The 52,659-nt window shown below is 58.4% G+C and carries 69 protein-coding genes, 1 tRNA gene, 17 pseudogenes and 1 riboswitch (2 of these 88 running past the window's edge); of the genes and pseudogenes, 41 read left to right on the top strand and 46 right to left on the bottom strand.

Annotated elements, in window-relative coordinates:
- A pseudogene (locus JCM13583_RS04840) lies at positions 1-725 on the top strand (phosphoribosylaminoimidazolesuccinocarboxamide synthase); it begins 177 nt to the left of the window's first position.
- Between the two features lies 1 nt (position 726).
- Here JCM13583_RS04840 and JCM13583_RS04835 read toward each other — a convergent pair.
- Positions 727-1,041: a hypothetical protein gene (locus JCM13583_RS04835; protein WP_162509414.1), complete on the bottom strand. Its 315-nt coding sequence runs from the start codon at positions 1,039-1,041 to the stop codon at positions 727-729.
- A gap of 178 nt (positions 1,042-1,219) precedes the next feature.
- Between JCM13583_RS04835 and JCM13583_RS13845 the strand changes: the two genes are divergently transcribed.
- The 3 genes from JCM13583_RS13845 to JCM13583_RS04825 are packed head-to-tail and all read left to right on the top strand — an operon-like array spanning position 1,220 to position 2,377.
- Positions 1,220-1,360: a hypothetical protein gene (locus JCM13583_RS13845; RefSeq protein ID WP_171823442.1), complete on the top strand. Its 141-nt coding sequence runs from the start codon at positions 1,220-1,222 to the stop codon at positions 1,358-1,360.
- Positions 1,361-1,392: 32 nt separating this feature from the next.
- A complete protein-coding gene (locus JCM13583_RS04830; RefSeq protein ID WP_075056899.1) occupies positions 1,393-1,692 on the top strand; it encodes a hypothetical protein in 300 nt (99 codons plus the stop codon).
- 28 nt (positions 1,693-1,720) lie between these two features.
- Complete coding sequence (locus tag JCM13583_RS04825) at positions 1,721-2,377, top strand: hypothetical protein (protein WP_075056898.1); 657 nt, start codon at positions 1,721-1,723, stop codon at positions 2,375-2,377.
- Here JCM13583_RS04825 and JCM13583_RS04820 read toward each other — a convergent pair.
- The 5 genes and pseudogenes from JCM13583_RS04820 to JCM13583_RS12200 all read right to left on the bottom strand — a co-directional run bounded on the left by JCM13583_RS04820 (position 2,366) and on the right by JCM13583_RS12200 (position 5,559).
- Complete coding sequence (locus tag JCM13583_RS04820) at positions 2,366-2,875, bottom strand: hypothetical protein (protein ID WP_075056897.1); 510 nt, start codon at positions 2,873-2,875, stop codon at positions 2,366-2,368. The two genes, JCM13583_RS04825 and JCM13583_RS04820, sit on opposite strands and share 12 nt — an antisense overlap.
- Before the next feature lie 26 nt (positions 2,876-2,901).
- The gene (locus JCM13583_RS04815; RefSeq protein ID WP_075056896.1) at positions 2,902-3,384 is read right to left on the bottom strand and encodes an MFS transporter; all 483 of its coding nucleotides are present in this window, start codon (positions 3,382-3,384) and stop codon (positions 2,902-2,904) included.
- A complete protein-coding gene (locus JCM13583_RS04810; RefSeq protein WP_075056895.1) occupies positions 3,375-3,728 on the bottom strand; it encodes an MFS transporter in 354 nt (117 codons plus the stop codon). The genes JCM13583_RS04815 and JCM13583_RS04810 overlap by 10 nt, the downstream gene beginning before the upstream one ends.
- 58 nt (positions 3,729-3,786) lie before the next feature.
- On the bottom strand, positions 3,787-4,215 hold the full coding sequence (locus JCM13583_RS04805; RefSeq protein WP_075056894.1) for a CBS domain-containing protein: 429 nt from the start codon (positions 4,213-4,215) through the stop codon (positions 3,787-3,789).
- A 37-nt stretch (positions 4,216-4,252) separates the two neighbouring features.
- Positions 4,253-5,559 (bottom strand): annotated as a pseudogene (locus JCM13583_RS12200) (MFS transporter).
- Positions 5,556-5,668: riboswitch (TPP riboswitch) on the bottom strand. Its footprint overlaps the pseudogene before it by 4 nt.
- Positions 5,669-5,796: 128 nt before the next feature.
- On the opposite strand from JCM13583_RS12200, the pseudogene psmB reads away from it, so the two are divergent.
- Both psmB and JCM13583_RS04780 read left to right on the top strand, forming a co-directional pair.
- Positions 5,797-6,437, top strand: a pseudogene (psmB, locus tag JCM13583_RS04785) (archaeal proteasome endopeptidase complex subunit beta).
- A 51-nt stretch (positions 6,438-6,488) separates the two neighbouring features.
- Positions 6,489-8,431: pseudogene (locus tag JCM13583_RS04780) on the top strand (beta-CASP ribonuclease aCPSF1).
- Here the strand turns inward: JCM13583_RS04780 and fsa are convergent.
- The 11 genes and pseudogenes from fsa to hppD all read right to left on the bottom strand — a co-directional run bounded on the left by fsa (position 8,428) and on the right by hppD (position 17,862).
- Positions 8,428-9,098 (bottom strand): annotated as a pseudogene (fsa, locus tag JCM13583_RS04775) (fructose-6-phosphate aldolase). The pseudogenes JCM13583_RS04780 and fsa overlap by 4 nt on opposite strands.
- Positions 9,082-9,994 (bottom strand): annotated as a pseudogene (locus JCM13583_RS04770) (transketolase family protein). The pseudogenes fsa and JCM13583_RS04770 overlap by 17 nt, the downstream one beginning before the upstream one ends.
- Positions 9,995-10,043: 49 nt before the next feature.
- The gene (locus JCM13583_RS04765) at positions 10,044-10,913 is read right to left on the bottom strand and encodes a transketolase (protein ID WP_075056890.1); all 870 of its coding nucleotides are present in this window, start codon (positions 10,911-10,913) and stop codon (positions 10,044-10,046) included.
- Positions 10,914-11,007: 94 nt separating this feature from the next.
- A pseudogene (ftsZ, locus tag JCM13583_RS04760) lies at positions 11,008-12,104 on the bottom strand (cell division protein FtsZ).
- A 67-nt stretch (positions 12,105-12,171) separates the two neighbouring features.
- Positions 12,172-13,005 carry a hypothetical protein gene (locus JCM13583_RS04755; RefSeq protein ID WP_162509412.1) on the bottom strand — a complete coding sequence of 278 codons (834 nt, stop codon included), beginning with the start codon at positions 13,003-13,005 and terminating at the stop codon, positions 12,172-12,174.
- Between the two features lie 2 nt (positions 13,006-13,007).
- Positions 13,008-13,421, bottom strand: a complete 414-nt coding sequence (locus JCM13583_RS04750; protein WP_075056888.1) for a glycosyltransferase — start codon at positions 13,419-13,421, stop codon at positions 13,008-13,010.
- A gap of 202 nt (positions 13,422-13,623) precedes the next feature.
- Entirely contained in the window at positions 13,624-14,682 is a 1,059-nt protein-coding gene (locus JCM13583_RS04745) for an iron-containing alcohol dehydrogenase (protein ID WP_075056887.1), read from the bottom strand.
- Positions 14,683-14,758: 76 nt separating this feature from the next.
- Entirely contained in the window at positions 14,759-15,073 is a 315-nt protein-coding gene (locus tag JCM13583_RS12195) for a hypothetical protein (protein WP_162509410.1), read from the bottom strand.
- Between the two features lie 211 nt (positions 15,074-15,284).
- Positions 15,285-15,554: a cupin domain-containing protein gene (locus tag JCM13583_RS12190; RefSeq protein ID WP_162509409.1), complete on the bottom strand. Its 270-nt coding sequence runs from the start codon at positions 15,552-15,554 to the stop codon at positions 15,285-15,287.
- Positions 15,555-15,826: 272 nt separating this feature from the next.
- Positions 15,827-16,544, bottom strand: a pseudogene (locus JCM13583_RS04735) (fumarylacetoacetate hydrolase family protein).
- 200 nt (positions 16,545-16,744) lie between these two features.
- Positions 16,745-17,862: pseudogene (gene hppD, locus JCM13583_RS04730) on the bottom strand (4-hydroxyphenylpyruvate dioxygenase).
- Positions 17,863-18,012: 150 nt separating this feature from the next.
- On the opposite strand from hppD, the gene JCM13583_RS12185 reads away from it, so the two are divergent.
- The gene (locus tag JCM13583_RS12185; protein WP_162509408.1) at positions 18,013-18,405 is read left to right on the top strand and encodes a chlorite dismutase family protein; all 393 of its coding nucleotides are present in this window, start codon (positions 18,013-18,015) and stop codon (positions 18,403-18,405) included.
- Positions 18,389-18,664 carry a chlorite dismutase family protein gene (locus JCM13583_RS12180; RefSeq protein ID WP_162509407.1) on the top strand — a complete coding sequence of 92 codons (276 nt, stop codon included), beginning with the start codon at positions 18,389-18,391 and terminating at the stop codon, positions 18,662-18,664. The genes JCM13583_RS12185 and JCM13583_RS12180 overlap by 17 nt, the downstream gene beginning before the upstream one ends.
- Here JCM13583_RS12180 and JCM13583_RS04720 read toward each other — a convergent pair.
- Positions 18,654-19,013, bottom strand: a complete 360-nt coding sequence (locus JCM13583_RS04720) for a hypothetical protein (protein WP_075056885.1) — start codon at positions 19,011-19,013, stop codon at positions 18,654-18,656. The two genes, JCM13583_RS12180 and JCM13583_RS04720, sit on opposite strands and share 11 nt — an antisense overlap.
- Before the next feature lie 89 nt (positions 19,014-19,102).
- On the opposite strand from JCM13583_RS04720, the gene JCM13583_RS13840 reads away from it, so the two are divergent.
- Genes JCM13583_RS13840 through JCM13583_RS04710 form a run of 4 tightly spaced genes read left to right on the top strand, consistent with a single transcriptional unit; the run spans position 19,103 to position 20,865 of the window.
- Positions 19,103-19,294, top strand: coding sequence for a hypothetical protein (locus JCM13583_RS13840; protein ID WP_171823441.1), 192 nt, complete (start codon positions 19,103-19,105; stop codon positions 19,292-19,294).
- A complete protein-coding gene (locus tag JCM13583_RS12175) occupies positions 19,291-19,836 on the top strand; it encodes a hypothetical protein (RefSeq protein WP_162509406.1) in 546 nt (181 codons plus the stop codon). Before JCM13583_RS13840 ends, JCM13583_RS12175 begins: the two co-directional genes overlap by 4 nt.
- The gene (locus tag JCM13583_RS12170) at positions 19,782-20,651 is read left to right on the top strand and encodes a hypothetical protein (protein WP_162509405.1); all 870 of its coding nucleotides are present in this window, start codon (positions 19,782-19,784) and stop codon (positions 20,649-20,651) included. Before JCM13583_RS12175 ends, JCM13583_RS12170 begins: the two co-directional genes overlap by 55 nt.
- On the top strand, positions 20,641-20,865 hold the full coding sequence (locus tag JCM13583_RS04710) for a hypothetical protein (RefSeq protein ID WP_075056884.1): 225 nt from the start codon (positions 20,641-20,643) through the stop codon (positions 20,863-20,865). The genes JCM13583_RS12170 and JCM13583_RS04710 overlap by 11 nt, the downstream gene beginning before the upstream one ends.
- Before the next feature lie 90 nt (positions 20,866-20,955).
- On the opposite strand, the gene JCM13583_RS04705 is transcribed toward JCM13583_RS04710, so the two are convergent.
- Genes JCM13583_RS04705 through JCM13583_RS04695 form a run of 3 tightly spaced genes read right to left on the bottom strand, consistent with a single transcriptional unit; the run spans position 20,956 to position 22,127 of the window.
- Positions 20,956-21,435 carry a TIGR00725 family protein gene (locus JCM13583_RS04705; protein ID WP_075056883.1) on the bottom strand — a complete coding sequence of 160 codons (480 nt, stop codon included), beginning with the start codon at positions 21,433-21,435 and terminating at the stop codon, positions 20,956-20,958.
- 54 nt (positions 21,436-21,489) lie between these two features.
- The gene (locus JCM13583_RS04700; RefSeq protein WP_075056882.1) at positions 21,490-21,873 is read right to left on the bottom strand and encodes a DUF1028 domain-containing protein; all 384 of its coding nucleotides are present in this window, start codon (positions 21,871-21,873) and stop codon (positions 21,490-21,492) included.
- A complete protein-coding gene (locus JCM13583_RS04695) occupies positions 21,807-22,127 on the bottom strand; it encodes a DUF1028 domain-containing protein (protein WP_075056881.1) in 321 nt (106 codons plus the stop codon). The genes JCM13583_RS04700 and JCM13583_RS04695 overlap by 67 nt, the downstream gene beginning before the upstream one ends.
- 299 nt (positions 22,128-22,426) lie before the next feature.
- On the opposite strand from JCM13583_RS04695, the gene JCM13583_RS04690 reads away from it, so the two are divergent.
- Genes JCM13583_RS04690 through JCM13583_RS04680 form a run of 3 tightly spaced genes read left to right on the top strand, consistent with a single transcriptional unit; the run spans position 22,427 to position 24,250 of the window.
- On the top strand, positions 22,427-22,714 hold the full coding sequence (locus tag JCM13583_RS04690) for a DUF4147 domain-containing protein (RefSeq protein ID WP_171823440.1): 288 nt from the start codon (positions 22,427-22,429) through the stop codon (positions 22,712-22,714).
- A complete protein-coding gene (locus JCM13583_RS04685) occupies positions 22,714-23,832 on the top strand; it encodes a DUF4147 domain-containing protein (RefSeq protein ID WP_075056879.1) in 1,119 nt (372 codons plus the stop codon). The genes JCM13583_RS04690 and JCM13583_RS04685 overlap by 1 nt, the downstream gene beginning before the upstream one ends.
- Positions 23,732-24,250 carry a methyltransferase domain-containing protein gene (locus JCM13583_RS04680; RefSeq protein ID WP_075056878.1) on the top strand — a complete coding sequence of 173 codons (519 nt, stop codon included), beginning with the start codon at positions 23,732-23,734 and terminating at the stop codon, positions 24,248-24,250. Before JCM13583_RS04685 ends, JCM13583_RS04680 begins: the two co-directional genes overlap by 101 nt.
- A gap of 304 nt (positions 24,251-24,554) precedes the next feature.
- Here the strand turns inward: JCM13583_RS04680 and JCM13583_RS04675 are convergent.
- The 13 genes and pseudogenes from JCM13583_RS04675 to JCM13583_RS04605 form a co-directional block, all read right to left on the bottom strand.
- Positions 24,555-24,656 (bottom strand) — tRNA-Tyr (locus JCM13583_RS04675).
- Positions 24,657-24,676: 20 nt separating this feature from the next.
- Positions 24,677-24,904 (bottom strand): hypothetical protein, encoded by a 228-nt coding sequence (locus tag JCM13583_RS04670; RefSeq protein ID WP_162509402.1) that lies wholly within the window; start codon positions 24,902-24,904, stop codon positions 24,677-24,679.
- Positions 24,905-24,961: 57 nt separating this feature from the next.
- Positions 24,962-26,371, bottom strand: coding sequence for a cobalamin biosynthesis protein (locus tag JCM13583_RS04665; protein WP_075056876.1), 1,410 nt, complete (start codon positions 26,369-26,371; stop codon positions 24,962-24,964).
- Positions 26,372-26,743: 372 nt separating this feature from the next.
- On the bottom strand, positions 26,744-27,217 hold the full coding sequence (locus tag JCM13583_RS13835) for a cobalt-precorrin-4/precorrin-4 C(11)-methyltransferase (protein ID WP_075056874.1): 474 nt from the start codon (positions 27,215-27,217) through the stop codon (positions 26,744-26,746).
- Positions 27,214-27,849, bottom strand: a complete 636-nt coding sequence (locus tag JCM13583_RS04650; protein ID WP_075056873.1) for a precorrin-2 C(20)-methyltransferase — start codon at positions 27,847-27,849, stop codon at positions 27,214-27,216. The genes JCM13583_RS13835 and JCM13583_RS04650 overlap by 4 nt, the downstream gene beginning before the upstream one ends.
- 88 nt (positions 27,850-27,937) lie before the next feature.
- Positions 27,938-28,542, bottom strand: a pseudogene (gene cbiT, locus JCM13583_RS04645) (precorrin-6Y C5,15-methyltransferase (decarboxylating) subunit CbiT).
- An 8-nt stretch (positions 28,543-28,550) separates the two neighbouring features.
- On the bottom strand, positions 28,551-29,348 hold the full coding sequence (locus JCM13583_RS12160) for a cobalt-precorrin-5B (C(1))-methyltransferase (protein ID WP_171823439.1): 798 nt from the start codon (positions 29,346-29,348) through the stop codon (positions 28,551-28,553).
- On the bottom strand, positions 29,305-29,649 hold the full coding sequence (locus JCM13583_RS04630; protein ID WP_075056871.1) for a cobalt-precorrin-5B (C(1))-methyltransferase: 345 nt from the start codon (positions 29,647-29,649) through the stop codon (positions 29,305-29,307). The genes JCM13583_RS12160 and JCM13583_RS04630 overlap by 44 nt, the downstream gene beginning before the upstream one ends.
- Complete coding sequence (cobJ, locus tag JCM13583_RS04625; protein WP_075056870.1) at positions 29,650-30,348, bottom strand: precorrin-3B C(17)-methyltransferase; 699 nt, start codon at positions 30,346-30,348, stop codon at positions 29,650-29,652.
- A 48-nt stretch (positions 30,349-30,396) separates the two neighbouring features.
- Complete coding sequence (locus JCM13583_RS04620) at positions 30,397-30,732, bottom strand: precorrin-8X methylmutase (protein ID WP_162509399.1); 336 nt, start codon at positions 30,730-30,732, stop codon at positions 30,397-30,399.
- Positions 30,713-31,186, bottom strand: a complete 474-nt coding sequence (locus JCM13583_RS04615) for a precorrin-8X methylmutase (protein WP_075056868.1) — start codon at positions 31,184-31,186, stop codon at positions 30,713-30,715. Before JCM13583_RS04615 ends, JCM13583_RS04620 begins: the two co-directional genes overlap by 20 nt.
- Positions 31,170-31,938: pseudogene (gene cobA, locus JCM13583_RS04610) on the bottom strand (uroporphyrinogen-III C-methyltransferase). The gene JCM13583_RS04615 and the pseudogene cobA overlap by 17 nt, the downstream one beginning before the upstream one ends.
- Positions 31,935-32,516 (bottom strand): hypothetical protein, encoded by a 582-nt coding sequence (locus JCM13583_RS04605; protein ID WP_075056867.1) that lies wholly within the window; start codon positions 32,514-32,516, stop codon positions 31,935-31,937. The pseudogene cobA and the gene JCM13583_RS04605 overlap by 4 nt, the downstream one beginning before the upstream one ends.
- A gap of 266 nt (positions 32,517-32,782) precedes the next feature.
- Between JCM13583_RS04605 and JCM13583_RS04600 the strand changes: the two genes are divergently transcribed.
- The 3 genes from JCM13583_RS04600 to JCM13583_RS04590 all read left to right on the top strand — a co-directional run bounded on the left by JCM13583_RS04600 (position 32,783) and on the right by JCM13583_RS04590 (position 33,804).
- Entirely contained in the window at positions 32,783-33,097 is a 315-nt protein-coding gene (locus JCM13583_RS04600) for an Lrp/AsnC ligand binding domain-containing protein (protein ID WP_162509398.1), read from the top strand.
- Positions 33,098-33,101: 4 nt separating this feature from the next.
- On the top strand, positions 33,102-33,359 hold the full coding sequence (locus JCM13583_RS04595) for a UPF0147 family protein (RefSeq protein WP_075056866.1): 258 nt from the start codon (positions 33,102-33,104) through the stop codon (positions 33,357-33,359).
- 82 nt (positions 33,360-33,441) lie between these two features.
- Positions 33,442-33,804 (top strand): ArsR family transcriptional regulator, encoded by a 363-nt coding sequence (locus JCM13583_RS04590; protein ID WP_075056865.1) that lies wholly within the window; start codon positions 33,442-33,444, stop codon positions 33,802-33,804.
- Here the strand turns inward: JCM13583_RS04590 and rpiA are convergent.
- Positions 33,710-34,493: pseudogene (gene rpiA / locus JCM13583_RS12155) on the bottom strand (ribose-5-phosphate isomerase RpiA). The gene JCM13583_RS04590 and the pseudogene rpiA sit on opposite strands and share 95 nt — an antisense overlap.
- An 80-nt stretch (positions 34,494-34,573) precedes the next feature.
- Between rpiA and JCM13583_RS04575 the strand changes: the two are divergent.
- Positions 34,574-35,035 carry a GtrA family protein gene (locus tag JCM13583_RS04575; protein ID WP_075056862.1) on the top strand — a complete coding sequence of 154 codons (462 nt, stop codon included), beginning with the start codon at positions 34,574-34,576 and terminating at the stop codon, positions 35,033-35,035.
- Here the strand turns inward: JCM13583_RS04575 and JCM13583_RS04570 are convergent.
- Positions 35,036-35,534: pseudogene (locus JCM13583_RS04570) on the bottom strand (acyl-CoA thioesterase). It abuts the gene before it with no gap.
- Positions 35,535-35,740: 206 nt separating this feature from the next.
- Here JCM13583_RS04570 and JCM13583_RS04565 point away from each other — a divergent pair.
- The 6 genes from JCM13583_RS04565 (at position 35,741) to JCM13583_RS04545 (ending at position 38,533) form a co-directional block, all read left to right on the top strand.
- Positions 35,741-36,019: a hypothetical protein gene (locus JCM13583_RS04565; protein WP_171823438.1), complete on the top strand. Its 279-nt coding sequence runs from the start codon at positions 35,741-35,743 to the stop codon at positions 36,017-36,019.
- Positions 36,016-36,198 (top strand): hypothetical protein, encoded by a 183-nt coding sequence (locus JCM13583_RS04560; RefSeq protein ID WP_075056861.1) that lies wholly within the window; start codon positions 36,016-36,018, stop codon positions 36,196-36,198. The genes JCM13583_RS04565 and JCM13583_RS04560 overlap by 4 nt, the downstream gene beginning before the upstream one ends.
- A 43-nt stretch (positions 36,199-36,241) precedes the next feature.
- A complete protein-coding gene (locus JCM13583_RS13830; protein ID WP_171823437.1) occupies positions 36,242-36,466 on the top strand; it encodes a hypothetical protein in 225 nt (74 codons plus the stop codon).
- Positions 36,412-36,894, top strand: coding sequence for a hypothetical protein (locus JCM13583_RS04555; protein WP_075056860.1), 483 nt, complete (start codon positions 36,412-36,414; stop codon positions 36,892-36,894). Before JCM13583_RS13830 ends, JCM13583_RS04555 begins: the two co-directional genes overlap by 55 nt.
- Positions 36,895-36,956: 62 nt before the next feature.
- Positions 36,957-37,778, top strand: coding sequence for a hypothetical protein (locus JCM13583_RS04550; protein WP_075056859.1), 822 nt, complete (start codon positions 36,957-36,959; stop codon positions 37,776-37,778).
- A complete protein-coding gene (locus tag JCM13583_RS04545; RefSeq protein WP_162509396.1) occupies positions 37,679-38,533 on the top strand; it encodes a DUF87 domain-containing protein in 855 nt (284 codons plus the stop codon). Before JCM13583_RS04550 ends, JCM13583_RS04545 begins: the two co-directional genes overlap by 100 nt.
- An 86-nt stretch (positions 38,534-38,619) precedes the next feature.
- Here the strand turns inward: JCM13583_RS04545 and JCM13583_RS04540 are convergent, their stop codons facing one another.
- Positions 38,620-38,835 carry a hypothetical protein gene (locus JCM13583_RS04540; protein WP_075056857.1) on the bottom strand — a complete coding sequence of 72 codons (216 nt, stop codon included), beginning with the start codon at positions 38,833-38,835 and terminating at the stop codon, positions 38,620-38,622.
- Between the two features lie 321 nt (positions 38,836-39,156).
- Here JCM13583_RS04540 and JCM13583_RS04535 point away from each other — a divergent pair, with 321 nt between their 5' ends.
- From JCM13583_RS04535 to JCM13583_RS04480, 12 genes and pseudogenes are all read left to right on the top strand, one after another.
- Positions 39,157-39,531, top strand: coding sequence for a dihydroneopterin aldolase family protein (locus JCM13583_RS04535; protein ID WP_075056941.1), 375 nt, complete (start codon positions 39,157-39,159; stop codon positions 39,529-39,531).
- Between the two features lies 1 nt (position 39,532).
- A pseudogene (locus tag JCM13583_RS04530) lies at positions 39,533-40,080 on the top strand (NTPase).
- The gene (locus JCM13583_RS04525) at positions 40,077-40,472 is read left to right on the top strand and encodes a hypothetical protein (protein ID WP_075056856.1); all 396 of its coding nucleotides are present in this window, start codon (positions 40,077-40,079) and stop codon (positions 40,470-40,472) included. Before JCM13583_RS04530 ends, JCM13583_RS04525 begins: the two are co-directional and overlap by 4 nt.
- Positions 40,459-41,151, top strand: coding sequence for a hypothetical protein (locus JCM13583_RS04520; RefSeq protein ID WP_075056855.1), 693 nt, complete (start codon positions 40,459-40,461; stop codon positions 41,149-41,151). Before JCM13583_RS04525 ends, JCM13583_RS04520 begins: the two co-directional genes overlap by 14 nt.
- Before the next feature lie 139 nt (positions 41,152-41,290).
- Positions 41,291-42,083 (top strand): annotated as a pseudogene (locus JCM13583_RS04515) (UbiA family prenyltransferase).
- The gene (locus JCM13583_RS04510) at positions 42,080-42,841 is read left to right on the top strand and encodes a geranylgeranylglyceryl/heptaprenylglyceryl phosphate synthase (protein WP_075056940.1); all 762 of its coding nucleotides are present in this window, start codon (positions 42,080-42,082) and stop codon (positions 42,839-42,841) included. Before JCM13583_RS04515 ends, JCM13583_RS04510 begins: the two are co-directional and overlap by 4 nt.
- A 63-nt stretch (positions 42,842-42,904) precedes the next feature.
- Positions 42,905-43,567 carry an ABC transporter substrate-binding protein gene (locus JCM13583_RS04505; RefSeq protein ID WP_162509393.1) on the top strand — a complete coding sequence of 221 codons (663 nt, stop codon included), beginning with the start codon at positions 42,905-42,907 and terminating at the stop codon, positions 43,565-43,567.
- A gap of 106 nt (positions 43,568-43,673) precedes the next feature.
- Positions 43,674-43,901, top strand: a complete 228-nt coding sequence (locus tag JCM13583_RS04500) for a hypothetical protein (protein WP_075056853.1) — start codon at positions 43,674-43,676, stop codon at positions 43,899-43,901.
- A complete protein-coding gene (locus JCM13583_RS04495; protein WP_075056852.1) occupies positions 43,898-44,332 on the top strand; it encodes an iron chelate uptake ABC transporter family permease subunit in 435 nt (144 codons plus the stop codon). The genes JCM13583_RS04500 and JCM13583_RS04495 overlap by 4 nt, the downstream gene beginning before the upstream one ends.
- The gene (locus tag JCM13583_RS04490) at positions 44,233-44,550 is read left to right on the top strand and encodes an iron chelate uptake ABC transporter family permease subunit (RefSeq protein WP_162509392.1); all 318 of its coding nucleotides are present in this window, start codon (positions 44,233-44,235) and stop codon (positions 44,548-44,550) included. The genes JCM13583_RS04495 and JCM13583_RS04490 overlap by 100 nt, the downstream gene beginning before the upstream one ends.
- A complete protein-coding gene (locus JCM13583_RS04485) occupies positions 44,547-44,969 on the top strand; it encodes an iron ABC transporter permease (protein WP_075056850.1) in 423 nt (140 codons plus the stop codon). Before JCM13583_RS04490 ends, JCM13583_RS04485 begins: the two co-directional genes overlap by 4 nt.
- An 18-nt stretch (positions 44,970-44,987) precedes the next feature.
- Positions 44,988-45,812, top strand: coding sequence for an ABC transporter ATP-binding protein (locus tag JCM13583_RS04480; RefSeq protein ID WP_162509391.1), 825 nt, complete (start codon positions 44,988-44,990; stop codon positions 45,810-45,812).
- Between the two features lie 79 nt (positions 45,813-45,891).
- Here the strand turns inward: JCM13583_RS04480 and JCM13583_RS12150 are convergent, their stop codons facing one another.
- From JCM13583_RS12150 to JCM13583_RS04450, 7 genes are all read right to left on the bottom strand, one after another.
- On the bottom strand, positions 45,892-46,083 hold the full coding sequence (locus JCM13583_RS12150) for a hypothetical protein (protein WP_162509390.1): 192 nt from the start codon (positions 46,081-46,083) through the stop codon (positions 45,892-45,894).
- Entirely contained in the window at positions 46,070-46,453 is a 384-nt protein-coding gene (locus tag JCM13583_RS12145; protein WP_162509389.1) for a hypothetical protein, read from the bottom strand. Before JCM13583_RS12145 ends, JCM13583_RS12150 begins: the two co-directional genes overlap by 14 nt.
- 19 nt (positions 46,454-46,472) lie before the next feature.
- Complete coding sequence (locus tag JCM13583_RS04470) at positions 46,473-46,826, bottom strand: hypothetical protein (RefSeq protein WP_075056847.1); 354 nt, start codon at positions 46,824-46,826, stop codon at positions 46,473-46,475.
- 140 nt (positions 46,827-46,966) lie between these two features.
- Positions 46,967-47,383: a cobalamin biosynthesis protein gene (locus JCM13583_RS04465; RefSeq protein ID WP_075056846.1), complete on the bottom strand. Its 417-nt coding sequence runs from the start codon at positions 47,381-47,383 to the stop codon at positions 46,967-46,969.
- On the bottom strand, positions 47,380-47,697 hold the full coding sequence (locus JCM13583_RS04460; protein WP_075056845.1) for a cobalamin biosynthesis protein: 318 nt from the start codon (positions 47,695-47,697) through the stop codon (positions 47,380-47,382). The genes JCM13583_RS04465 and JCM13583_RS04460 overlap by 4 nt, the downstream gene beginning before the upstream one ends.
- Positions 47,698-47,829: 132 nt before the next feature.
- Positions 47,830-48,261, bottom strand: coding sequence for an aminotransferase class I/II-fold pyridoxal phosphate-dependent enzyme (locus JCM13583_RS04455; RefSeq protein WP_075056844.1), 432 nt, complete (start codon positions 48,259-48,261; stop codon positions 47,830-47,832).
- Positions 48,262-48,370: 109 nt separating this feature from the next.
- Positions 48,371-48,880 (bottom strand): hypothetical protein, encoded by a 510-nt coding sequence (locus JCM13583_RS04450; RefSeq protein WP_162509386.1) that lies wholly within the window; start codon positions 48,878-48,880, stop codon positions 48,371-48,373.
- An 86-nt stretch (positions 48,881-48,966) separates the two neighbouring features.
- On the opposite strand from JCM13583_RS04450, the gene JCM13583_RS04445 reads away from it, so the two are divergent.
- A complete protein-coding gene (locus JCM13583_RS04445) occupies positions 48,967-49,293 on the top strand; it encodes an adenosylcobinamide-GDP ribazoletransferase (RefSeq protein ID WP_075056842.1) in 327 nt (108 codons plus the stop codon).
- Positions 49,290-49,751 (top strand): adenosylcobinamide-GDP ribazoletransferase, encoded by a 462-nt coding sequence (locus JCM13583_RS04440; protein WP_075056841.1) that lies wholly within the window; start codon positions 49,290-49,292, stop codon positions 49,749-49,751. The genes JCM13583_RS04445 and JCM13583_RS04440 overlap by 4 nt, the downstream gene beginning before the upstream one ends.
- 134 nt (positions 49,752-49,885) lie before the next feature.
- Here JCM13583_RS04440 and JCM13583_RS04435 read toward each other — a convergent pair whose 3' ends face one another.
- Both JCM13583_RS04435 and JCM13583_RS12140 read right to left on the bottom strand, forming a co-directional pair.
- A complete protein-coding gene (locus JCM13583_RS04435; protein ID WP_075056840.1) occupies positions 49,886-50,110 on the bottom strand; it encodes a hypothetical protein in 225 nt (74 codons plus the stop codon).
- 479 nt (positions 50,111-50,589) lie between these two features.
- Positions 50,590-51,459: pseudogene (locus JCM13583_RS12140) on the bottom strand (transposase).
- 207 nt (positions 51,460-51,666) lie between these two features.
- Here JCM13583_RS12140 and JCM13583_RS04420 point away from each other — a divergent pair.
- Positions 51,667-52,388 (top strand): annotated as a pseudogene (locus tag JCM13583_RS04420) (flagellin).
- Between the two features lie 100 nt (positions 52,389-52,488).
- On the top strand, positions 52,489-52,659 hold the 5' end (the start) of the coding sequence (locus JCM13583_RS04415; RefSeq protein WP_075056837.1) for a DUF6114 domain-containing protein. 186 nt of this gene lie beyond the right edge of the window; the window shows 171 of its 357 coding nt (coding positions 1-171); it begins with the start codon at positions 52,489-52,491; its stop codon lies beyond the right edge, outside the window.

Genomic DNA, 52,659 nt, shown 5'->3' with positions numbered 1-52,659 from the left:
GCCAGGGTTGAGACCCACTTCATCGAAATGGTCTCGCCCAACGAAATGAGGGTGAAGAAGTTCTACATACCAGAGAGCGGTAAGGGCGACCCGCACGAGATCGAGTACGTCATCCCACTGGAGTTCATCACAAGGTACTACGTTGCTGGTAGCCTCTACGACAGGGTCAAGGAGGGCAAGGTCAGGTACGAGGACCTCGGCCTAAACCATGCACCGAAGTACGGTGAGGAGCTGGATGACCCTTTCTTTGAGGTCACAACCAAGTTCGAGAAGTACGACAGGCCCCCTGAAACACGGCGAGATCATAGAGATCGGCGGCATGACTAACTCCGAACTCAACGAGATAAAGGAGGCCATACTCAGGGTCGACAGGCGCATCAACAAGTCCGTGTCGCAGAGGGGCCTCATACATGTTGATGGAAAGAAGGAATTTGCCTTCGGCATAGGCAGGGAACCCGTGCTCATCGATACCTTCGGGACCCTTGACGAGGACAGGTGGTGGGACAGGAAGGAGTACGATGAGGGGGGGAAGATAGTGGAGCTGAGCAAGGAGTTCGTCAGGCAGTACTACAGGTCAACCGGCTACCACAGCGAACTTTACTCCGCAAGGGAAAAGGGCCTGCCAGAGCCAGAGATACCTCCGCTCCCCCCCAGAAATGGTGAAGAAGACAAGCGACCTTTACGTGACCATGTACGAGAGGATAACCGGGGGGGAAAAATGGTGATTCACTGCGTCCCGAGCTCCACCTGCGTCTCTATGAAGTGCCACAGGTGGTGCTCGAGCTCGTAGGGCCACAGGGATTCTGGTATCTCCAGGAAGTATGAGAGCGGGCTCTGAAATATCTTCTGGGCATCCTGCTGCTGTATCTCCACCTGCCACCTGGAGACGCCTATCTTTATCTTCGTATCTGACGGGTTCCCGTCTATGAGTATCAGGAATGCCCTGTCGGTCCTCAGGAGTGCCCTGTAGATTCCCCCCCTTCCTTGCCATGAAGACCACACCCTGTGGGCACGTGCAGGACACTGTCCTGAAGCCCTCATCCTTGAAGAACTCAGATATGAGTGTGACCAGCTTCTCGCTGTTCACGTTTTTCCCGACGTACTGCCTCATTGCGTACAACATACCGGTGTGATGCGGAGTCCTCTAATAAAGTGTGCCACTTGGGGGGGGTAATCCGGATTACCGGTAATCTTATTAGCAAGGTAGGTATGGACGTTCATGCCTGAAGAAGAGAAAAAACAGGACGAACAGGGGGGGGAAGGCAAGACAGTGATATCCATAAAGGGCGTCAGGAAGGACATATACCAGAGGATGATGAGGCTCGCCAGGGATACGGGCAAGACCGTGGGGGGGAAATAACGAACGAGGCCTACAAGAACTTCCTGGGCACAGTGGACACTGCGAAGAAGGTATCAAGGGAGTTCATCGATTCTGCAAGGGCCCAGCAGGTCAGGTACATCGAGAACCTGGGCAGCCTTGAGATAACGGGGGGGCAGGAGCTCAGGGAGTTCGGCAGGAAGGTGGTCTTCAGGAACATCAAGGAACTCAGGATTACGGATGTGGACGAGGACACCTTCACGTCTGTGGTGGACGGCATAATAAACGTGAACAGCCTGACGGTAACCGGCAACGTGAGGAAGATGACTGTCATCTCCAGGTGCAGCTTCGTGGAAAAGGTGAACAAGGAGTAAGGCCTTCCACTCATCGGTAGGTGGTTCTTTGGAGAGCTGGAACGCAGACCTCTACAGGGCCCTCATGGCCAGGGTCAGGGAGATGGACTGGAAGGGCCGCATCGTTTCCCTGGACCTCGAGACCCTTGTCAGGGGTAAGGGCCAGTTCCTGACCGGTGAGAGGATCATCGCTTACTCCATGAGCATTGCTGGTGACAGGACGGAGGACAGGGTCTACGTGGCCGACAGCGATGATGACGCATCCGAGATGGCACTCCTCAGGGAACTGGACAGGGACTTCGGGAAGTACAGGCCAATGGTGCTGACGGGCTACAACATCTCCGGGTACGACATACCGCTCCTGAACCTCAAGATGAGGAACCTCTCGTTCGAGAACCAGCTGTGGAACGTGAAGTACACCATTTCCACAGCATTCTGTCTGGATGCCATGTACGTCATAGCGGACGACCTCTACAGGTTCGACGGTGACTGGCACATAAGGAAGCTCAGGGACGTCATATCCCACGAGGCCTACGCAGGCCTGAACCTCATGAGGAAGAAGCAGAACGTCATGATGGAGGGCCTTGATGTCAGCGCTGCCATAGAGAGGCTTTGGAGGGAGGACAGGGAAAGGTTCAGGGAGTACTGTGCGGGCGATTCCCATGACGTCATGGAGATAGTAAAGGAGATATTCTCACTTCGATGACCTCCTGAGCATCACTGCGAAGACAGGCACTGCCACCAGGCATATCAGGCCCGCGGCCAGGAACGAAACGTCTATGCCGGTGACGAACGCAGCCTTCTGTGTCTCCGTCAGTGAGACCGATAGGCCCAGGAATGCAGAGCCCAGGATGCTCTCCGGCACGTAGGTGGCCACGATGGTGAAGACTATGGCCATGCCGACAACGGAACCCATGTTGACTATCAGCGACCTGAAGCCGGCCACGATGCCCCTCTGGCCGGGCTCCACCGACAGCATGATTGTGGAGTTGTTGGGCGTGTAGTACAGGCCTATGCCAACACCCATGAGGAGCATAAGGATAGCCAGGATGTAGTATGGTGTGCCTGTGCTGGAGATGAATAGCGCAGCCACCGAGGCACCTGTGAAGGCCAGGCCCAGGGTCTGCACTGTTATGTCGTTCACCCTCTTCACCACGTGCGGCGACATGTAACTGACAAAGCCAAGGCCTGCTGCATAAGGCATGAGGAGTATTCCGGCCAGCAGCGGGTTTATCCCCCCCAGAGGCCCTGGAAGTAGATGGTGAGGAGGAATATGGCCGAGAACCTGGTTATGGAGTTGAGAAGGACGGATATTATAGAGCCCGTGAACCTGCGGTTCCTGAAGAGGGAGAAGTTGATCAGCGGGTACCTTACTCTCCTCTCCATGATAAGGAAGAGCACCAGGAAGACCAGTGAAACCAGGAGGAAGAGGACCGTTGTGAAGTGTGCCCAGCCCTCGAGCGGTCCCACCGTCAGAAAGAGGACAATGAGCGTCATGAACGCTGAGAGCGTCACCGAACCCACGTAGTCAGGCCTCACGCCGGTCTCCACTGGCTTGACCTCCTTCAGCAGCCTTGATGATAGTACGAAGCCTGCAAGTGCTATCGGCGCGTTGAATACGAACACGTACCTCCAGTTTATGAAGGAGAGGAAGCCGCCCACCAGCGGCCCAACAGCTATTCCCACCCCCATGACACTGGAGTTTATTGCCATGGCCCTCCCAGCTGGGGGGGGCCAGAAAAACTGTCCGTGATTATCGCAAGGCTGTTGGAGAAGAGGCAGGCTGCGCCGGAACCCTGCACAACCCTGCCGAGGATCAGCACCTGCGGGTCAGGGGGGGACACTGCGGCGATCGTGGAGCCTGCGAAGAACAGTATGTAGCCCGTGGAGTAGATCCTCTTCCTGCCCACCAGGTCCGCTTCCCTGCCGAGAAAAGGCGAGAGCACCGTGAGCACAAGGGAATATATGAGGAGTATCCAGACCGCAACGAAGAAGGTGGTGTGGAGGCTGATCATCACCGTCGGCAGGGCAACCAGCAGGGAGGTGGAGTTGACCACAGCAAGGAAAGTACCATGCTGGTTATCGCCAGTACCCAGCCTCTGTATTCCATACCGGTCAGAAGGTGCCGAACCTGCTGATTATCTCTGACAGGTTATCCATGTAGTCCCTGAATATCCTCAGGATGTCGCGGGAAGTTATGACCCCGACAAGCTTCCCGTTCTCAACGATGGGGGGGAGCCTCCTTATGTTGTTGGCGCTCATTATCTGCGTTATCTTATCCGTTGGCGTGTCAGGGGGGGTGGCAGATATGACACCCTGTGTCATGATCTCGCTGAGCTTGACCTTTGATGGGTCGAGCTCCTTCGCGACCACCTTGCTGACATAATCCCACTCGGTGACTATGCCTTTCAGCTCACCGTTCTGGTGGACGATAGCGAAACCGACGTGATCGTTCGCCATAATCTTTGCAGCCTCGAGCGCGGTTATATCTCCCGGCAGCATGGTCGTGTACTTCTTCATGATGTCTCTGGCATAGAGAACCATAGAAAATGTATCATTATAAAAATAATAAGGATATTGCTTACTGTGCCTGTCCTGCACCGTAGTCTATGTCTATGCCTCTCGTTTCGTATCCGAAGAAGTACCAGATCGCTGCACCGGCCAGGCCTATGGCCCAGAGGATGAGGTTAACGAGTATGAACTGCCCAAGGTTGAGGATGATGTAGCGTAGGTGAATATGGCATAAGCGATCATGGGGGCTAGCCTCACCATCCCTATCGACCTTGCCCTCACCCTGGTCGGGAAGAGTTCCGGCTCAAGCGTAGTCCTCGAGGCCCAGCCGAACTCGCTGGTGGCCATGTTAACGAAGAGCAGCGGAAGGAACAGGTCCATGTCATGGAGGTAGGGGGGGACTGTTAGGAATATGGCCACCATCGATACAACCCCCGCCAGGTAAGAGTAGAGTGTATATGACTTCCTCTCCCTGTTAATGAGGGGGGGTGCCGCGGCAAAGCCTGCAACCGATGCTCCCAGGAGTGCCACGAATATTATCTCGTTGTCAACTGCCGTGGACGGGAACTCGTACGGGCCTATGACGTATGCCATGAGGCCGAAAGTAAGGTACTGGGATATGCCTATGAGAACAAGTGTGGCGTATATGAACGGAACACCCATCCTCTGTGCCTTCGTCCCTTCTTCGTCTATCGAAAGGTGTGCCTTCTCCTCACTCGCGTCCCTCTCCCTGCCCACGGACGATAGCCACCTGTATGACTCCGGTATGCTGAGCCTCGAGTAGACCATGACACCGACCATAGCGAGCGAGGACCCCCCAGGAGCATGAGGCGGTCGAAGAGTGAGGACGAGGTTATGAGGAACAGTCCCGATATAAGGCGCTGCCTATGTTGCTGAAGTTGGCCACCAGTGTGAGGTACTTGGCCCTCTTTGAGACAGGCGAGTCCTCAGCTATCAGTGACAGGGACGGGCTCTCCTCTCCGCCCACTCCGAACTGCGCAAGCATGAGGCCAGGCACCAGGCTCCAGACCGTTGAGCTCGCAGCCACTATGATTATCCCGATTGTGTAGGAGAGCATTGTGACCACGAAGACCCTCTTCCTGCCGAACATATCTGCAAGGAAGCCCATCGTGAAGTTCCCTATGGCGCGAAGATCGGGCCGATTAGGAGGAGGAAGACCTTGAGCGCTCCCGTGACATGCCCGACTATTGAGCCAGATGCTGCCAGCGGGCCAATGGTTGCCACGATGCCCCAGAACGTGTAGCTCGCTGAAGACGACACGAGAAGAGCCTTCTGCCTGCTGCTCAGCTGCACAAAAACACCCCCCCTCTCGGGGGGGGCAGCTCTCCAAATACCATTTCCGTAACCCTTTTCCATCAATACGATCACTCTCCCTACGCCGGCATTACCCGGATCAGGTTCAAAGGGTCGACCCCCCCAATGGGTCCTCTCAGCCCCCCCCTACGGAGCTCCCCCCCCGAACGGGTTATATGGATATGAACGGTATAACCTTTGCCATCGCCGCAAGCCCTTCAGCGGCATGAATGGAGCACAAAAAGGGTTTAATAGGATGTAAAAATCTATGTGTGGGGGGTTTTACAGAGCGTGGTTATTATGGAGCAGACTCTACAGACAGGAACAACTACAGTAGGTGTAGTTGTCAAGGACGCCGTTGTGATGGCAACGGAGAGAAGGGTGACGATGGATCACTTCATAGTGCACAAGGACGGTAAAAAGCTTCACCAGATAGACACCCATGCCGCCATGACAATAGCGGGCCTGGTGGGTGATGCCCAGGTCCTGGTCAGGTACATGAAAGCAGAGCTGGAACTATATAGGTTACAGAGGCGGGTGAGCATGCCAATAGAGCTGCCGCCACGCTGCTATCAAACATACTGAACCAGTCCAAGTTCTACCCTTACATGGTGCAGCTCCTTGTCGGTGGGTATGACAAGGCACCCCACCTCTTCTCCGTGGACGCTGCCGGGGGGGTGCAGTGGAGGACGTTTACGTGAGCACAGGCTCCGGCTCACCTTTCGTCTACGGTGTCCTCGAGAGGGACTTCAGGAAGGACATGCCCGTGGACGATGCCATCGAGATGGTGGTACGGGGGGGCATCACTGCTGCAAAGCAGAGGGACTCGGCCTCGGGGGGGCATGATAGACGTGGCCGTCATAGACAAGAAGAACGGCTTCAGGGCAGTGCCCGAGGACGAGGTAATGGAGATCATAAGGAAGCTAAAGCTTCCTCTCTGATTTTAATCAACGTAACATCATATCCATTTCATTTCCGCGGGTGTGTATGCGATGGCTTTTAGGGATTACGTTTCAGAGGCAAAGGCGTTGTTTGACAAGCTGCTCCCAGACAACCAGATAACGGAAATCGATTACGAGGGCCCAACCATTGTAGTCTACACGAAGAACATAGACCTCTTCTCCAGGAGGGATGACATAGCAAGGCAGATAGCCCAGGAGCTCAGGAGGCGCGTGATGATACGGCCCGACCCGTCGATCATGGAGCCGGAGAAGGAGGCTGAGGAGACAATAAGGAACATAGTACCCGCCGAGGCCGGGATACAGGACATCTACTTCGAGCCTGACACGGGAGAGGTGATAATAGAAGCAGACGAACCTTCCATAATAACGTCCAGGAGCTCGGACGTGATCAGCAGGATAAAGGAGAAGACCAAGTGGTCCCCCCAGGGTTGTCAGGGCCCCCCCACCAATGTATTCCAGAACTGTGAAGGAGGTCAGGGAGTTCCTGCGTGAGGTGAAGGCGGAGAGGAAGAAATTCCTCCATGACCTTGGCCTAAAACTGAACCAGCCCACCATGCCCGGTGAGACATGGGTCAGGATAACCGCCCTCGGTGGCCACAGGGAGGTGGGAAGGAGCGCCACCTTGGTCTCGACCAACAACTCAAAGATCCTGGTGGACTGCGGCATGCTCAACACCAACGAAATAGACGAGCAGCCGTGGGCCGGCGCCCCCCCGTACCTGTACGTGCCGGAGGTGCAGCCGTTCAGCTCCCTGGATGCCGTGGTCCTCACACACGCACACCTTGACCACTCCGGCCTGCTCCCCCCCATCCTGTTCAAGTACGGCTACGACGGCCCTGTGTACATGACCGCACCGACCAGGGACCTTGCCGCTCTCCTGCAGCAGGACTACATAAAGGTGGCACACGCGGAAGGCCACAAGGCACCCTACGAGTCGAAGCACATAAGGGAGATGCTGAAGCACACCATAGTACTGAAGTACAACGAGACCACCGACATAACAAGGGACGTGAGGCTCACATTCTACAACGCGGGCCACATACTCGGTTCCGCCTCCGTGCACCTGCACATCGGCGAGGGGGCTCTACAACGTTGTCCTTAGCGGAGATGTGAAGTTCGAGCGGACCTGGCTCTTCAACCCGGCAAACAACAGGTTCCCCCCCAGGGTGGAGACGTTCATGACGGAGAGCACATACGCTGGCAGGGACGATTACCAGCACTCCAGGCAGGAGGCATCCAACACACTCATCGACATAATAAACAGGACATTCGACCGGGGAGGTTCCGTGCTCATCCCTGTCTTCGCAGTGGGGAGGAGCCAGGAGGTCATGCTTGTGCTCGAGGACGCCATGAGGAACGGGAAGATCAAGAACGCGCCTGTTTACCTGGACGGCATGATAATGGAGGCAACCGCGATCCATGCGGCATATCCGGAGTACCTGAACAAGACGCTCAGGGAGAGCATCATGGTGAAGAAGGAGAACCCGTTCCTCTCGCCCATATTCAAGAGGGTGGAGACCAAGGAGCAGAGAGAGGATATATGTGACAGCGACGAGAACCAGATAGTCCTCGCCACGTCAGGCATGATGAACGGCGGGCCAGTGATGGAGTACTTCAAGGCATGGGTGGACGACAGCAGGCACACCCTTGTCTTCGTGGGCTACCAGGCAGAGGGCACGCTGGGCAGGAAGATACAGAGGGGGGGTGCAACAGAGGTGACACTGACAGAGGGAGGAAAGCAGATAAAGCTCCCCGTGAGGATGGCCGTGGAGACTGCGGACGGCTTCTCCGGGCACTCAGACAAGAGGCAGCTCCTGGCCTACATAGCCACGATGCAGCCAAAGCCCCCCCACAGGATACTGGTAAACCACGGTGATGGTGAGAAGACCGTGGAGTTCGCCAAGCTGATAAAATCAAGGTTCGGCATAGAGGCAGTGGCCCTGAGGAACCTGGAGACCATCAGGCTCTACTAGAGCGGGAGGTCTCCAGACGGGCTCACCTTTTTCCAGTCCTCCAGGAACCTGGCAAGCCCCTCGTCCGTCTTCGGGTGCACTGGCAGCTTCTTCAGCACCTCGAACGGCATCGTCACAACGTCTGCACCTATGATGGCTGCCCTCAGGACATGGACAGGGTGCCTCACAGATGCCACGAGGATCTTGGTCTTTATGTCGTAGTTGACGAATATGGTCTTCAGCTGGTCTATGATCTCCATCCCGTCCTGGCCTATGTCATCGAGCCTGCCCACGAACGGTGACACGTACTCTGCACCTGCCTTCGCGGCCAGCAGTGCCTGCACAGGGTTGAATATGAGGGTGCAGTTCACAGGTATCCTGGACTGCGACAACGTTCTTATGGCCCTGAGGCCGTCAGTTGTCATGGGTATCTTCACAACCGCGTTGTCCCCCCCGAGCTGCCTTATCTTCTGGGCCTGCCTGACCATATCCTCGTACTTCGTCCCCCACGACCTCTATGCTCACGGGGGCCAGGCGTTATCCTAAGTATCTCCTTAACGACCTCCGAGAAGCTCTTGCCTTTCTCCTTGGATATGAGCGTAGGGTTCGTGGTGACGCCGTCGACAATGCCCCACTCCACTCCCTGCCTTATCTCGTCAACGCTCGCTGTGTCAAGGAATATTTTCATACCTCTTTTCCTCCCTGAAGCAGCTCTCTGCGATCCTCACTATATCCTCCACGCCAATATGAAAGTAATCGAAGAGCTCCCAGGCCTTTCCCGACTTCCCGAAGGTATCCCTCATGCCTATCCTCCACACCGGCACGGGATACTCCCCCCCACCACCTCGGCAACCCTGCTGCCGAGGCCATTGTATATGGAGTGCTCCTCCGCAGTCACGATCCTTCCGGTCTCCCTGGCTGCCTTGATTATTGCGTACCTGTCTATGGGCTTTATTGAGGACATGTTGATGACCCTTGCATCTATCCCCCCCTGCTCTTGAGGGTCTCAGCAGCCTTCAGTGCCATGGAGACCATCACGCCCATGGCCACTATGGTTATGTCTGAGCCGTCCTTGAAGGTCACGGACCTTCCGGGCCTGTATTCGTAAGATTCGTCGTTCAGGATGGGGGGGAACTTCTCCCTGCTCAGCCTCACATAATAGGGGGTCTTTGTCTCCTCCACAAGGTACTCGATAACGCTGGTAGTCTCCACGGAGTCCACTGGGACTATGACCCTCATGTTCGGGAGGCCGGACATTATGCCCACGTCCTCTATTATCTGGTGAGTTGCGCCGTCCTCACCCACAGTAATGCCCGCATGCGTTACGACGAACTTCACGTTCAGGTTGTTGTAGCACACGGACTGCCTGATCTGCTCGTAGGTCCTCATCAGGAACACTGCGAATGTGGACGCGAACACAATCTTTCCCGACAGCGCCAGGCCCGCCGCAGTGGTGACCATGGACTGCTCCGCTATCCCCATGTTGAAGAACCTGTCCGGGTACTTCTTCCCGAAGAGTGCGGTCTTTGTTGATGTGGACAGGTCTGCGTCCAGAACCACCAGGTCCCTGTACCTCCCGCCCAGCTCAACAAGCTTCTCCCCCCGTAGGCGTCCCTCAGGCTCTCCGTCACCATCATGCTCCCTCCAGGGTCAGTTCAGAGAGGGCCTTCCTGTACTCCTCCTCGTTGGCGGGCGGGCTACCGTGATACTTGGGGTTGTTCTCCATGTAGCTCACGCCCTTGCCCTTCACAGTGTTGGCGATGATGAATGTCGGCCCGTCCCTGTATGACTTGCAGAACTCTATTGCCGAGATTATCTGGTCGTAGTTATGGCCGTCTATCTCCAGAACCTTCCACCCGAAGCCCTCCACCATGGCCTTTATGTCGTTCACCGGCATGACATCCTTCGTGAAGCCGTCCAGCTGGACCCCGTTCCTGTCCAGTATTGCAGTGACGTTGGATACCCTGTACTTGAACCCTGCCATGAGGGACTCCCATACGTTCCCCCCCTCCTGGATCTCGCCGTCTCCCAGGATCACGTAAACGTGGTAATCGAGGTTGTTCAGCCTTGCTGCCAGGCCCATGCCTATGCCTATGCCAAGGCCCTGCCCCCCCAGGGAGCCCGTGGACGCCTCCACGCCCGGTACGCCCCCCCTGTGCACATGCCCCTCCAGCTTGGAGTTGAGCTTCCTGAAGCCTGTCAGCAGTTCCTCGGGGGGGAAGAAGCCCCTGACAGCCAGGGTGGCATAAAGGGCAGGTGACGCGTGGCCCTTGCTCATGATGAGCCTGTCCCTCCTTGGGTCATCCGGGTTCTGCGGGTCTATGCGCATCTCCCTGAAGTAGAGGACTGTGAGCACGTCGGTTATGCTTAGGGAACCGCCGGGATGGCCGCTCTTTGCGGAATAGACCATCTCGATTATGTGCCTCCTTATCCTGGTGGCCACCCTCTTCAGATCCTCAACGCTGTATTCATAAACCTGAGAATTGTCTGCCAATTTTACCATCCACCCGGCCTCTGGCCAGACTCATAACCTCTGCCTAATCCTAGACTGCTTTAAAAACATTTTTTGACCTTTGCTGCCACAATAATGCAACGGGTCAGTTTATGAAATCCAGGCCTGGCCCCCCCTTGCTGTTGGGTGTTATGTTCATCTCCGCAAGCAGTGGCGATGTGACCCCCCCTGTGGCGACTATGAGCACCTGGATCTTTCCGTTCATCTCCTTGTCAAGGGTGGCCCCCCCCAGGATTATCCTTGTTCCCTTGCCGACCTTCTTCCTGACCTCCTCTGCCGTCGCGTTGACCTCCTCTAGTATCATGTCGAGCCCACCGGTGACATTTATTATGACGCCGGTTGCGGTCTTCATGTCCACCTTGAGGTATGGGAAGTTGAACGCGGCCTCTATGGCCTGCCTGATCCTGTCACCCGGCTCTCCGGTTGCCTGGCCGATGCCCACCATTGCCAGGCCGCTGTCCCTGACAACAGTTTTGAGGTCGTTGAAGTCCAGGTTTATGACCCCCCCCGGCTTGGTCACGAGCTCCGATATGCCCTTTATCGTCCTCTCTATCACCTCATCCACGAACCTGAAGGCCTTGTCAAGTTCAGTGTCGGGGGGATACGCTGGCCAGGCTGTCGTTAGGGATCACGAGGACGCAGTCTGAGGCGGAGAGCAGCTTTGTGAGGCCCCCCCACTTGGCATTGTTCATCCTCACAGCGCCCTCAGAGGAGAACGGCAGTGTGACCACAGATATGGCGAGCGCCCCCCCGGCCTCCCTTGCCCTCGAAGCTATGTATGGGGGGGCACTCCCGGTGCCCGTGCCGCCCCCGAGGCCAGCAGCTACGAAGACTATGTCTGCGCCCGATATGTATTTCATTATCTCCGCATCCGCTTCCCTTGCCGCCTGCTCGCCGATCTGCGGGTTGGCACCGGAGCCAAGGCCCCCTAGTGAGGTTCTTTCCCAGTATGATCTTGTGGTGCGCCTTCTTCCTCAGAAGGTGCCTGGCGTCTGTGTTGGCAGCTATGAGCTCGACCCCAGTCAGGTTGTCGTTGAAGAGCCTGTCAACCGTGTTGGAGCCTGCACCCCCGGCCCCCCCGAAGACCTTGATCTTGACCCTCAGCTTCTCTATTATCTGCCTGAGCTCCTCATCCGTCACAAGCACCGATCTGTCGTCGTCATCAAAAAACTCGACGGACATGTATGTTCAACATATATGATTGGCAAGGTTAGATAATAACATTTTGACTCAACAGGCGATTGGGCGCTCACCTTGTCAGCCAGCGTCCCTGCTTCCAGAAGGTGAACAGCCCGTACACCGTGGTTATGAACATCAGCAGCAGGGCGATTGCACCGTATCCCCCCCACACCCTGAGCCTCTCCTTGCCCATCTTGGCGTTGAGCGATATTGCGAATATGGACAGGCCGAAGAAGTCCAGGATGCTGGTCATGGCCCTCGTGATGAAAACGTCCTTGAACCTGGTGTTGAAGGCGATCATTGCTGTTAACAGGTGCTCTGGATGGAAGTGGTGGTAGAACTCGAAGTGGTGGACTGCAAGGTGCCAGTAAATGACATCGTAGAAGCGCATGAGGCCCAGCACGATCAGGAGGATAGGGAGAGTGTAGGCATAAGTCTGCTCGAAGGTGTAGAGCGCGCCTGCTTTCCTCGCGGTGCCGTTTAACAGTTCCTTGAAGTAGTAGTACCAGCCTACCCTGGCCCACCTCACCTGCTGCCTGAAGAACTTCCTGAAACTCTCCTGGGACTTCGTGAGGACCTTCACATCAAAGTCCTTGATGGCCCTGTAGCCCTTCGAGATGATGTAACTGGTCATCTGCCTGTCGTCACCCATGACGCTCCTCTTCCCAAGGACCCTTGGATCGGTGAACTTCTCTGAAAGTATGAGCTCTGAAATCAGGCCAGTCCTGTACAGGCAGCAGCGGCCGTCCAGGACCATGGTGCTGCCGTTCTTTGACAGCGCCCTGAATATGATCTCCCTCATCCTCTCAACAAATTCCGAACTGTATGAGACCTTCCTCCCGTCATTGATTATGCCTATGTTCGCTCCAACACCACCTATGTTCGGCCCTACCTTGGAGGCCATGCTCATAATGGCCCCCCCATCGGGGGACAATGGTGTCGCTGTCCACAAACATGACAAGGGGGTGTCTTCACCATCCTCATCGCGTATGCCAGGGCCTTCCTCTTTCCCTGCCTGGGGATGTTCAGGTAGAACTCGGCACCTGCAGATGTTGCTATCGTCCTGTACGGCTCATCACTGGAGTCGCCAACCACTATGAACCTGGCCGGTTTCTGCCTGGCGATGGAGTTGACAGCCATCCTGAAGGTCTGGACGTCCTCGTTGTACACAGGCATGACGACCGTGACATCGCCGGGCCCGTAAATGCTGTACTCCCTGTTCTTTGAGTAGAAGACGGAGGCGAAGCCGTTTATCATGTAGTATATGAATGAAACGACCGATGATGCGATGATGATGTAGATCTCAACTGGTATATGCACGCTCTCAACAATAAGGTGCATGTATTAAAGTGTATCGCCCGTTGGGTTCCCTACAGCACTCACAGATATTAACAACGTCGCTTGCCGAAACCAGGCAAAGAGGGAGTGACTGCCCATGGTGCAGGCCCTGCAACCTGCAGCATGCATGTCAGAGGCGTCCACTGCCCATCACGCAGTGTGCGCCGGGGACTTCTGTGGGCATTCACAGCATCTCCTCCAGGAGCTTCAGTGTGTCGCTCCCTCCGACCTTGCCGGCAATCTCGCCGAGGTCGTCGTGTGATATGCCGAAGTCAGAGAGCCTGTGCCTCAGGCCGAACTTCTCGATCAGTATGGATATGGCCTCCGCTGCCTTGGAGGCCAGCATCTCCTCATCGGATCCCCCCCTGAACCCTATTGCCCTGGCCACCTTGGCCATCTGGGCGGTGTGCCTGAGCGAGTAGTACCTTGCCATCACAGGCAGGGTTATGCAGCTTGTCATGCCGTGCGGTATATCCCACTTCGCCCCCCCAATGGCACGCCCTATCCTGTGGCCAGTGCCAAGGGAAATGTCGGAGGCCTGGAAGTATGAGTACCATGAGGCTATCTGGCACTGCAACCTCGCCCTGGTGTCCCTGGAGCCCAGGTTTGTGAAGAGCTTCTCTATAGCCATGAGTGCGAACGTCTCTGATATCTCCGTGTTGCCGCTGTCCACAAGTGTCTCCACTGCATGGTCGAGGGCCCTTATCCCCCCCGTGGACAACCAGAGCCAGTCAGGCGTCTCAAGGGTGGCCCTGGGGGGGTCCAGGATGACGTAGCCCGGAACCATCTCAGGGTCCCTCATGCCCATCTTTTCTCCACCCAGTGAATAGCCGGCGGAGGGTGAGAACTCTGCTGCTGAGAGTGTTGTGGGCACTGCAACATGCTTTATCCCGGTTTCGTAGAACTTCCTCATGAGCTTCGATGAATCCTGGACGCTTCCCCCCCCTCCTATGGAGAGGATGCAGTCGCAGTTCCTGTTCCTTAGCATCTCCACCCCCCCGTGCTCTATCTCCTCCACAGGTGAGTGCTGCGTCACCTCATGGAACTCCTCTATGCTGATGTCCAGGCTGTCAAGCAGCTCTGAATAGAAGTGGCTCCTCCACACGGAGTTCGAGGAAACAACGAGCAGTCTCCTGCACCCCCCCTCTTCCTTCAGTATCTGCGGGATTTTCCCGAGGCTGCCCTCTCCGCTCAAGACCTTCTTTATGAGGGGGTACGAGAACTCCGTTATCTCCTGTGCCATGACCCCCCCATGTAATCCTTATCCTCTATTTGTGCGGATTGCTCCGTGAATCTGAGAGGCCTGTACGCTTCAACCATCACTGCAACCTCGTCTGTGCCTCCTTGCCTATGGCTGCCTCAACTGCACCGGGCTGCGGTCCGTGTATGAGGCCCCTGACGTGCACGGTGATCGATTCTGCCTCTATGCCACGCCTGCTCATGAAGTTGCCCGATGAATAGAAGAGCACCTCGTCGGTATCGATGTTGCTGTGGTAGTAGGATATGGGTATGGCCCTGGGGGGGGTGGAAGTCGAACTTCCTGGGCAGGAATGTGCCGACCATGAAGCCCTTCCCGCTGAATGTCTCGTGCACAGGAGGGGGGGCTGGTGCAGCTTGCCGACTATGGGCGCCATCCTGTCCACATTTATGGCGAAGGGGGGTAGAGGTGGCCGTCCCAGCCAACCACATCGAACGGGTGCCTGTCCCTGGTTTCTATCACGTAGCCGTCAGAGTATTCGACCATGACCTTGAACTGGCCCCTCTCCTTGCTGGCCTCCCTGAGCTCCGGTACCCTGATGTCCCTCTCGTAGTAGGGCGTCCCTTCCTTCAGCTGCCCGTAAGCGTTCAGGTACCGGGGGGGTGGGACGCTATCCTCGATGCGGCCCTGACGTAGAAGAACCTGTTCTCACCCTGTGGCTGGAACCTGTAAGTGGTGCCCTTCGGGACGTAGAGGTAATCGCCTGCAGAGTACCTGAGGTCGCCGAATACAGATTGGAGGGTGCCAGTGCCGGAGTGCACGAAGAAGAGCTCGTCCATCAGTGCGCTCCTCCTGAACACCTCCGTGGAGCCGCTGAAGTGCGCCACCCCCCCTATCTCTATGTCCTCGTTCAGCATGAGGGGGTGTCATCGAGCTCTGGAAGTCCTGCTTTACCGGTATGCCTGATGCCCTGAGGTGCCTGTGCCTGAAGCCATCTTCTAGCACATTCACGCTCCTCCTCTCGTAACTGACAGACACTATGTCCGTGGGCTCGTTCAGATGGTAGAGCAGCGAGTACGGGCCATCGAAGCTCTCCTCGCCGAACAGCTCCTCCCTGAGCAGGTTGTTCCTGTCGGTGTATGTGTGCCTGCTCTCTGGCATTATTCCCTCCTTCACGTAGAACATGAGATCACCTCACCACATTCTCCAGGGTGCCGAGTAGGTCGCTCTCTATCCTCACGTGGTCGCCCCCCCTCCTTATCCATCCGTACTTCTCCGGGCCGAGCTCGAGAATGCACCCCCCCGGTGGCCACGGTGCCGCTCATGAGGATGTCCCCCCCGGGCCTGAGTGTTGTGTCCCTCGAGGCCCATGCGATCATGTCCGCAAAGCTCCAGTACATGTCCTTCAGGTTCCCCTCCGAATACTTGGTGGAGTTCACGTACGCCTTGACGGTGATGTCGAACTTGGCGCTCTCCGCCTGCCTGGGCACGATCTCGTCCATTGTGACTATGTATGGCCCTATTGAAGTGGCGAAGTCCTTGGACTTGGCCGGGCCCAGGCCTATGGCCATCTCCTTCCTCTGCACGTCCCGGGCGCTCCAGTCGTTCATCAGGACCATGCCGAGCACGTAGTCCATGGCCTCTCCCTTCTGTATGTCCCTGCCCTCCCTCCCTATGACTATGCCGACCTCCATCTCGTAGTCCAGTTCCTGGCTGTAGCTCGGGTACTTCACAGCGGAACCACTCGGGTATATGTTGGAGGTGCCGGAGTAGTAGAAGGCAGGTATCTCGTACCACTCCGGTGCCATGTCCAGGCCCCCCCTTCTGGCACGCCCCCCCTTCCTGACGTGCTCCTCGAACGTGTAGAAGTCCCTTATGGACGGTATCCTGGGAATCGGGCTCAGTATGCTCTGGTAGTCTATGCCCTGCCCCCCCTCTTCCTGAACTGCCTTCTCTATCCTCTCCCTGTTCCTCATCACGAACTGCACAAGGTAACCCTGGAGCTCTCCCTCCTCCACGTCCATCACTGAAGATATCGGCACAGCAGAGTTTTCCCGGAAGACGACGGCGTGGACACCGTCGTCTGACCTGACCCTTCCGACCCTCATCAGAGGTTTCCCCCCCTCTTCCTCTGCTCCTCCTCGATGGACTTGAACAGGGCCTTGAAGTTTCCTGCCCCCCCGAAGGACTGTGCACCCTTCCTCTGTATTATCTCATAGAAGAAGGTGGGCCTGTCACCTATGGGCTTGGTGAATATCTGGAGCAGGTACCCGTGCTCGTCCCTGTCCACCAGGATCCTGAGTTCCCTGAGCTTCTCTATGTCCTCACCTATGTGGCCCACGCGCTCCTCCAGGTCATCGTAGTAGCTGTCGGGTGTATAGAGGAACTCCACGCCCCCCCTCCTCTTCAGCTCGCTCACAGTCTTCACTATGTTGTCCGTGAGGAGTGCTATGTGCTGCACACCGGGCGAATTGTAATAGTCCAGGTACTCCTGGATCTGCGACTTCTTCAGGCCCAGGGCAGGCTCGTTTATCGGGAAAATGATCCTCCTGCCACCGTATTCAACCACCTTTGACCTGAGCGCGGAGTACTCGGTGCTTATCTGCTTGTCATCGAAGCTTATCAACTGGTTGAAGCCCATTCCCTTTATGTAGTAGTTCACCCAGGGGGGGTCCATCTTTCCCTCCTCAACGTTTCCCACTATGTGGTCGAACTTCAGGAGGCCGGTTGGCTCAGCACTGGCGTCCAGCTCCTGATAGCCAGGGGGCAGGTTGTGGTCATAATCTGAGAGGTCGAGGAGTGTGTGCACCGTCTCACCGTAGGTTGGCACCTCCCCCCCGGTCCTGAGCTTCCCCCCCCAGTCGGTCCTGAGTGTGCTGAGGTTCCTGACCTTCACAACTCCCCCCCTCCTGTTGAGGCCATTTATGGTCTCATCGAGGTCAGGAACGTCCATGGTTATGTCCTTTATCCCATCCCCGTGGAGCCTCACGTGCTCCCCCCCTATGGGCGACCTGGGATCGAGGAAGCTCGTGAATATGAGCCTTATGCCGTTCTGCTCGAGGATGTATGAGACCCTGTCCCTGACCCCCCCTGTCTCGGGGGGGCCGGCGTAGCCACAGGGCGGAACCCCCCCATGGCCATCTGGTGAAAGTAGGCCCAGTGCTTTGCGGAGCCAACATAGAATTCAACGGACTTCACGGTGTTGAAAAGGTTCTCCTCTTCCATATTTTAATATTGCTTACTGGGTATATAATTTTTCTATTCAGAAAATATCTGCGTCTGTATGCGATTGTTTATCACGCTCATGCATGTCACTCAGCACACTGCAGGGCTGGAAACTGATTTGTAAGAGGATGCGATCTAGGGACGATAGGCTTGGGCGGTGAGATCTACATATCAGTCCTGTGCCTCTCCTGGACAGATGAGGCCTGGTCAAGGCCGGCAGATATGGAAGGGGCCAGGGCCAGGATACTTGAGAGGGAGGGGGGGTATCCTGAAGACCTGATAAACCTGCACTTCTACTCGTCCCTAAGGTGGGATGCGGACATCATCCTGTGGTTCTCCTCCAGGAGGCCCGAATCTTTTGCCGAGGTCAAGGCAGCTGCACTGGGCAGGGGGGGCGCTGGCCTGATCAGGGCCTCGTACAGCATGATGTCCATATACGAAGGCTCCCCGTACCTCAGGGACGGGGGGGCGAAGCCAGAGGACACCCTGACAAGGGAGCCCAAGAAGTACTTCATCGCATACCCCCATGAGCAAGACACCTGACTGGTATCTCATAGGCTTCGAGGAGAGGAAGGAGATACTCCAGGAGCATATACGCATGGCCGTGCAGCACCCGGAGAACAAGGACATAAGGTCCTACACCACATACTCCTTCGGCATAGGGGACCAGGAATTCGTGGTGATGTACGAGACGGATTCCTTGCTCAACTGGTCCCATGTTACGGAAAAGCTTCGCGAGGCAAGGGCCAGGAAATGGATCGTGAAGGAGACGCCAATATTCCTAGGCTCACTCATCTCCTGACCGCACCCTCTGTGGCCCTCTCCCTGAAGATCAGGAGGAAGATGTAGGCGAAGAATACCAGGATCATGGAGAGGTGGCCAACCAGGAGCACTATGACGGTTATTATTGTGCCCGGGTGGTAGGTGAAGTAATAGTAGAGGAATATCACGTAGTAAATGACAAACGCAACGACCAGTGCGAACAGTGCGTGGTAGAACCTCTTCGATCTCAGGATGGAGGCCCTCCTGCCCTCCTCGTCCGTGTCCTCCACAGACCCTATTCCCAAGCATACGGGGGGGCAGATTTCCTTTCTCCCGTCATCTTCCACGTAGCCGGTGCCCTCGCATCTGTTGCACCGGATCCTGTACATATGGATACATGCGTTAAACGGATAAAGGTATTGCTGATACCTCAGGCACAGATGGATCGTGCTGTGAACACCGGAGATACGTTTACACCATGGGACGCATCTTCTCTGGGGGGGGTGCGGGTCTGACTCCCACGGGTCACGGCAGGCTTGAGCCGGTGGTGATAGTCAGGTACTCCGAGATAGGTCTGAAGGGAACCAGGGCCAGGAACAGCATGGAGAAGAAACTGATGGAAAACATAACCTATTCCCTGCTGAAGGAGGGGGGGAACCTGCAACGGTGAGGAGGGGGGGCTACGGAAGGGTCTACGTCGAGGGCTACGTGGATGCCAGGGCCGTGGCGAAGGCTCTCCGCAGGGTGTTCGGCGTGAAGTCCTTCTCCTTCGCACTGAGGATGAGGTTCCAGTCCCTGGACGAGATAGTCTCTGCAGCCACACTTGTTTTCTCAGAAGCAGTGAAGGACAAGTACTTCGCAGTGCGCTCAAGGCGCATGGGAAACCACCCCCCCTTCACCTCCATGGACGTGTCGGTGCAGGTGGGGGGGGCGGCCCTGCTGCCGTTCGCCAGGGGGGGTGTGGACCTGGAGAGGCCACAGGTGGAGGTGAAGGTGGAGGTGAGGGACAACTTGGCCTTCTTCTACGGGCAGGAGATAGAGGGGGGGCCAGGTGGCCTGCCGCTGGGTTCACAGGGGGGGAGGCTTGTTGCACTTGTCTCAGGGGGGGGCATAGACTCTCCCGTGGCTGCCTGGATGATGATGAAGCGCGGGAGCCAGTGGACATTCTATTCTGCTCGCTGGCGCACCCTGTGGACACAACAGCATTCCTGAACGTGGTGTCAAGGCTCGTTGACAACTGGTCCTTCGGGTACGATGGCACCATATTCATCGTGGACGGCTCGAAGCTGGTGGAGGCACTCACTGACCACACCAGGTTCAGGAACTCACATGTCACGTTCAAGAGGTTACTCTACAGAATGGCAGAGCGCCTCTCTCCTGAGAACGGCTATGCGGGCATAGTGACGGGCGAATCGCTTGGGCAGGTCTCATCGCAGACAGCAGAGAACCTGCTGGCAGCAGAGCACGGCATAGGCCTTCCAGTGTTCAGGCCACTGATAGGGATGGACAAGGAACAGATAGTGGCCCTGGCCAGGTATATAGGCACGTTCCCCGACTACAACCCGGGCGAGTTCTGCAGCATATTCTCTGACAGGCCCAGCACTGCGGTGGACGCCGAGGCAGTGGATAGGGAGGAAGCCACGTTCGGGGGGGACGTATCCCACCTGCTTGAGGGTGCCACCAGGATCAGGTTCTCCCAGGTGCACGAGTTCACGGAGAGGAACTCGGTGGAGAGCGTGAGGAGGAAGGAGAGCATGGTGGGCTCGGTGATCATTGACCTCAGGAGGAAGGAGGAATACGAGAGGTGGCATGTCCCGGGGGCCCTGAACGTGGATGTGCGCGACGTTGAGGACTTCGTGAGGAAGAACGGAACAAACAAGACTTACGTGGTATACTGCAGCACTGGCCTCCAGAGCGCCTATGCGGCGCTGAAGATCAAGAACATGGGTGCAAGGGCGCTCTACTCCGACCAGAGGTCCATAAGGAAGCTGGTGGAGGAGGAGAGGGTTGAAAGTAATGTACGATGACACATGCCGCCTGTGCAGCGTCTCTGCAGGCGCCCTTGACCCCCCCTCGGAGCTGGTGAGGGCATCCGAGGTGGGTGATCCCTCGGGGCTGGAGGGCGTCATTCTGATCACTGAGAGCGGGAAATACGTTGGGTTCGACGCGGTGCTGGAGATAGCGAAGCGTAAGGAGAACCTGTTCCCCCCCTCCTGCCTGCGCTCCTGTTCCTGCAGGTGACAGGCCTCGGAAACCTGCTCTACAGGGCAGTTGCTGAGAGGCGCCACTCAAGGGCTGCGGACTTCCTGGCGTCCTTAATCGGGGGGGTTTTCACCAGAACGTCCCGCTCCAGAACTGGTCTTTCTTGAGGTCCCTCTCCCTCTGCTTGCTCGCCTCACTGATGGCCAGGTCAACGGCCTCCTCTGGCGTCCTGGCCTCAAGGACCTCTCCCTCATTCTCCTTTGACTTCCTTACTGGTATGGGACCTATGTGCACCAGGGACTTCCCCCCCTCGCTCACAGTGAAGGCCGCCTCAGAGAGCGTTCCCGTGGATCCGTCTATCGCTATTACAGCCTCAGAAGCCCTGACGATTAGGAAGTTCCTCAGGTAGCCCATGCCCGTGGGCACAGGTACAGTGAGGTAGTGGTTCCCGTTGACCGCACTCATGCCTGGCAGGAAGCCAACGACTATGCCACCCTCCTCGCTCACGCCCTTGGCCACGTACTCCATCACTCCTGTGAGGCCGCCGCAGAAGACCCTGCAGCCCCCCCTCCTTGCCAGCAGCCTCCCGATCTCCTCGGCGATCTCCAGGTACCTCTTCTCCGGCCTGCTCCCCCCCCTATCACTCCTATGTTGTACAAGAGATCACTCCCTGAAGAAGGTATCGAGCCAGAGGTCCCTGAGCCTGGCAAGCTCCTTGACCGGTTCCATGGAATCCTCCACCCTTATGTCCATGAACTTGGAGGAGCCCGGTTCGAACTCCCTTGTGAGCGAGACGATCAGCAGGGCAGCGCTCTGCCTACCCCCCCTCCTATCCCCCCCTCCGCTGGCCTCTGCTGCCTCCAGGGCACTGACCAGCCTCTCCTCCAGCGGCCCCCCCTGCCTCTCCATGGCCTCCATCATTGCCTTCAGGACGCTCTCGCCTGCCAGTATGTTGCCCTGGACTGAGAAGTTCCTTCCCGTCATGTGGCCGGCGTACTCCATGCACTGGCTCCCGGTGTGCACTGCCACGTCTCCCTTCCAGTCCACCAGGCAACCTGCCTCCTCTCCCTGTCAGGGTCGGATGAGAGGAGCAGCCTCAGCGTCTCCGCTGCACCCATGGTGCCCAGCAACTTCAGTGCCCTCGGGCCGTAGGTGTAGTTGGCGAACGCCTGCGTTGCCACCGCACCCCCCCTCCCTGCCCTGGCCCACGGCACAACGGAGCCCACGGACAGGAACCTCGATGCCACGGCCACTCCCCACTCCTTCCTCTCCGGATCGTACGAAACAACAGAGTATGTCATTTGCCCATGGTGAATGGATAACTACTTTTAACGCATGCTGCTCATGTGAGCATGCGTCCACCCGTGGTGAAGAACAGGGATAGGATCGAGAAAACGCAGAGGAGGAAGGAAGCCCTCGACCTCATAGAGAGCATGCTAGCCGAGAACGACCCGGCCCTGAGGGTGGAGGGCGCAGTTAGGGGGGGTCTCAAACTTGGCGAAAGCGTAAAGGTACTGGCCTTCGGAAAGGCATCGCAGGCCATGTTCGAGGGCGCAAGGAGGGCGCTCGGGGGGGGAAGTACAGCAGGGCGGCAGTGGTTGTGCCAGAGGGTGAGGACATATGGGTCGAGGGCCATGATCTGGAGGTCTACACGGCAACACACCCGGACGTGTCGCAGAAATCAGTGGAGGCAGCGCAGCTCTCCATTGAGCACCTGGGCCCGTTCGGCGAGGGCGACGATGTCCTCGTACTCATTTCAGGCGGAGGGTCGGCCATGTTCGAGCTGCCCGCCCAGGGCCTGGATGCTGAGAGGATCATGGAGGTGAGCAGGTGCGTCATGGATGCGGGTGGGGGGGACATATATGAACTGAACGCCGTGAGGGCCTGATGTCCAGGGTTAAGGCGGGTGGCCTTGCTGTCATGCTCTACCCAGCAAGGGTACACGGTCTCGTTGTTTCTGACGTGATGGGCGATGACCTCTCGGTGATCGCCAGCGGGCCCCCCCTCACCATGCTTAGGGACACCAGGAGGGTTGAGGAGGCTCTGCGTAAGTTCAGGGAGAGGTGCCTCCCAGGGGGGGTCATGGTGCAGCAGGTGGGTGAGAGGAGCGACCCGAGGTACTTCGAAAGGGTGGAGCAGCAGATCGTGCTGAGCAACTCAGACTTCGTGCAGTCAGGCATAAGGTACCTGGCCAGCAGGCGCGTGGACTTCGTCTCGTTCGGTAGCAACCTCAGGGGGGGAGAGGTATCTGAATTTTCCCGCAGGCTCGCCCAGGCCCTGAGGCAGGCCTACTCGCTCAGGGGGGGATCACCGTTCTGGTTTGTGTGCGGGGGGGGCGAGACAACGGTGCAGGTGAGGGGGGGAAACGGCAGGGGGGGAGGGAGGGCCCAGGAGCTCGTCCTGAGGTTCATGGAGGAGATGGGTGATGACGAGGACTTCCTCCTGGCGTGCTTCGGCACGGACGGCATCGACGGCCGTTCAGATGCAGCAGGTGGGATATCGGATAACTGGCTGAGGGAGAGGGTGGGCCGTGATGAGGTGGAGCGGTACCTCGCAGGGAGCGACAGCGGCACGCTCCTAATGTCCAGGGACAGTGCCATAGTGACCGGAAGGACAGGCAACAACGTTTCCGACATAATGGTGGGCTACTATGCAGGCGGTGAACTCTTCCTGATAGGCAACAGGAGGAAGGGCACCCTCTCGGACGGCTATGCCACCGTGGGTGGCCAGAGGTTCAGTGCACTCTTCACAAGTGACCCATCACCCGGAGACACGCTGAGGCTCGGAGGGGGGGATGTGTTCGTGGCCGAGAGGCCGAACCCATGCGACCTGCCGGCAGTCATGGCGAGGAAGGCCCAGATAATACAGCCCTGGGACGCGGCTACATGGCACTCCGCGCGGGGGGGTGAGGAGCGGCTCCCGCGTCCTGGAGAGCGGCGTGGGCTCTGGCGCACTCTCCGCAGTGCTCCTCTCAATAATAGGGCCCTCGGGGGGGAGGCTCGTTAGCGCAGACACGGACGCACAGGCCATATCCCTGGCCAGGTCGAACTCCTCACGCTTCACGGATGCAGACAACTGGGAACTCGTAAACTCCGATATCCACTCGGTTCAGAGGGGGGGTGATGGTTTCGATGCCGTTTTCCTCGACCTGCCGCAGCCATGGGACTACCTGGAGAGGGCATCCGAGCTGTGCAGGCCAGGCGGCATGGTTGTCTGTTACTCCCCCCCCACGTACAACCAGGTGGAGAGGACGCTTGAGGCCAGCAGGGACACGCACCTCATGCTCGTTGAATCATGCACCCTGCGCAAGGAGAACATCATCGTTAGGCCAGGCTCCACCAGGCCGGACAACAACGTCATAGGGCACACGGGCTTCATATCCTTCTACATCAGGCTCTCCGGGATGGAGCTGCAGAGTTTCTGATACCCACTATTGACACTGGAAGCGGGGGGGAAGGCGATCACCCGGCTACGCACCACTGCCAGCGGAGAAACGGGAAATCCGCACCTCGCAGTAACACCGCTCAACAGGGAGTGGGAGTGGATATGGCCATACTGCCCCCTACACCGTCATGGGGGGGACCGGGCCCGCGACCATGCTCCCTACCACCAGGCGCGCCACAGGCCAATTCCCGCCCAATGGAACCGGCTTGCGCCCCCATTCAATGGCATCCCTGAACTGCTTCAGGCCTCCCCCCCGCCCACACCACCGATACAAAATATTGGGATCCCGGCTTCCGGACTCGAACCGGAGACCTGCGGATTACGGCGGTATTCCATTAAGGAGATTCCTCTACAGTCCGCCGCTCTACCAACTGAGCTAAGCCGGGTGGTGCCTAATCGGTAAATATTATTTATTTTTAACGTCTGCCGGCTGCTCCTGCCCTGACCCGGAAAGTATGTAATCCAGTGGCAGGGGGCTCCTGCCAAGTGCCATGATGCAGAGGTCGCTGTACTGCCTGTCCGGGACACTGCCGATTGTGCAATCCGTGATCCTCTCGTCTCCCCTTGTGAGGTTCTCCATTATCCTTACAGGCAGGTCAGGCGGGATCCCGCTCTCAACCAGGTACCTGGACACCTCCCGCGGCATGAAGTCGTAGGGCCTGGGGGGAGGACCAGGGCACAGCCCCCTTTTTCAAGCACAGACCTCAGGCTCTCCTTCCTCTGGTTCAGAGGCCCCCCCGTGACGTGGAACGAGATAACGCTGCACACCTCCAGGGGGGAACATGGACTTTGCAGAGGCCACCTGGACCGAGCTGATGCCCGGTATCACCTCATATCTGTCCACCTCATCCAGGAAGCGGGAGATCAGCTCGCCTTCGCTGAAGCAGGAATCGCCTGTGAAGAGGAAGGATATCTTGTGCCCCCCCTCCCTGAAGAGGCGCTTCACCTCGCTTATCGAAGTAGCCTGCTCCTTCCACCTGACCGTTATCACGTACTTGTTGCGCAGGAGTGGCTTAACCACCGAGAGTGGAGTGGAGTAGCCGGCCACAACGTCACTCCGGGCTATGGCCACCCTGGCGGCCTCCGTCAGGTACTCCGGGCCCGAGGGCCCCACACCGATGAAGTAGACCTTCCCATGGCCGGAGGGCCTGTGTGCGAACGCAGCCGCGACTGTCACCTTCGAGTGAAACGATTCCTTCGGAAAGAGGATCCTGGAGGTGGGGCCCAGGGCCAGGAGGGCACACGGCTCCGACATGCCCGGGATGCCCAGGGCCTCCTGGGCCATGTGCGAAGTTGAGCTCAACCTGGACGCATCGAACTCCTTCACCCTTTCCATGCCGATCCTCTCGAACCTTATGCCGAGGGACTTCGATGCCTCTTCCGCAACGCTGTCCTCCTTCGCTGATGTCACGACATCGATGTCCTCTACGCCGAGGTCGTGTTCCTCCAGAAAGGCCCTTATGGCATCCTCAACATCGGCCACGGTGGCCCCCCCTCTGGTGTAGCCGAGACCTATGGATATCCTGTACGGGAGGAGCCAGTGTCCCGTTTCTGGCCTCTCTTTGGAAATGACCAGTTCTATGGAATCACCCGCTACCTTGCCTGAGTACGCAGCGACCCTCTTCCGCCTGAGGCCGCTGGGGGGGTTCCTGACGGCAACACGCCTGCCCCCCCTAACTATCTCCGCATTGGCCCTGATAATGGATTCCCTGTCCGGTATGGAGCAGAGAAGCCTCTCTGCGATGCCCTCAATGCTCTCCCTCCCGAGGCTGTCCGTTGCAGTCGTTATCACTGGCGTCGCGTTCAGTATCCCCGCTATGTCCTCCGCCAGTTCGTTGGCACTCGCCGAGTGGCCCGAGAGCACGGGAACGGCGAAGCGTCCGGAATCGTCAACGCACACCACTGCGGGGTCACTGAGCTTGTCCACGGTGTACCTGGAGATGTAACGGACAGCACCCCCTATTGCCATGAAGAGGACTATGGCGTCGTAGCTGACAAAGGCCTCCTCGATTGCGTCCCTGACACTCGATCCGCTGCCTGAATGCCTGGCCTGAACGCTGTATCCCAGTGGTGGGAGTGAGTTCTCCAGGATCCCGGCCATCCTGTCCCCCCCGTTAGGGTCACGCTGAGCAGGAACACTCTCCTCTGCCCTGCTGGCACCGGAGTTCCCCCCCTCCTGAAGGAGTGCGTGTATCCAGGGTCGTAGAGCTTCGACCTCCTGTAGTTCTTCGGGTCCACCACATCGCCCACGACGATGAGCGCAGTCCTGTATATCCTGGCCTCCTTGACCTTCCTGACTATGTCCTGCAGCGTGCCGCGTATGACGAGCTCGTCAGGCCATGTGGAGTGGTAGACAACGCCAACAGGTGTTTCGGGGGGGCTGTACCCACCCTCCACCAGGTCCCTGACAACCCTCTCAATCATGTGTATGGCCGCGAAGATCACCATGGTGCTCCTGTGCTGGGCCAGGGCCTTATGTCCTCCCTGGGGGGGTCCAGGGGGGGTATCCTCTGCCCTCCCTGGTGATCAGGATGCTCTGTGAGACACCTTCAAGGGTGAGCTCCGTGCCCAGGGAGGCCGCCGCAGAGGTCAGGACGCTGACGCCGGGCACCACCTCGTAGGGTATTCCCTTCTCCCTCAGCATGTCCATCTGCTCCCTGATCGCACCGTAGATGTGCGGGTCCCCCCCACTGTGGAGCCTGACGACCTTGCGGCCCTCCAGGTAGGCCCTCTCTATCATGCTCATGACCTCCTCCATAGTCATGGTCGCGGAGTTCACAAGCTCGGCATCCGGCCTGCACACCCTGAGTATCTCGGGGGGGTTCACCAGTGAACCTGCGTATATTACCAGGTCGGCCTGGACCAGCAACCTGTGGGCCTTCACCGTCAGTAGCTCCGGGTCTCCGGGGGGGCCGGCACCCACTATGTAGACCTTGTTACCAGTCATCTCCTGTTCCTCCTTACCACCAGCATGGAAAAGTAGTCCTGCTCTGCCCCCCCTTCTGCCGGGAACGTGCCCGCCTCTGAGCAGATTATCCTCTCGCTCTCCATCTCGCACCTCCTGGCGTAGAGGAGCGTATCGCTTTCACCTATACCGTACTCCTTCAGGGCCTCCACTGTCTCCCTGTAGGAGATCTGCCCCCCCTTGATCAGGATGAAGGTGTCCACCTTCTCCATATTGTCCCTGACAAGGCCCAGGTTCTCTATGGACGTGATCAGTATGCTCTCCTTGCCCTCTCCGAGGACGAGGCCAGCCCTCGCAGGGCAGGCAGTGAAGGACGATACGGCGGGCACAAACTCCACCTCGACCCCCCCGTACCTGTCCACCAGGATCCTCTGTATATGCCCGAAGGTGCTGTAGAGCATGGGGTCGCCCAGCACGGCGTAGCAGCACCTCTTGCCCTGCCCAAGGGCCTCCACTATCGATCTGGAGTTGGCCTCCCACGCCTCCTCGAGCCTCCTCTCGTCCCTCGTCATGGGGAATGGTAGCCTCACCACCTTCGATGTCAGGCCTCCCCCCCCAAGGCCCATTATAACACCCATTGCCAGGCCAGCCACCGTCCTGCTCGTCTCAGGCACGAATATGACATCGCTGGACTCCAGGGCCTGAGGCCGCGCAGGGTTATCAGGTCAGGGGCACCGGGGCCCAGGCCAACGACCGTGAGCCTCATTCGCCCACCCTGCATGATATGACAAAGACCGGGTTCCTCGCTATCATCGCGGTGCCCTGGCTCGCATACATGCCCCCCCTGGCCACTATCACCTCAGTGCACTCCACGCCTTCGAAGCCAGAGGCCCTCATGGAGGCCACAGCCCTGGTGCAGGTCTCGAGCATAATGGCGTTCAGCACCAGCGTACCGCCGGGGGGGAGCAGGCACCTCCTGGCCAGAGAGATCACCTCCTCTATCTCTTCAGAGGCCCCGCCGACAATGATCGCGTTGAACCTCTCTCCCCCCCTGGAAAGGTAGTCCACCGCATCAGCCTCCACGACCTCCGCCCTGGCAGACACGCCGAAGCGCTCCAGGTTCCTGAGCGTTAGCTGGCACGCATCGTGTGACCTGTCCACGCCTGTCACCTTGCCCCCCCATCGCCCACCAGGCGGGCTGCCTCAACCGTGATGCTACCTGAACCACAGCCTATATCCAGGACCTTCCAGCCACTCCTGAGCCTGGCCTTTGAGATCGTGATGGCCCTGATCTCCTCCTTTGTCATGGGTATTTTCTCCACCCTCTCGAACATCTCGTCCGGTATGCCCGGAACAACCCAGTCCAGGTTCTGCATCAGTGCAACACCTCCTCCGCGCTGCTACCCATCAGTGATCCCTGGGGGGAGTGGAGGTAGACGTCCACAGCCCCCCTATTCCAGGGTACCTCTCCTTCACCCTCTCCCTTATGCGCCTGCACAGCATTCCTGCCACCTCCCTTTCGAGGCCGGCCCCCCCTGAGACTATTCTGAAGGCCTCCTCGGTGTTCCTGCAGGCCAGGATGGATCTCACCCCCCCCTCTGCATGGAGGCCTGCGGCCGCAGCCAGCGCCGCTATGGTCTCCATCCTGGCGTCCCCCCCGAGCCGGCTGTGTGTGTTGAACAGCCCGGCGGCAAGCTTCGATAGCTTCCCTGGCATGCCCAGGATCACGACCCTGCTGAACTCCCTTTTCTGGGCCTCGTCGAGCGCTGTGTCCACCCCTGTCCCCCCCTGTCACTATGACTGCCTCAGGCAGGACGCCGAGCGTTTCACGCGCGATCTTCTCGGACGTGTTCCCGGGACATACAACCAGGGTATCGGACACGCAGCGGGCCGAGACCACCATGCGCCTGATGTGGCCAGAATAGGCCTCGTTCGACACGGGTTCCTCAATGCCCGTTGTGCCAAGGACCGAGATGCCCCCCCCTCGACCCCCCCACCCTGGGTTCAGCGTCTTCTTTGCAACCTCTGCGCCGCCTGGCACCAAGATCGTTATGGCCACACCACCGCCTGGCATGGCCTCCAGGACTGCCTCCTCTATCATCCTCCTGGGCACAGGGTTTATGGCGCTCTCACCCGGTGGCACGGGAAGGGCATGGGAAGTGACTATGCCCACGCCCCCTGCCCCCGCGCACCCTGACACCACCACTGCCATCTGGCCTGGCCACCGCAACGATGAGCCTCCCGTCGAGGGTGTCGGGGTTGTCGCCGGAGAACTTCCTGACCGAGGCTGCTGCGGAACATGAGGGGAGCACAGAGAGGCCATTCACAGGCACCTCTACCCTCAGGCCTATTGGTGTCGGAACGACAACCCTCTCCACCCTCGTGCCCTGCAGCAGCAGCGTGGCTGCCTTGGAGGCTGCTGCGGCACAGGTGCCGGTGGTGAGCCCGAACTTTGCAAGGGGGGGATCCCTCATCTACGCCCTCTCTATCCTGTACTTGTTCTCGTACCCCCTGGGTGTGACCATCCTCCCGCCGGAGACGAAGGTGTTCGAGTTGCCCACAATTATCGTGGTTACCATATCGATCCTATGGGAGAGCATGTCCGCAAGCGTGGTTATCACCCTCTCCTCGCCTTCCCTGTAGGCCTTCCTCACGATGCCCACCGGCGTATCGGGTGGCCTGTGGCGCAGCATTATCTCCCTGAACCTCTCGAGGTTGTGCTCGAACCGGCTGCCCTTTGGGTTGTAGACAACCACAACGAAGTCTGCCCTGGCTGCCGCCTCGATCCTCTCCTCTATCTTCTCCATTGGCGTCAGCATGTCGCTCAGGCTTATGCACACGAAGTCGTTCATCAATGGCGCGCCAAGGACTGCGGAGCATGAGGAGAGCGCGCTGACACCCGGTACCACCCTGATCTCTAGGTTCGAGTCCCCTGCCACCTGGAAGACAAGCCCGGCAAGGCCATAGATGCCCGGATCGCCGCTGGAAACCAGGGAAACTGTGTACCCGGCCTCCGCCATCTCAAGCGCCGCCCTCACCCTACCGATCTCCTCTGTCATGCCGGCGGAGATCACGGTCTTCCCGGCAAGCATGCCCTCTATAAGCCTGAGGTACAGGTGGTACCCCACGATCACCTCAGATTCCTCAATGCACCTCACGGCCTCCAGGGTCATCTGCTCCCTCCCGCCGGGGGCCTATACCCACAACATAGAGTTTTCCCTTCATGCCATACCACCTATGGTGTTGAGTATGGAAGAGGCCATCGGGCTCCCGCCCCCCCTGTGGCCGGGCACGGTCAGGTAGGTGAGGCCGGAGCGTGCCAGTGCATCCTTCGCCTGGGCCGCACCGACGAAGCCTATGGGGGGGACGCCGATGACAACTGAATCGCTCGCTTCACCGTGCCGGAGGAGCTCCATGAGCGCAGTGGGCGCGTTGCCTATGACAAAGAACGCGCCCCGGTGCCTTTCCAGAGCCAGCCTCACCGCAGCCGCGCTCCTCGTGATGCCCTCCCTCTCGGCGGTCTCCCTTGCCTCAGGCTCATGGACGTAGCAGTGCATCCTGCACCTCTTCAGGACCCCCACTGGAATAGACGCCCGCCATGGCCATGGCACTGTCGAACACTATGTCACAGCCCGACCTGACTGCCGACACCGCCCTTTCAACAAAGTCGCCGCTCATCCTCATGATCCTCGCCACGAACGGGTCCGCCACGGCATGTGCCGCCCTCAGGCGCAGGAGGTTCTCCGGGCTGTCCGGGCGCACACCGGAGATGCATGAAATGATCCTGAGGCTGGCCTCAATTATATCGCCTTCACTCTCCTTCCTCCGGTGTGCCAGTAGTTCAGCTTTCACAAGCATGGAGATTTCCTCAGCCAGGTATGCCTGGTCGGGCTCACCACCGTTCTCCGGCACCTCAAAATCGTAACCTGCGCACTCAGGGCCTCTTAATGAGGCTCTCCTCATGAGTTCGCGGATGAGCGTCTCAAGGTTGCCATCAGAGGTAACCCTCACTCCTGCTCGCCTCCTCCCTCCTCATGGCAAGGCCCACTGTCGGGCCCATGATCACCGTGGCAGGGCTCTGGAAGCCGTCCAGCTCCGATATCTCCCTGAGCGTGCCCATGATAACCCTCTCCTCCGGAGTGGAAGCCTTCTCCACAACCGCAACGGCCAGGGACGAATCGGTGCCGGCCTCCAGGAGGGCCCTGCATATCTCGTGGAGCCTCCTTGCTCCCATCAGTATCTCCACCGTCCCGTTCAGGGCCAGGTTCCTCAGTATCAGGTCGGTGAGGAGCCTCCCGTTCATGTCCACAGCTGTGATCACCGCTACCGACGACGAGAGTCCCCCCCTGTGCGTCAGCGGTATCACCGCGGAAGACGCGCAGGCGGTTATGGAGGAGACGCCAGGTATGACCTCAACCTCCACCCCCCCGTGTTCCCTGAGAAAGGCGATCTCTTCCCAGCCCCCCCGGGCGAACACCATGGGGGTCACCGCCCTTGAGCCTGCACACCATCTTCCCGCTGAGTGCGTGTGCGAGCATCATCTCGTTTATACGCGCCTGCAGCTCGCCGCTCCCCCCCGGCCCTGCCTCCTTTCCCACAGGGATGGCCTGTGCTGAAGCGCCAGCAAACCTGAGTACTGCTGGGTCTACGAGCCTGTCGTACAGGATCACGTCGCACTCCCTGAGGGCTTCAACGGCCCTCAGGGTGAGAAGCCCTGGGTCACCGGGGGGGCCGGCACCCACAAGGTAGACCTTCCCTTTCATCTGTACCTTGACCTCATTTCCTCCATCAGCACACTGGCCCTCGCTGCAGCGGCCTGCACATCGCCGGCAAGGGACAGGCTTTGGAAAGTGGGGGGGTCCATAAGGAGCCTGTACATGAAGACCTTTCTTGATCTTGCCTCACTGAAGGCACCCCTAACCCTTTCCCTGAGCCCGCCAATGACCTCAACGGCACTGGCCTCGCCTGGCCTGACAAGCGTGCCGTTCCTGGCGAGCACATCAAGCCTCCTCCTGACTATGTGTGCCATGGCAGGGCTCTTTCCCGATGTGGACACAGCGATCTTCACGGGCCCAGCCCTTGTTATGGCACACAGTGATATGTGGCTGAGCGACATGTCGTCCGGCACGTATACTATCTGGCTGAAGGGCCTGCATGCCTCCACGAGTGCGCGGTTCAACTCCCTGTCCTCTGTTGAAATGAACGATATGACCGGCATGACCTCCCTGGCCGTATCTCTGACCCTATCACGGTCAAGGCCAGGCGAGTGGGAAGCGAGGCCGGATACATGCCCTGCCCGCCCCCCCACCAGGTGCACAAGCGCACCCTCCTCCAGGAACATGGGGGACCTTTTCGTCTACCTCCCTGCCGTGGCCGGCAATGAGGACGGGCCTCCCTCTCAGGGGGGATGTCAACCATCATAGCATGCCATATCGTTCAGTATACTTTAAATTTTTCAAGTGAACTTAAAGCTGGCAAAACTAAAATGTCCCAGATGGAATAAAAACCGTAAGGTTAAATCTAATTATCAAATTCTCCCACATCGCCGGCGCGACGGTGTGGCGGAGAGCCTGAAACCGGGCCCGGTGGTGGGAGGAGAGTGGGCCTTTGATATCCGAGGTTACTGCGGAGATCAGCAAACTTTACACCGACAGGATAGTCACCGCGCTGGTGGGCATCGAGACGGATGTGAGCAGGGTCGAGAACGTATCTGTGGAGCTCGCCAAGGAGGGTTACGTGGAGGACGTCTTCATAGTGACCGGGGGGGACTACGACATCGTTGTCAAGGTCAAGTGCCCTGACTTCAACGAGTTCCAGGAGTTCCTGGTGGGAAGGCTCACTAAGATACCCGGCATCAAGTCCTCAAAGACCATGATGGTTATATCTATCAAGAAGGAGATGGGTAAGAGAGTGGAGGAGTGAGAGGATGGACCAGAAGCTGTATGAGGAGATACTGTATCTGCTGGATGAGCTTTCGCAGGACACCTCCGTGCCGAAGAACGTGAGGAAGAGCGCCACCGATTCCAAGGCAAGGCTGACCAACGAGAAGGAGAGCCTTGACCTGAGGTGTGCCACTGCGGTATCGATACTGGATGAGATGGCCAACGACCCCAACGTCCCGGCTCACGGCAGGGCCTCTCTGTACACGATTATCAGCAAGTTAGAGGCACTTGCCAAGAGCTGATTGTATCGCTTTTTAGAAAATTATATATACCTTTTATATTGATTTACATTAAATATATATACAATTATAATATACAGTAACTATGCCCCCCCTTACAGAGCAGGATGAGAGGCTTGTGAAGTACCTCATGACCTCGGATATTCCCCGCAGCGTTGCATACACCCTGGTCTACATCAGGGACAAGGGTGAGATAACCAGCGTGGAGATAGAGAGGGAGACGGGCCTCAGGCAACCTGAGGTTTCCATCGCCATGCAGTGGCTGAGGCGTAAGGGCTGGATAAACAAGAGGAACATGAAGAAGGAGGGGGGGAAGGGTAGGCCCATACACGGGTACAAGCTCTCCAAGGACTTCAACGAGATACTCGAGGAGATAATACAGGAGCAGACGAACAAGATAAATGAGATAAATGCCACAATAAACCAGCTGAGGAGCTTCCAGACCTGATCACTTCGGGATGCTGTAGACCTGCACCCCCATCAACGGTGCCCTCTATGATCCTGGAGGTGAGGGACGTGAATATCCCCACCTCCACGACCCAGGCACCATCTTGAGCCTCCTCTCAAGCGCAGCGGGGTCGTCTATCCTCTTGAACCTGCAGTCCGCTATCACGTTTCCGTTGTCCGTCCTGTAGGCACCACCACCGCGCAGTGAGCAGGAGCATCCAGCCTCCTCCAGGTTCTTCAGCGTCCTCGATACCATGAAGGGCAGTATCTCAACTGGCAGCGGGAACCTGCCAAGGTAGTCCCTCTTTATCTTCGTGCTGTCCACCATGACCCAGAGCTCCCTGCTGTTGTACGCAACTATCTTCTCCCTGGTGAGGGCGCCGCCACCCCCCCCTTGATGAGGTTTCCCTTCAGGTCAGCCTCATCGGCGCCGTCGAAGTCTATGTCCAGTTTCTCAGGTATGTCCTCTATCACCCTGAGCCCGTTCTCCTCCGCCAGCCTCCTCGACTGGCTGGAGCTGACTACACACGTGACCGAGAGCCCCCCCTCCTCCTTCACCCTCTCCCCCCCCAGTGCCCTGATGAAGTGGTTCACCGTCGAGCCGGAGCCGATGCCTATGGTCATGCCGGAACGCACGGCCTTTGCTGCCTCTTTGGCAGCGTTCATCTTTTCCGCTTCGAGGTCCTGCATCTGCCCTTTAATGTGGAAAGGGTAATTATGGGTTGCGTGGGCCAGACACAGTGATATTCACCCATGAAATATCCCATTGCATGCCTGGGGCGGGTGTAAGGGACAGGATACTTGACCTAGTGAGGAGGAACGTGGTCAGGGCCGGGAAGTACTCGCTCTCAGGCTTCATCGGGTTCCTGGTCATAGAGGGCATCACAGGCTCACTCGTTGCCGAACTGGGTACAGGCATGCTGGTCCCCATAGACGTCCTCGCTTACTTCACCGGCATAGCAACTGAATTCCTAATAAACGAGCACTGGACAACTCTCCACTCAGGCCTGCACACTGGCAGGTTAAGGGGAAAACTTGTGAGGATGATGAAGTTCGAGGCACTCAACGTCCTCGGCAACTCCGTATCAATAGGCACCCAGCTGGCACTGTTCAGGTTCTTCCACCTTGACCCCCTGATCGGAAACTTCATCGGTTCCTTTTTCTCCTTCCCTGTGAACTATTATTTCCAGATGAGGGTGGTGTGGGGGGGCATAGACGTGACCAGGGAGTGATCATATCTCGTTCTTGTGGCTCTCCCTGACCCTGGAGAGCTGGGCGAGCCTGGCCTCGCTCCTCTTCGCCCCCCCCTCCTCGAACCTCCTCTTTGTCTCTTCGTCCTCAATGAGCAGCCCTGGAACGGGTGTGGGCCTCCCGTCCTGGTCTATGGCCACGTATGTGAGGAACGCGGTTGTTGTGAACCTCCTGACGCCTGTGAGGCCCTCCTCGCTGTAGACGTCAACCTGTATCTCCATTGTAGTCCTGGTGACGTAGTTGAGCCTGCCGCTCATTATCACGATGTCCCAAGGTGTATGGGGGGGAGAGGAAGAAGAGAGAGTCTATGCTCCCTGTGACAGCGCGCCTCCTGGAGTGCTTCGTGGCCACTATGGACGCCACGTTGTCAATCCATTCGACCAGCCTGCCACCGTAGAGGGCGTTGTAGATGTTAGTGTCAGCCGGCAGGACAAGCCTCTGGAGTTCTGTGTACGATTCCCTCCATGACTTCTGCTCCATCAAACCTTGATGGTGGCACCGATTAAATAGGTTCGCAGGCACAAATGCACCCGGATCGGCAGGCGTGCAGTCGGCGGGATTCACGGGTGTGTGAGAAACACAATATATGTGAATTATGATACAATGATATAAATACAATTAAACTATCTATTACAATACATAGACAATGGAAACAGTTTAATTTGATGGTGATCATAACCGGAGCCATGCTGGATCCGAGGATGTACCTTTCCGCAGTCGGTGGCCTGGCGTTCACCGGGGGGGTGCTCGAAAGGCTCCTGGAGGTTGCCATAGGCGTCAGCTCGGTCGTCATAGCCATACTCTGGATTCCTGTGGCCCTGGGGGGGTTCTTCAGCGTGGATGAGAACAGGCGTTACGAATCGCACCTAAGGCTCAGGAATGCAATCATAGGCACTGTCATCTATGCCCTTGCGGTGAGCGGCTCCATATACGGCATCTTCAAGTTCATAGCCTTTGGCACATGAGCCTCTCAGCGCTGGTGCAGGCCATCTCCTCCGCCCTCCTCTCCCTCGACTACCTCCTCTGGCACTTCGCGGTGATGCACGCCCTGACCCCAAATTACGAGTTCGGCATAGAATCGAGGGTTGTGGCAGAGGTGCCCCCTTTACCACCAGCTCCTAAGGTACGCGCTCCCCTCACTTGACACAGCAGGTTGGGCCCTGCTCGGCCTAGCCATGCTGGCAGGCGTGGCCGGGAGGGAAAGGGCAGAGCGAACCATTGCAGCCGCGCTCACATCACTCACAGTCTCCTCGCTCTCATTCGCGATCACGCACTGGACAGAACGCACCTTCCTCTCCCTCTATTCCATTGCCTGGGGGGTGACTTTGGGCGCCACATTTCATATCCCCCCCTTCCGGTGGCTGCACATGCAGGTGGCCTCATCCTCCTCGTCCTCTATTACTCTGCACTGATGGTATCCCTCTCACTGCTTCTGGCAGTTGCCCTGGTGCTGGAGGCGCTGACACTTGCCCTTCAGTTTGTGCTCCCCCCCGTCGTGACAGCCATTGCCATACTGCCTGCGGCCAGGAGGGAGGCCATCAGGCTCTGGAGCCTTTACATGCAGTCTCTGGCCTCTCCATTCGTGATCCTCCTCTGCGTGTACCTCTCATCCTTCCTAATGGGCTACGCTGGCCTCCAGATAGGCATGCTGCTCCTCGCCCCCCCACTCTCCGTCACGCTGATCGTTGGAATAGGTGGCATCTACCTGGGCCAGGGCCTCTCATACATGGCATCCTCCATCTCCATCGCCATCTGGCCAGGTCTCCTGCGCAGCTTCCGCAGGCACATTTCCAGGGACGACCGCATGCAGGACATGGAAAGGGAGAGTGATGACAGCTGAGGGCCATCAGGCTCTCCGCACCACCGCTGGGGGGGAGAGGTGTCAGTTACAGGCTGCTATCTGTGCTGCTCATCCTGCTCACCTCCCTCTGGCTCTCCTCAACCTCCATCCCACTTGCAGCAGCCGTGGGTGCCGTTGCCTGCTGCTCCTGGCAACACGCTCGGGCAGGCCTTTGCTCCTGGACATGCTCTCTCCAGCCATCGCAGCTGGGGGGCGCGCCTGGCAGCGAGGGGGGGATCGTGTTTGACGGGCCCTCCTTGCGCTTCAGGGGCATCAGGCTGAACGCCTCCAAACCCGAGAAGGGCAGGGTGCCGGGGAGACATGCCATTTACATGACAGCCACACAGGATGTCAGTGGCGATTTCTACAGTTCCGCTGTAGTTGCATCGCCCTCGGTTCGGCTGGAGAGCGCTGTGGAGGGGGGGGTTGGATCACCATTCCTGGCACTCTCGTGCATGGTCTCGGGGGGGTGGGACTGGGCAGGCAGGACATACTTCCTCTGGAAAGGACGGTACAGGTCAGTGCTCTCCGTTGAGGAGTTCCCTGAGGTAAGGGCGAACTTCTTCAGGGAGTTCCTTGACTACGGAGACCTGGACGCCATGCTGGTCTGCACAGTCAGCGAGGTGCAGAGGCCGGACAGGGTGCTGGCCAGGGCCCTGGCCGCCCTAAGGGCCAGGAGGGACCTGGCACCGGAAACGGTGCGCCGGGCCAGCAGGGTTGACGAAATGGTGAGGTACGCGGAATACCTGCTCTCCGCTTCCGCGGAGGGCGAGAGAATCTATTCATGCACCGCCAGCATAGTGGTGAGCGCTCCGGACCTGTCGGGCTCAGGGAGAACATCGAGGCACTGGAGAGGCGTGTTGTCTCCTTGGGCGGAAGGCTGAGGCTGCTGAACACCTACGAGGTACCTGCACGGGCTATGAAGCACATGGTGCCGGGCAGGGAAAATGGTTTATATATAACACACTCGTCCCTGGATGCCATTGCAGTCCCGGAACCGGCGAGGCCAACCTCCGGTACCTTCCTGGGCTACAGGGAGGACAGGAGGAAGTTCCTGTTTGACCCGTTCAGGCACAACTCGTTCAACGTGTGCGTAGTTGGTGAGACCGGAAGCGGGAAGTCGCACTTCGTCAAGAGGCTACTGCAGGGCCTTTTGGCAGACACGGCAATCTCTGCCTTCCTGATCGTTGACCCGCTGGATGAATACTCGCCCCTCTTTCCGGGTGCAGCAAAGATAGATTTGAGGCGGTCCGCGTTCGATCCTTTCAGCGCCAGGCAGGGGGGGAGCTTCATTTTCGTTACAGGCACCCAGCGTGACCGGGACTCTGCATTCAGGCTCGCACTCATGCTCCGCTTCATCCCGGAATGGATGAAGCAGCCAGGGAGGAAGGTCCTGGTCTTCGAGGAGATGAGCAACCTCCTGTGGAACAGGGAACTGGCAGCCTTCGCCGGCTCAATAGTGAGGCACTCCCGCCACTACCTTACCAGTGTGGTCTCGGTGACGCAGAACATGGACGACCTCAGGGCCGGCGATGGGGGGGACTGGAACATACTCCTCAACTCCGCACACATATTCATCTTCAGGACGCCAGACCTGGGGGGGCGCAACATCATTACTGCCCCTCAGGGGGGGAGATGAGGCCTCAGGGCTCAGGGTGGCACGGTCCAGGGCACGTCACAGTGCATCTACCTATCAGGGGGCGAAAGGCACGTCATCACGGTGCACTAGGTATTTCTCTCCTTCTCTGCAGTGTCAACGAGCACAAGCGTGAGTATCCCGAATACAACCAGAACCACGGTGAAGGAATACACGCCTATGTCTGCCCATGTATCGTATAGTATTGACCATGCCAGGTAGAAGCCTATGCCGAAGAGAAGCAGGAAAAGGCCAACAAACCTGTAGCCGTTCTGTACTGTCAGTATCCTCCTTGAATCCACCATCTTCGGGCCTCCATATCCTAAAGTCCATATTTAACTGTTGCCGGTCGCCCACCGAGACACCGGTGCCGGCCCGGCCCAGTGCTGAACACCAATCGGGACTGTGGAAAGCCCTCAGGCACAACCTGTGTACTGTGGGCCCGGGTTTTCCCTGCCAGGCCCCCCCGGATGATGGCCGCAGGGGAACTGAATGGTGGCGGGAAACAGGACACACCCATGAGGCTACCTGCTTGGCAGGAGCCTTGTTCTGAATAGCCTGCAAAAACGGGCAACCAGTCTTATTCACTAAATAATATTTAACTACTTCCGTGTAATTAAGTGGCAATGCACGATCCTGCCCAGAAGTACTTCAACTGCACTGAGAGGGACAGGGCAGTGTTCGAGGCTGGCATCAAGCTGGGCACCCTCTACCACCAGTATGTGGGCGTACCCCTCAACCTCAGCAACGTGGACGCACTGGAGAGGGCCATGGAGGGCAGCCTCAGGGTCCAGCCGTTTGTGACCGACGCCAGGGTCAGGATAGATAGGGAATCGATACACAAGAGGCAGGGCGTGTACAAATACATAACTCTGTATGGCGAGATGCTCGACGTACAGGTGGAGGTCACCTACGGGAGTGTCAGGGTAAGGGCCAGGCTCAGGTACGTCGAGGATATGGACTACCCCTTGATGTACGTTGAGGACGTCAGAGAGGGATGATATGGCTGTGAAGATATGCATAACGGGACCTGTGGGCTCAATAAAGGCCGAGGCTCTGTCGAGGATAATCGAGATGCTTCAGAAGGACGGCCTGACTGTGCAGGGTGTCCTGGTCAGCGAGGTGGTGGAGAACAACAAGCTCGTGGGGGGGTACTCGATCTTCGACATAAGTTCCAAGAAGAGGGCGGTCTTTGCCCAGAGCGGCATTGTGTCCAGGGTGAAGCTCGACAAGCTGGGCGTGGACACCAGGGTGCTGGAGGAGATACTGATACCGAGCCTCCAGAAGGCCAGGGAGAACGCTGACGTCATAGTGATCGATGAGGTGGGGAAGCTGGAGAACCTGACCAAGAGCGTGCAGAAGGAGATCGGCGAGACGCTGCGTACTGAGAAGCCAATAATAGTGACGCTGCACAAGAAGTCCAGGAACCGGTGCTGCAGGAGATCAGGAGCCTGGAGGGCGTAAGGGTCTTCGATATAACGCCCATAAACAAGAACATCATGCCATTCAGGGTGCTCAGGGTTCTGAACGGCGAAGAGGGCGCGGCTTGATCGTTGAGGAGGGCTCGGTGAAGATATATGTGCCCGAGGAGCAGCCGGAGAAGGGGGGGCCGGGCAGGGCAGTTTCAGGCTTCTACAACAGGTCTCAGAAGCTGAACAGGGACGTGACATTATCCCTGCTCTCGGCCGTGAGGCCCAGGGTGGTGCTGGACGGCTTCTCGGGGGGGACAGGCGTGAGGGCCATAAGGATCGGCCGGGAGCTTGGCCTGAGGGTTGTGGCAGCAGACACGGACAGAGTTGCCTGCAGGCTATCAGAGGAGAACGCGAGGGCCAACGGTGTCGACCTGGAGGTGCTGAACGAGAGCTTCAACTGCGTCGTGGAGAGGTTCAGCTTCGACTACATAGATATCGACCCCCTACGGCTCCTGCGTGCCATTTGCTGACGCGGCCCTGAGGTGCGTGCGCAACGGGGGGGGCATACTTGGCATAACCGTCACGGACCTCACGGCGCTTACAGGTTCGAGCCCAAGGAAGACGAGGAGGCGTTACGGCTCCTCTGTGATCAACGACGAGCTCAGGCACGAGAGCGGGATAAGGGTCCTGCTGGGCTACCTGGCCAGGAGGGCTGCTTCCTATGACAGGGCCATAGAGCCTATCCTCTCATTCTGGCACTCACACTACTACCGGGTCTTCATCAGGGTCAGAGAAGGTGCAGCCCTTGCCGACAGGTGCCTGTCAAACGTGGGCATGTTCAACAGGAAGCACCACCTACTTAGCTTTTACGGGGACATCGATGAGGGCCCCCTGTGGGTCGCCGGGATGAACGACCCTGCCTTCCTCGGGAGGATGGACAGGTCATTCCTGGACAGGAACGGGAACCGGCTCCTCGACACCCTCCTCCATGAGGACAGCATGCCCTATTTCATAGAGGCAGTCCACCTGGCCCGGCACCTGAGGCTCTCCCTTCCGCCCATATCCTCCTTCATAGACGAGATAGAGAGGGCGGGAGCGCAGGCCTACAGGACGCACCTCTCGCCCACGGGAGTAAAGGTGAAAGGTGGCGCCGGCACGGAGAGCGTCATCGTAGCATACAGGAATGCCCTCTCCAGTGGAGGGGTGTAAACCTTAATATCTGTATGTGAGTTTATACCTGCGGTGCGGTGGCCTGACAGAGGAGAACACAAAGGTTGAGGTGGGAAAGCCAGGTTACGGCAACCCTGTTCACGTCTGGCTGCGCTTCATAAGGCCAGTCAACGGCTTCATGGGCCTCTTCGCCACATGGATATCCGCGTTCATAGGCAAGGGGGGGACAGGCCTTGTCCACTTCGTGGTGCCGGTGGCCGTCGCCTCCGCTGTGGTCTTCCTTGTAACATCCGGGGGGGGAACATAATAAACGATATAACGGACATAGAGACGGACAGGATCAACCACCCGGAGAGGCCACTGGTCACCGGGAGCATATCAAGGGGGGGCCAGGCAAGGGCCGCTGCCGCAGCCCTCTTCGTTATCCCGGTCGTTCTCTCCGCGGTATTCCTGCCACCGCTGTCGACGCTAATAGTGCTCCTTGCTGAGGCGCTCCTCATACTGTACGAGGCCAGGACAAAGAGGCTCGGTCTCACGGGGGGGAACATATCCATAAGCGCCCTCGTTGGTCTCATATTCATATTCGGAGGCCTCGCTGTCGGTTCGCCAGAGAAGATGGTGATCCTGTTCCTCATGGCCTTCCTGGCTAACCTCTCCAGGGAGCTCATAAAGGGGGGGTGGAGGACATTAAAGGCGACAGGGACAGGCAGACATTCCCGAAGAGGTACGGCGTGGGAGCCACACAGGCCCTGGTGGCCTCCTGCATAGCACTCGCCGTTGGCCTCTCATCCCTGCCATACCTCCTGCACCTCCTGAACCTGTTCTACGTGCCTGTCGTTGTTGTATCCGATGCCCTCTTCGTATTCTCGGCCGTGGGGATATCCAGGGACACGCACAGGAAGCAGCAGATCTCAAAGCTCGCCATGATTGTGGGGGCTCGCGTCCTTCGTAGTTGGTGGTATTTAGGATGAACGTTTACGCATCGATTCTGGAGAAGCTAAGGGAAGAGAAGGTCCACATGACGCTCATAGACCCGGCCTCGCAGACGCCGGACAGGGCAGGCAAGATAGCAGAGGAGGCGGAGGCCGCCGGGACGGACTTCATAATGGTCGGGGGGGGCTCAACTAACATCGACGGCCACATGCTGGACAGGACAATAGAATCCATAAGGGATTCATGCACCAGGAAGATCATAATATTCCCGGGCTCCTCCAACATGGTCAGCGACAGGGCGGACGCCATATACTACCTGTCCCTCATGAACTCTGAGGACCCTGAGTTCATAGTGGGCCACCAGGTCAGGGCCGCCAGGTACCTGAGGGCCCTCGGCCTTGAGGTCATACCCATGGGGTACCTTGTGTTCGAGCCCGGCATGACTGTGGGCAAGGTGGGGAAGGCAAGGCTCATAGGGAGGGAGGACCACATCCTCGCGTCCTCGTTCGCCCTCTCCGCCCAGCTCTTTGGCATGAAGCTCGTCTACTTCGAATCAGGGAGCGGCTCCCCCCCGACGACGGTGAGCCCGAAAGTCGTTTCTGAGACCAAGGCACTGATATCGGTGCCACTGATCGTCGGCGGTGGTATTAGGGACAGGGAGACGGCCCAGGCAATCACCAGGGCAGGGGCGGACATAATCGTCACTGGCACCCTTGCGGAGAGGTCCCAGGATGTCTACGCATCCCTGCACCCGATAATTTCTGGCGTCAAGGGGGGGATACCGGTCCAGAAATAGAACAGTTTAATATTCAAGTGGACTTTACCCCCTTAAAGTGAGCTTGTAAAATTGGTGATCAGCATGAAGAACAGCACATTCTGGTCAATAGCCGTTGTCATCGTAGTGGTGGTGGTCGCCTTCAGTGTCGTTGGCTACCACTACAGGGCCCCCCCACAGCCCCAGCGCGGTGAGATCGTGATACACGATGCCCTAGGGGGGACGAAGTTCGTGTTCCAGCAGCCCCTAACGAGGATCGTCTCGCTTGACCCGAGCGCAACGGTAACGCTCTATGCGCTCGGCGCCTACAAGGACCTTGTTGGTGGGAACCCCCCCTTCGATTACTACCCGCCGAACGAGACTTTGCCGAACGTAGGCAATTCTTTTAGCGTTAACTACGAGGAACTCGTGAACCTGAGCCCGCAGGCAGTCCTGGGCTACGGCACTACCATGCCGAGCTACGGTTACACAATAAATAACACTCTCGACATACCGTTCATACTGGACAACCCGGAGAGCTTCAGCCAGATCGAGAACTTCACCCTTATGCTCGGCGAGCTGACCGGGACTGAGAGCAATGCCTCCAAGATCGTGGACTGGATGAACGAATCGATTGATGCCATAGACAGCGCACTCTCGCAGATACACCAGAGGTACACTGTGTTCTACTACCTCTACGCCCCCCCAGGCGACTGGACGGCTGGCAACGGAACATTCCTGAACCAGATCTTCCAGTACTCCGGCTGATAAACATTGCAACTGCCCCCCCCGGGTACTACGAGGTCAACCCATCGTTCATTGCCAACGCCACTGCTAACAACAGCCCCCCCAGGTCATACTCCTTGACCAGTACGTGAACTACTCCAACGTGCAGGTTGAGCCGTTCAACTCAACCCCCCCGGCCTACATAGACCACAGGGTCTACACGCTCTTCAATGACAGCTTCTTCAACGAACCAGACTTCAGGATAATGTACGCCATACAGTGGCTCATATACGAGGTGTACCACGTCTACGTGCAGCTGCCGCAGTTCCCCATCGCCCTGAAATACCCGCCGACCCTTGGCATGCCGTCCATATGAGGTATGTATCACTAGACTCGGTGGCACTGAGGGGGGGTGCGACATACATCATCCCACCACTGGCACTGGTGGCCCTATCGGTACTCTCACTCATCATCGGTTCGATAAGGATACCGGCCAGCACCACGTTCAGGATAGTGGGTAGCCAGATACCGGGCATATCCTCTTACATCCACGCTACCTGGCCCAGGGCCTACTATATCATCGTCGTGTACCTCCGGGAGCCAGAGGTGATAGGCTCCCTGGTTGTGGGTGCCTCACTGGGCGTGGGCGGTGCAGTGATACAGAGCGTGTTCAGGAACCCGATAACTGAACCCTACATAATAGGCATATCCAGCGGCGCTGCCCTGGGTGCAGTGATAGCGTTCGTCTCAGGCATCACAGTCTTCGGCATATACAGCTCCAGGTCCTGGCCTTCGTCTTCTCCATAGCGGTGGTCTCGGCCGTTTACCTCTTCTCCTTCAGGGGGGGAGGGAGGGCACCCCCCCCAACATACCTGCTGCTGGCAGGCATAGCCATATCGCTCTTCACCTCATCCATGGTCGCCCTCCTCCTCTATACCAGGCCCGCGCTTGAGAACGAGGCCTACTTCTGGCTCCTGGGCTCGATTAACGGCATAACCTGGGGGGAGAGCTGCGCCCCCCCGTGACGGTCGTGGTTGTCCTGTGCATGGCCGCGGCCTTCTCCATGAACAGGTCTCTGGACGCACTGCAGCTCGGTGACCAGCACGCGCACTCCATTGGCGTGAGGGTGGAGAGGGTGAGGGCAACCGCCATAGCCGTGACGACGCTGAGCGTTTCAGCGGTGGTCTCAGTAAGCGGCCTCATAGGCTTCGTGGGCCTGATCGTGCCCCCCCACATCTCCAGGATACTCTACGGTGGCACCAACTCGAAGGTGATACCTTATTCTGCGGTCTTCGGGGCGATGTTCCTCTTAGTCGCTGAGGACGTATCTAAGATGGTTCTGCCGGGGGGGGAGGTCATACCAATTGGCATAGTGACAGGCATCGTGGGTGTGCCGTTCTTCCTGTACCTCGTGAGGAGGGTGGTGCATGGGACAGCCCGATAGCGGCCTTATCAACGTGGCCTGAGGCTTGGCTCCTTCTCGGTCAGGGACGTAACGATACCCCTGGAGAAGGGCAGGATCAACGGGATAGGTGGCAAGAACGGCTCGGGGGGGAAGTCAACGCTCCTGAGGGCAATTTACGGCTACCTGAGGCTGGACAGAGGCGCTATCCTGATCGACGGCAGGGAGATAGGGGAATACAGCGAGAGGGAGAGGGCTTCCAAGATCTCTGTGGTGCACCAGGAACACCCGGAGCCGATATCGTTCAGGGTCAGGGACATAGTCTCCCTCTACGGCACCTGGTCTGGCAGCAGCCTGTCCCTGGAATCTGTGGCGGCGAGGACTGGCATAGCGCACCTCATGGACAGGGATTTCTCAACGCTCAGCGGTGGGGAGAAGAGGCTCGTCATGATCGCTGCAGCCCTCTACCAGGACACGGAGTTCGTCCTGATGGATGAGCCGACTGCCTTCCTGGACGTGGACAGGGAGCTCCTTGTCTACGACCTGATAAGGCAGGCATCTCTGATGGGGAAGACAGTGGTGGTGGTGCTGCACGACGTGAACTCCCTGGCAGCCCTGTGCCACAGGATCACCTTCATGAAGGAAGGGCAGGTCGTTGCGCATGGCAGGCCGGAGGAGGTACTAAGGACGGACATTCTGGAGAGGGTTTACGACACAGGGTTCACAGTCAGGGACGGCATATTCGTTCCGGTGAGGAGGGACCTCAGCGGGCTGAGGGTCAGGGTGACTGGCAGGGACACATGGAGGATCGAGGAGATCCTGGCCATGCACGGTGCCAGATGGGAGGCGGGCAGATGGAACTCCATTACGACGGGTCGGTTGTGAGGGTAAGCCTTAACGGTGCCAGCAGGGAAATGCCGTGCACACGGCCCGAGGATGCAGCTGAGGCTGCCAGGCTCGTGTTTCACGGGACCATGGAGGAGTACAGGGTGTCCACCTCCTCCATGATCTCCAGGTCAGAGAGGCCCGAGGACTTCGCTATGAAGTAGGCCGCCCCCCCCATGCCCACGCCCTCCCTCACGTGCCCCCCCTCGGAGTACTTCCTTATGCCGGGGGGGTGCCTGGAGAGGTCGGCCCTAACATCAACGCCCTGCACGTTTCCAGCCACCCTGGCTATGTCCTGGTACCTGTGCTGGAGCACCCAGCTGGTAGTTATTACAGGCAGCCCGTGCCTGTCCAGTATCCTTGATGCAAGGTAAGATACGCAGGCCATCTGTGTCCCCCCCTGCCAGGATAACCCCCCCATCGCTCTCGGATATTATGCCCAGGGCAACGCACATCATGTAGTCGCCCGCCTCCTTCACCGCATCACCGGGTGAGAGCGTTTTCCTGGCTATCCTGGAAACAGTGTCGTTGTAAACGCTCTCCTTCAGTTCCGTTGGGTCGTCAGGCATCGAGCTGCTGCTCCTGAAGTCCAGGCCGCAGAGGCGGAGCACTGTCATTGCAGTGGTCGTACCACCTGGCACGCTCTCCGCCAGGTAGATGTTAGAGTAGCCCCCTGAGCAGTGTTGAGGCTATGTAGCGCCCGTAGGCGAAGGCCTCCTGGAACTTCGGGCACGCTGGCTTCAGCCTCGGATCACCTGCTGTGCCCAGGCCCGTGTGCAGGTGCGGCACCTTGGGGGTGTCGCTGAGGCCAGCATCAACAACCAGCCTCCTTGTGCCTGTGAGGTCCAGGCACGCCCTTGTGAATATGGCCGGTGTCGGTATGCCATCTGGGGGGGTTGCAGGCGGCACGTCTATGCTCAGCGGTGAGCCGGCCACCACTATCTCGCTGTCCACCGTGGGGGGGGTGAGGTATGTTGCCCCAGGGTTCGGGCCAGCCGCAGTTATTCCGGGCACTGTGGATATCTCTGTTGTCCCTGCCAGTAGGACGAATATCGAATCGGACAGTCAGACCACCACCCTTACCAGCGCAATGGGCATGGCCAGGATGAAGATAAAGAGGAGGGAGGAGAGGACAAAGATCCTCACTGCATCCCTCACGTCAGAGGGGGGGTGGGGGGGTTCCGGCCACCCTCATTTATTATGTACTCCCCCGGCTTCTCCAGCCAGACGCCCAGCAGCTTGGCCATGGCGCTCATGGGCCACCCAGCGTTCGCACTGTCTGTGAGGCCAGCGAACTCTATGGCCGATCCCCTGGCCCTCCTGCCAGTGGCCTCCCCCCGCCAGGCTATGAAGGCCGGAGATACCCTCGCCGGTACGTAGTTGAATAAGGTGTCTATGAGCGCGGCTGGCCTTCCGAAGAGTATGTAGGTGCTGTCCTTGTAGCCCACCGTGGAGTCGAGGTTGTTGGCAGCCCGGTATACCATGGCGCCTATTATGCCGAAGAGGCCGTAGAAGAGGAACGGGCCGAGCACCCCCCCGTCGACCAGGCCCTCGGCCAGGCTCTCTATCAACGCCGATGATATGTGGGAAACCCCCCCATCCTGGAAGTGTCCCTCCTGACCAGCCTGGAGAGCCTCATCCGCGCTTCCTGTACGTCTCCCCCCCGATCAAGGGAATCGAGGACACCGTTGACATGCTGCAGCATTGACCTTATGGCAAACGTGGACTTGAGGAGGAAGGCGGACACGACCACCGTGGAGACCAGGCTCAGGTATGCAAGGTGGAGCACAGCGAACGTCACCACTCCCACCACAAAGAGGCAGAAGAGGGCATACGCCAGGCCGTTGCCGAACGTTGCCCCCGTAGGCCCTGAAGAACCTGTCAAGGTACGCTTCGAGCCTCCCGATCCAGACAACGGGGGGGTGGACGGCCTCCGGGTACTCGCCAAACGCCAGGTCATACGCCAGGGCTGCCGCAACGATGATCAGGGGCAGCAGCACGGGCAGGATGGGTGACATCAGCTGCCACCACCGGCCGACCTGCGGAGGGCATCCATGACCCTGTCAAGGTTCCCGGCATCGGGCACGGCCATCCTTATGGCCTCAGCCCCCCCGTAGATCTCCACCCTCCTCACCGCTATGCCCAGGGAGAGCATCCTCTCCCGGAACCTCTCTGCTGTTATCCCGGCAGGGACACTGAAGGACAGGTAGTTTGCCGACGGCCTGCCTATGACTCTCATCCCCCCCATGCGCTCCAGGCCCTCAACCAGCCTCTCCCTCAGTTCCCTGTAGGCCAGTGAAAGCCCATCGAGGTCCGGCAACGGGACTTTGAGCAGGAAGTCCACAGCCTCTTCCGACAATGACCAGGGTTCTGCCAGCATCCTCGCAGCCTCCAGGAACTCCTCTCCTGAAGTCACAATGGCGAGCCTCATCTCCGGCCTCGCCAGCACCTTCGTGAGTGACCTGAATGCAACAGTGCCGGAAGAACTGGAAGCCCTCTTGGCATAGCCTCGAGGCCCGTGAAGAACATGAAGCTCTCGTCAATGAAGATGGGGCCGTTCACCTCTGTTTCCAGGCTCCTGACCGCTCCCCCCCGCCGATGATGGAGCCAGTGTGCGCCGCCGGTACTGTAAGCACCGCTGCTGTGGGCCCAACGGACCTCACGATCCTGGGGTACCTTTCCAGAGTCCGGTCGTAAAGGCTCACAGGCCTGTGCCTAAGGGCCAGTGCCCTTTGCACCTCGCTGAAGGATGGCTCTATGATCAGTGGCCTCTCTCCCGTGAACTCTGGCATGACCCTGTGTATGAACCAGGTGGCACCCGGGACTATAGCCACACTCTCCGGCTCAAGGCCAAGCCATTCCGCCACCCTCTTCTCTGCCCTCACCCTGTCAGGGTCAGGGTACCTGCCTGTGTGACTGAACGATACGGTGTTCAGGTTCACGCTGAGGTCTAGGACACCATCTCCCCCCCTGGCGCCTCCCCCCCCGTGTTCCACATGCCTCTGCGGCCTCACTGTGAGGAGCACCTGGCCCATCGCTGGCCACGATAAAATGGTTGCCCTGCTCACTGCCTGCGATCCCTGCTCCTGGCCGTGCCATGCGTCTGTAAATTGGGGAATGAAGCATTTTTTAGTGGTCAACGATCAAGGTCTCATTGGCACTCGATGGTTTCCGCTCTGCCCTCTCCTTCCTCACAAGGATACCTGCGGGCAGCTTCCGGTTCTCTGACACGTACGTCCTCTACTTCTCCGCAGTTTCCCTGGTCACGGGCACCATAGGTGCCCTGCCCATGCTCCTCTCACCCATCACTGGCCAGCTTGCAGCATCATCGCTGTCTGTGGCGCTCCTCCTCATATTTACCGGATACCACCATGCCGATGCCGTCATAGACTGCGGCGACGCGCTCATGAAGACCGGTACTGTGGAGGAGAGGAGGGCAGCACTGAAGGACGGCAGGACAGGGACCGGGGGGGCATCGTGACTTTCGTAATACTCTACGGTGCCCTCCTGTCAGCCTTCTCCTCCACACCGTTCCCTTTCTTCGCCTTCCTCCTGGCGGAGATGGCCTCGAAGTCCTCCATGGTGCTCTCCGCTCTGCACGGCAGGCCGTTCGGCCGTGGGATGGGTCAGTCCTTCAGGGAATCCCTGGACAGGCGCAGGGCCCCCCCATCTGTCCTGGCGAACACGCTGCCGCAGCTGGTCCTCGCCCTGTTGTTCCCAGGGCCGGGCGCCTACTCGCTCCTGGTGGCCGTTGCCTCCTCCATCGCAGCATCTCTATTCCTGCACAGGGCCTTCGGCGGCTTCAACGGCGATGTCCTTGGCCTTACGGGTGAGATCGGCAGGATATCCTTTGCCGTTTCCTTCCTCATCCTCGCACGCCTTCACATGTACCCTGACCTGTGCCTGCTCCACAGCCTCCTCGCCTCCTCGAGGTCATGAGGTGTGTTTATGTTGGCCATGTCGAACGTGTCCAGGGGGGGGACCTCTGAATAGCCCTCCTCCCCCCATCACTCCTCTCCCTACAGAACAGTGCCAGGGGGGGCACGTTCTGCCCCCCCTGTATGTGGCCTCAGTTATGCACTCCCCCCGCCGTCCTCTGAGGATATGAGGAGATCCAGGGCCGCGGTGGGGATGTATAAGTCCACTCCTACCACCAGTACGGAGAGGCCTTTCAGGCGCCTCAGGAGGAGTGACAGGTCTTCCGGGTACCCGCGGCCGGGTGCCAGGTAGACCCTGTAACCCTTCCTGATGCAGTATGCCACCGTGCGGGCCGCGTGCAGGCTGCAGCAGACGACCACGGGTGCCAGCCTGCGGAGGTGGCTTACCTTCCATTCGAGTAGTGTCCGGCCGCTATCCTTATGAGGGCCTTGTCAGGGTTGGAGAGCCTGGTGCCGCGTCCACCCGCCATTATGACGCACACATCCGGCACCCTCTTAACCTCTCCTCCACGCACACCTGTGGATATCGGGGCTGCTTAAAAACATGGCCGGAAATATGGCATTGCCGTATGGGCAGGAAACTGAGAATGCCACCTGCGGTGCAGCGGCACACACATCACTGCAATTCAGCAACCTGCACGTGGGCGGACCCCCCCTGGCAACCCTCCCATTTCGGGATGCACCAAATGCGCAGTGCCTGCCTGTAAAGCTCGGGGTCATCAGGGCACGCTGCAGAACGATGGCCCCCCCACGGCCTGGTTGCCGCCTTAACTGTCGCATGAAGGGCCGCAACGGCTCTCCCTGAGGACATGCAAAGGGAGACCAGTGAGGCCCGCTCCTCAGTCCATGTGGCCTGCCTCCTCCTGGTTGGAGGAGAGGAAACTGGATATTATCTCGTTTGGCGTGGTCACGCGGTTCTGGAACCTGCTTATAACGGGTCTGTTGTTGTACCAGTAAAGGAAGTTCTCAGAGTGGTTGAACCCCCCCCACCTGAACCTGTCGTAGTTCTGCCAGAGCCTTGAGAGCGAGAGGTGTACCCTGTTGCCCCCCCCTTGTCCGCCTCCACCTCGGCCACACCGTTGGCCTTTATGAAGCTCTGTATCTCCGTAGCCGCATAGAGGATGGTGAGTACGCCGCTCCTCATGATGATCTTGCCCACCTTCAGGCCGTTCTTCGCCGCAAACTCGAAGAGTGACGCGAGGACTTCCTGCACCAGCTCCTTCGTGATCTTCCTGCTCTCCCTCATGGACACGATCTTCCTGGTGGAGAGGTCGATGCAGGCCACCGCGTACGGGTGGTCTATGGACGTCTGGTGGTAGTCAAGGTAGACGGTCGACAGCGGTGGCTCCCTCTCCTCCTCGCTCTCGGCCCTCTCCTTCTGTACCTTCCCCCCCCTTATCATGTTCTTGGTGCGCATGTAGTTGTAGACCTGGTAGTAAGACACCCGCCTCCCCCCCCTGCTCTTGAGCAGGTAGAATATCGTCCTGGAACCTATCTTGTAGTTGTTCCAGAGTTCGTCTATCTCACGCGCGTCCTCCTCGCTCAGCTTCGAGGACCTCCTCTGGGGGCCTGTCGCCCGAGAGGTCTTCCTTCAGTATCTGCTGTATCCTCCTGGGCGTGACGTTGAACATCTTCGCCAGATCCACGACCCGGTACCCCCCCTTCCTGACACTCTCCACTATGAACTTCTTATCCTCACTGGTCAGCATGGTAATTGTCTATGCCCGGGAGCATTCAAAACGGTTTTTTGCAGACTGGTTGTCACCTTCATATGTATGTGTGAGGTGCTGTTGCGCAGGGCCCGCTGGCTATGGGTGCGCCCGTGAAAAATTTCGCATACCATACGCTGGCCCGTTTAAATACTTGCCAGTGAATATACACAAGGACTTACAGAAAGACCTGCGAGGTAAAGGAAGATGAACAGTTTCAGAATGGTCAGGAGGCTGATCCGGAAGGCGTTCTCCCTCAGGGAGGAGGACCGTTCCGAGACCGGGATAGGCGTCCTGATAGTGTTCATAGCCATGGTGCTTGTGGCTGCTGTGGCGGCCTCTGTGCTGATACACACTGCCGGCATACTGCAGCAGAAGGCCACGTCCACTGGCTCCAACACGATACAGCAGGTGTCCAGCGGCATAGCCACAACTGAGGTGCTGGGCTACGACTATGCGAACCCGCCCGAGAGCGGCGGCATAACCTACCTTGCCATCATAGTGACAACAAACTCCGGGGGGGGTCACCTGTCAACCTTGCCAACGTCACCCTAACCCTGACGATAGACGGGACCACCGCCATACTGGTCTACAACCAGAGCATATTCGCTGACATATCCTCAACGGGGGGGTCGGATAACCTCTTCGGCCTCTCCGTGTGGTCGGAGCTGGGCAGGTCGCACAACAACCCAACATCGTTCGGTGTCATAGTGATAAAGGATCCGAGCAGCTCCATGACATCGAAGTACCCTGTGCTCTCACCCGACGACCAGGCGGCGATAATACTGAACGTGACCAACACCTTCGGCACCAACATATCCCAGGGAGCCTCTGTGGAGGGTCAGGTGACTCCTGAGACCGGCGCCTCGGCACAGATAGAGTTCACAGCACCACAGTCCTTTGTCTCCAGGACGATCACGCTGCAATAGACACCTCGCCTCCCCCCCTTCAGCATGTGCCCGGGCTGCTGCAAGGGGAGTGTACAGGACTGGGAAAAGTAGATTTACCATATCCCCCCCATGACCACGGGTGCAGCAGAGCAGGCCTGTGGACTCAGCGGTCACCGCTGTGGCAGGCGGTGTGATAGTGGTGGCAGTGGGCCTCTACCTCGTCTACGTTATAACAGGGATACTCCATAAGACGGCTGGCCTGTCACTGGTACTGGCCGGCACGGCCGTTGGGGGGGTGGTCATTATTGCC

The sequence above is a fragment of the Thermogymnomonas acidicola JCM 13583 genome (assembly GCF_001316105.1).
Taxonomy (GTDB): Archaea; Thermoplasmatota; Thermoplasmata; order Thermoplasmatales; family Thermoplasmataceae; genus Thermogymnomonas; species Thermogymnomonas acidicola.
Note: the sequence above shows the minus strand (reverse complement) of the source record. Positions and strands in the feature narration are given on the sequence as shown.

Coding starts and splice junctions, on each gene's coding strand:
- JCM13583_RS04835 (WP_162509414.1), bottom strand. CDS start 1,041: ATGAGGGCTTCAGGACAGTGTCCTGCACGTGCCCACAGGGTGTGGTCT.
- JCM13583_RS13845 (WP_171823442.1), top strand. CDS start 1,220: ATGCCTGAAGAAGAGAAAAAACAGGACGAACAGGGGGGGGAAGGCAAG.
- JCM13583_RS04820 (WP_075056897.1), bottom strand. CDS start 2,875: ATGCCTTATGCAGCAGGCCTTGGCTTTGTCAGTTACATGTCGCCGCAC.
- JCM13583_RS04815 (WP_075056896.1), bottom strand. CDS start 3,384: ATGGCAATAAACTCCAGTGTCATGGGGGTGGGAATAGCTGTTGGGCCG.
- JCM13583_RS04805 (WP_075056894.1), bottom strand. CDS start 4,215: ATGGTTCTCTATGCCAGAGACATCATGAAGAAGTACACGACCATGCTG.
- JCM13583_RS04765 (WP_075056890.1), bottom strand. CDS start 10,913: ATGGTAAAATTGGCAGACAATTCTCAGGTTTATGAATACAGCGTTGAG.
- JCM13583_RS04755 (WP_162509412.1), bottom strand. CDS start 13,005: ATGGCCTCCAAGGTAGGGCCGAACATAGGTGGTGTTGGAGCGAACATA.
- JCM13583_RS04745 (WP_075056887.1), bottom strand. CDS start 14,682: ATGGCACAGGAGATAACGGAGTTCTCGTACCCCCTCATAAAGAAGGTC.
- JCM13583_RS12195 (WP_162509410.1), bottom strand. CDS start 15,073: ATGGCGCCCATAGTCGGCAAGCTGCACCAGCCCCCCCTCCTGTGCACG.
- JCM13583_RS12190 (WP_162509409.1), bottom strand. CDS start 15,554: ATGCTGAACGAGGACATAGAGATAGGGGGGGTGGCGCACTTCAGCGGC.
- JCM13583_RS12180 (WP_162509407.1), top strand. CDS start 18,389: ATGAGCAAGACACCTGACTGGTATCTCATAGGCTTCGAGGAGAGGAAG.
- JCM13583_RS04720 (WP_075056885.1), bottom strand. CDS start 19,013: ATGTACAGGATCCGGTGCAACAGATGCGAGGGCACCGGCTACGTGGAA.
- JCM13583_RS13840 (WP_171823441.1), top strand. CDS start 19,103: ATGGGACGCATCTTCTCTGGGGGGGGTGCGGGTCTGACTCCCACGGGT.
- JCM13583_RS04710 (WP_075056884.1), top strand. CDS start 20,641: ATGTACGATGACACATGCCGCCTGTGCAGCGTCTCTGCAGGCGCCCTT.
- JCM13583_RS04695 (WP_075056881.1), bottom strand. CDS start 22,127: ATGACATACTCTGTTGTTTCGTACGATCCGGAGAGGAAGGAGTGGGGA.
- JCM13583_RS04685 (WP_075056879.1), top strand. CDS start 22,714: ATGTCCAGGGTTAAGGCGGGTGGCCTTGCTGTCATGCTCTACCCAGCA.
- JCM13583_RS04665 (WP_075056876.1), bottom strand. CDS start 26,371: ATGGCCGGGATCCTGGAGAACTCACTCCCACCACTGGGATACAGCGTT.
- JCM13583_RS13835 (WP_075056874.1), bottom strand. CDS start 27,217: ATGACTGGTAACAAGGTCTACATAGTGGGTGCCGGCCCCCCCGGAGAC.
- JCM13583_RS04630 (WP_075056871.1), bottom strand. CDS start 29,649: ATGAGGGATCCCCCCCTTGCAAAGTTCGGGCTCACCACCGGCACCTGT.
- cobJ (WP_075056870.1), bottom strand. CDS start 30,348: ATGACCCTGGAGGCCGTGAGGTGCATTGAGGAATCTGAGGTGATCGTG.
- JCM13583_RS04620 (WP_162509399.1), bottom strand. CDS start 30,732: ATGCACTGCTACGTCCATGAGCCTGAGGCAAGGGAGACCGCCGAGAGG.
- JCM13583_RS04605 (WP_075056867.1), bottom strand. CDS start 32,516: ATGTTCCTGGAGGAGGGTGCGCTTGTGCACCTGGTGGGGGGGCGGGCA.
- JCM13583_RS04595 (WP_075056866.1), top strand. CDS start 33,102: ATGGACCAGAAGCTGTATGAGGAGATACTGTATCTGCTGGATGAGCTT.
- JCM13583_RS04590 (WP_075056865.1), top strand. CDS start 33,442: ATGCCCCCCCTTACAGAGCAGGATGAGAGGCTTGTGAAGTACCTCATG.
- JCM13583_RS04575 (WP_075056862.1), top strand. CDS start 34,574: ATGCCTGGGGCGGGTGTAAGGGACAGGATACTTGACCTAGTGAGGAGG.
- JCM13583_RS04565 (WP_171823438.1), top strand. CDS start 35,741: ATGCTGGATCCGAGGATGTACCTTTCCGCAGTCGGTGGCCTGGCGTTC.
- JCM13583_RS04560 (WP_075056861.1), top strand. CDS start 36,016: ATGAGCCTCTCAGCGCTGGTGCAGGCCATCTCCTCCGCCCTCCTCTCC.
- JCM13583_RS04545 (WP_162509396.1), top strand. CDS start 37,679: ATGCACCGCCAGCATAGTGGTGAGCGCTCCGGACCTGTCGGGCTCAGG.
- JCM13583_RS04540 (WP_075056857.1), bottom strand. CDS start 38,835: ATGGTGGATTCAAGGAGGATACTGACAGTACAGAACGGCTACAGGTTT.
- JCM13583_RS04535 (WP_075056941.1), top strand. CDS start 39,157: ATGCACGATCCTGCCCAGAAGTACTTCAACTGCACTGAGAGGGACAGG.
- JCM13583_RS04510 (WP_075056940.1), top strand. CDS start 42,080: ATGAACGTTTACGCATCGATTCTGGAGAAGCTAAGGGAAGAGAAGGTC.
- JCM13583_RS04505 (WP_162509393.1), top strand. CDS start 42,905: ATGAAGAACAGCACATTCTGGTCAATAGCCGTTGTCATCGTAGTGGTG.
- JCM13583_RS04495 (WP_075056852.1), top strand. CDS start 43,898: ATGAGGTATGTATCACTAGACTCGGTGGCACTGAGGGGGGGTGCGACA.